The organism is Pseudomonas sp. UFMG81 (assembly GCF_015354575.1).
In the GTDB taxonomy this organism is placed as follows: Bacteria; Pseudomonadota; Gammaproteobacteria; order Pseudomonadales; family Pseudomonadaceae; genus Aquipseudomonas.
Genome location: NZ_JACAFQ010000025.1, coordinates 1 through 56,227 on the forward strand (window position 1 = coordinate 1; position 56,227 = coordinate 56,227).

Annotated in this window: 52 protein-coding genes and 1 pseudogene (1 of these 53 cut by a window edge); 11 read left to right on the forward strand and 42 right to left on the reverse strand. The window is 63.1% G+C overall.

Translation table 11 applies throughout. From position 1 onward, the window contains the following. Positions 1 to 96 precede the first annotated feature (96 nt). The 8 genes from IX761_RS18240 to IX761_RS18275 form a co-directional block, all read right to left on the reverse strand. Positions 97 to 1,149 (reverse strand): AI-2E family transporter, encoded by a 1,053-nt coding sequence (locus tag IX761_RS18240; RefSeq protein ID WP_194790963.1) that lies wholly within the window; start codon positions 1,147 to 1,149, stop codon positions 97 to 99. Between the two features lie 12 nt (positions 1,150 to 1,161). Continuing rightward, on the reverse strand, positions 1,162 to 1,956 hold the full coding sequence (locus IX761_RS18245; protein WP_194790964.1) for a DUF4892 domain-containing protein: 795 nt from the start codon (positions 1,954 to 1,956) through the stop codon (positions 1,162 to 1,164). A 102-nt stretch (positions 1,957 to 2,058) separates the two neighbouring features. After that, positions 2,059 to 2,913 carry an alpha/beta fold hydrolase gene (locus IX761_RS18250; protein WP_194790965.1) on the reverse strand — a complete coding sequence of 285 codons (855 nt, stop codon included), beginning with the start codon at positions 2,911 to 2,913 and terminating at the stop codon, positions 2,059 to 2,061. Then, the gene (locus IX761_RS18255) at positions 2,910 to 3,698 is read right to left on the reverse strand and encodes an alpha/beta fold hydrolase (protein ID WP_194790966.1); all 789 of its coding nucleotides are present in this window, start codon (positions 3,696 to 3,698) and stop codon (positions 2,910 to 2,912) included. Before IX761_RS18255 ends, IX761_RS18250 begins: the two co-directional genes overlap by 4 nt. Before the next feature lie 107 nt (positions 3,699 to 3,805). Then, complete coding sequence (locus tag IX761_RS18260; RefSeq protein ID WP_194790967.1) at positions 3,806 to 4,180, reverse strand: hypothetical protein; 375 nt, start codon at positions 4,178 to 4,180, stop codon at positions 3,806 to 3,808. A gap of 98 nt (positions 4,181 to 4,278) precedes the next feature. Next, positions 4,279 to 4,737 (reverse strand): phosphohistidine phosphatase SixA, encoded by a 459-nt coding sequence (gene sixA, locus IX761_RS18265; protein ID WP_194790968.1) that lies wholly within the window; start codon positions 4,735 to 4,737, stop codon positions 4,279 to 4,281. After that, the gene (locus IX761_RS18270; protein WP_194790969.1) at positions 4,734 to 5,081 is read right to left on the reverse strand and encodes a DUF4389 domain-containing protein; all 348 of its coding nucleotides are present in this window, start codon (positions 5,079 to 5,081) and stop codon (positions 4,734 to 4,736) included. Before IX761_RS18270 ends, sixA begins: the two co-directional genes overlap by 4 nt. A gap of 36 nt (positions 5,082 to 5,117) precedes the next feature. Further along, complete coding sequence (locus IX761_RS18275; RefSeq protein WP_194790970.1) at positions 5,118 to 6,143, reverse strand: NAD(P)H-dependent glycerol-3-phosphate dehydrogenase; 1,026 nt, start codon at positions 6,141 to 6,143, stop codon at positions 5,118 to 5,120. 132 nt (positions 6,144 to 6,275) lie between these two features. On the opposite strand from IX761_RS18275, the gene IX761_RS18280 reads away from it, so the two are divergent. The 5 genes from IX761_RS18280 to fabB all read left to right on the forward strand — a co-directional run bounded on the left by IX761_RS18280 (position 6,276) and on the right by fabB (position 13,192). After that, positions 6,276 to 8,423 carry a TonB-dependent receptor plug domain-containing protein gene (locus IX761_RS18280; RefSeq protein WP_194790971.1) on the forward strand — a complete coding sequence of 716 codons (2,148 nt, stop codon included), beginning with the start codon at positions 6,276 to 6,278 and terminating at the stop codon, positions 8,421 to 8,423. Continuing rightward, positions 8,423 to 9,313, forward strand: coding sequence for an ABC transporter substrate-binding protein (locus IX761_RS18285; protein ID WP_194790972.1), 891 nt, complete (start codon positions 8,423 to 8,425; stop codon positions 9,311 to 9,313). The genes IX761_RS18280 and IX761_RS18285 overlap by 1 nt, the downstream gene beginning before the upstream one ends. After that, entirely contained in the window at positions 9,310 to 11,238 is a 1,929-nt protein-coding gene (locus IX761_RS18290; RefSeq protein ID WP_194790973.1) for a response regulator, read from the forward strand. Before IX761_RS18285 ends, IX761_RS18290 begins: the two co-directional genes overlap by 4 nt. A gap of 206 nt (positions 11,239 to 11,444) precedes the next feature. After that, complete coding sequence (fabA, locus tag IX761_RS18295; protein ID WP_023631260.1) at positions 11,445 to 11,960, forward strand: 3-hydroxyacyl-[acyl-carrier-protein] dehydratase FabA; 516 nt, start codon at positions 11,445 to 11,447, stop codon at positions 11,958 to 11,960. An 11-nt stretch (positions 11,961 to 11,971) separates the two neighbouring features. After that, entirely contained in the window at positions 11,972 to 13,192 is a 1,221-nt protein-coding gene (fabB, locus tag IX761_RS18300) for a beta-ketoacyl-ACP synthase I (protein ID WP_194790974.1), read from the forward strand. A gap of 215 nt (positions 13,193 to 13,407) precedes the next feature. Here the strand turns inward: fabB and IX761_RS27680 are convergent, their stop codons facing one another. The 3 genes and pseudogenes from IX761_RS27680 to IX761_RS18310 form a co-directional block, all read right to left on the reverse strand. Next, complete coding sequence (locus tag IX761_RS27680; protein WP_416366801.1) at positions 13,408 to 14,271, reverse strand: methyl-accepting chemotaxis protein; 864 nt, start codon at positions 14,269 to 14,271, stop codon at positions 13,408 to 13,410. Beyond that, a pseudogene (locus IX761_RS27685) lies at positions 14,263 to 15,033 on the reverse strand (MCP four helix bundle domain-containing protein); the annotation flags it as partial. The pseudogene IX761_RS27685 and the gene IX761_RS27680, both read right to left, overlap by 9 nt. Positions 15,034 to 15,126: 93 nt before the next feature. After that, positions 15,127 to 16,143 carry an amidohydrolase family protein gene (locus IX761_RS18310; RefSeq protein ID WP_194790976.1) on the reverse strand — a complete coding sequence of 339 codons (1,017 nt, stop codon included), beginning with the start codon at positions 16,141 to 16,143 and terminating at the stop codon, positions 15,127 to 15,129. Between the two features lie 120 nt (positions 16,144 to 16,263). On the opposite strand from IX761_RS18310, the gene IX761_RS18315 reads away from it, so the two are divergent. Further along, positions 16,264 to 17,127, forward strand: coding sequence for a pirin family protein (locus IX761_RS18315; RefSeq protein WP_194790977.1), 864 nt, complete (start codon positions 16,264 to 16,266; stop codon positions 17,125 to 17,127). 82 nt (positions 17,128 to 17,209) lie between these two features. Here IX761_RS18315 and IX761_RS18320 read toward each other — a convergent pair whose 3' ends face one another. From IX761_RS18320 to IX761_RS18335, 4 genes are all read right to left on the reverse strand, one after another. After that, positions 17,210 to 17,935, reverse strand: a complete 726-nt coding sequence (locus IX761_RS18320) for a dienelactone hydrolase family protein (protein ID WP_194790978.1) — start codon at positions 17,933 to 17,935, stop codon at positions 17,210 to 17,212. Between the two features lie 129 nt (positions 17,936 to 18,064). After that, entirely contained in the window at positions 18,065 to 19,972 is a 1,908-nt protein-coding gene (gene htpG, locus IX761_RS18325) for a molecular chaperone HtpG (RefSeq protein ID WP_194790979.1), read from the reverse strand. A 107-nt stretch (positions 19,973 to 20,079) separates the two neighbouring features. After that, positions 20,080 to 20,538 (reverse strand): PaaI family thioesterase, encoded by a 459-nt coding sequence (locus tag IX761_RS18330; RefSeq protein WP_194790980.1) that lies wholly within the window; start codon positions 20,536 to 20,538, stop codon positions 20,080 to 20,082. Continuing rightward, positions 20,535 to 21,011 (reverse strand): PaaI family thioesterase, encoded by a 477-nt coding sequence (locus IX761_RS18335; protein ID WP_194790981.1) that lies wholly within the window; start codon positions 21,009 to 21,011, stop codon positions 20,535 to 20,537. The genes IX761_RS18330 and IX761_RS18335 overlap by 4 nt, the downstream gene beginning before the upstream one ends. A 136-nt stretch (positions 21,012 to 21,147) precedes the next feature. On the opposite strand from IX761_RS18335, the gene IX761_RS18340 reads away from it, so the two are divergent. Beyond that, the gene (locus IX761_RS18340; protein ID WP_125464887.1) at positions 21,148 to 21,420 is read left to right on the forward strand and encodes a hypothetical protein; all 273 of its coding nucleotides are present in this window, start codon (positions 21,148 to 21,150) and stop codon (positions 21,418 to 21,420) included. 67 nt (positions 21,421 to 21,487) lie between these two features. Here IX761_RS18340 and IX761_RS18345 read toward each other — a convergent pair whose 3' ends face one another. The 14 genes from IX761_RS18345 to sdhC form a co-directional block, all read right to left on the reverse strand. Further along, complete coding sequence (locus tag IX761_RS18345) at positions 21,488 to 22,237, reverse strand: DUF599 domain-containing protein (protein WP_194790982.1); 750 nt, start codon at positions 22,235 to 22,237, stop codon at positions 21,488 to 21,490. Between the two features lie 407 nt (positions 22,238 to 22,644). Next, positions 22,645 to 23,958, reverse strand: coding sequence for a branched-chain amino acid transport system II carrier protein (gene brnQ / locus IX761_RS18350; protein ID WP_194790983.1), 1,314 nt, complete (start codon positions 23,956 to 23,958; stop codon positions 22,645 to 22,647). A 381-nt stretch (positions 23,959 to 24,339) separates the two neighbouring features. Next, positions 24,340 to 24,540: a hypothetical protein gene (locus tag IX761_RS18355; RefSeq protein ID WP_194790984.1), complete on the reverse strand. Its 201-nt coding sequence runs from the start codon at positions 24,538 to 24,540 to the stop codon at positions 24,340 to 24,342. 33 nt (positions 24,541 to 24,573) lie between these two features. Further along, the gene (locus tag IX761_RS18360) at positions 24,574 to 25,221 is read right to left on the reverse strand and encodes a transposase (RefSeq protein WP_194790985.1); all 648 of its coding nucleotides are present in this window, start codon (positions 25,219 to 25,221) and stop codon (positions 24,574 to 24,576) included. Then, a complete protein-coding gene (locus tag IX761_RS18365) occupies positions 25,218 to 25,991 on the reverse strand; it encodes a hypothetical protein (RefSeq protein WP_194790986.1) in 774 nt (257 codons plus the stop codon). Before IX761_RS18365 ends, IX761_RS18360 begins: the two co-directional genes overlap by 4 nt. Positions 25,992 to 26,136: 145 nt before the next feature. Next, a complete protein-coding gene (sucD, locus tag IX761_RS18370) occupies positions 26,137 to 27,021 on the reverse strand; it encodes a succinate--CoA ligase subunit alpha (protein ID WP_003254203.1) in 885 nt (294 codons plus the stop codon). After that, positions 27,021 to 28,187, reverse strand: a complete 1,167-nt coding sequence (gene sucC / locus IX761_RS18375) for an ADP-forming succinate--CoA ligase subunit beta (protein WP_194790987.1) — start codon at positions 28,185 to 28,187, stop codon at positions 27,021 to 27,023. Before sucC ends, sucD begins: the two co-directional genes overlap by 1 nt. A gap of 173 nt (positions 28,188 to 28,360) precedes the next feature. Further along, positions 28,361 to 29,797 carry a dihydrolipoyl dehydrogenase gene (gene lpdA / locus IX761_RS18380; protein ID WP_012273351.1) on the reverse strand — a complete coding sequence of 479 codons (1,437 nt, stop codon included), beginning with the start codon at positions 29,795 to 29,797 and terminating at the stop codon, positions 28,361 to 28,363. A 93-nt stretch (positions 29,798 to 29,890) separates the two neighbouring features. Beyond that, entirely contained in the window at positions 29,891 to 31,114 is a 1,224-nt protein-coding gene (odhB, locus tag IX761_RS18385) for a 2-oxoglutarate dehydrogenase complex dihydrolipoyllysine-residue succinyltransferase (RefSeq protein ID WP_194790988.1), read from the reverse strand. A 42-nt stretch (positions 31,115 to 31,156) separates the two neighbouring features. Continuing rightward, positions 31,157 to 33,988, reverse strand: coding sequence for a 2-oxoglutarate dehydrogenase E1 component (locus tag IX761_RS18390; protein ID WP_194790989.1), 2,832 nt, complete (start codon positions 33,986 to 33,988; stop codon positions 31,157 to 31,159). A 246-nt stretch (positions 33,989 to 34,234) separates the two neighbouring features. Continuing rightward, positions 34,235 to 34,939: a succinate dehydrogenase iron-sulfur subunit gene (locus IX761_RS18395; RefSeq protein ID WP_194790990.1), complete on the reverse strand. Its 705-nt coding sequence runs from the start codon at positions 34,937 to 34,939 to the stop codon at positions 34,235 to 34,237. Between the two features lie 11 nt (positions 34,940 to 34,950). Then, the gene (gene sdhA, locus IX761_RS18400) at positions 34,951 to 36,723 is read right to left on the reverse strand and encodes a succinate dehydrogenase flavoprotein subunit (RefSeq protein WP_194790991.1); all 1,773 of its coding nucleotides are present in this window, start codon (positions 36,721 to 36,723) and stop codon (positions 34,951 to 34,953) included. Between the two features lie 3 nt (positions 36,724 to 36,726). Next, positions 36,727 to 37,095, reverse strand: coding sequence for a succinate dehydrogenase, hydrophobic membrane anchor protein (gene sdhD / locus IX761_RS18405; protein ID WP_194790992.1), 369 nt, complete (start codon positions 37,093 to 37,095; stop codon positions 36,727 to 36,729). Then, positions 37,089 to 37,475 (reverse strand): succinate dehydrogenase, cytochrome b556 subunit, encoded by a 387-nt coding sequence (sdhC, locus tag IX761_RS18410; protein ID WP_194790993.1) that lies wholly within the window; start codon positions 37,473 to 37,475, stop codon positions 37,089 to 37,091. The genes sdhD and sdhC overlap by 7 nt, the downstream gene beginning before the upstream one ends. A gap of 351 nt (positions 37,476 to 37,826) precedes the next feature. Here sdhC and gltA point away from each other — a divergent pair, with 351 nt between their 5' ends. Next, the gene (gene gltA, locus IX761_RS18415; protein ID WP_194790994.1) at positions 37,827 to 39,116 is read left to right on the forward strand and encodes a citrate synthase; all 1,290 of its coding nucleotides are present in this window, start codon (positions 37,827 to 37,829) and stop codon (positions 39,114 to 39,116) included. A gap of 114 nt (positions 39,117 to 39,230) precedes the next feature. Here the strand turns inward: gltA and IX761_RS18420 are convergent, their stop codons facing one another. The 9 genes from IX761_RS18420 to IX761_RS18460 all read right to left on the reverse strand — a co-directional run bounded on the left by IX761_RS18420 (position 39,231) and on the right by IX761_RS18460 (position 46,442). After that, a complete protein-coding gene (locus IX761_RS18420; protein WP_194790995.1) occupies positions 39,231 to 39,836 on the reverse strand; it encodes an START domain-containing protein in 606 nt (201 codons plus the stop codon). Positions 39,837 to 39,869: 33 nt separating this feature from the next. Next, positions 39,870 to 40,124 (reverse strand): YkgJ family cysteine cluster protein, encoded by a 255-nt coding sequence (locus IX761_RS18425; protein WP_194790996.1) that lies wholly within the window; start codon positions 40,122 to 40,124, stop codon positions 39,870 to 39,872. A gap of 107 nt (positions 40,125 to 40,231) precedes the next feature. Beyond that, entirely contained in the window at positions 40,232 to 40,687 is a 456-nt protein-coding gene (locus tag IX761_RS18430) for a hypothetical protein (protein ID WP_194790997.1), read from the reverse strand. 62 nt (positions 40,688 to 40,749) lie between these two features. Beyond that, on the reverse strand, positions 40,750 to 42,192 hold the full coding sequence (locus IX761_RS18435) for a PLP-dependent aminotransferase family protein (RefSeq protein ID WP_194790998.1): 1,443 nt from the start codon (positions 42,190 to 42,192) through the stop codon (positions 40,750 to 40,752). Positions 42,193 to 42,617: 425 nt separating this feature from the next. After that, a complete protein-coding gene (locus tag IX761_RS18440; RefSeq protein ID WP_194790999.1) occupies positions 42,618 to 43,427 on the reverse strand; it encodes an OmpA family protein in 810 nt (269 codons plus the stop codon). Continuing rightward, a complete protein-coding gene (locus tag IX761_RS18445; protein WP_194791000.1) occupies positions 43,424 to 43,777 on the reverse strand; it encodes a DUF4398 domain-containing protein in 354 nt (117 codons plus the stop codon). Before IX761_RS18445 ends, IX761_RS18440 begins: the two co-directional genes overlap by 4 nt. Before the next feature lie 9 nt (positions 43,778 to 43,786). Further along, positions 43,787 to 44,608 carry a substrate-binding periplasmic protein gene (locus tag IX761_RS18450; protein WP_194791001.1) on the reverse strand — a complete coding sequence of 274 codons (822 nt, stop codon included), beginning with the start codon at positions 44,606 to 44,608 and terminating at the stop codon, positions 43,787 to 43,789. 154 nt (positions 44,609 to 44,762) lie between these two features. Then, the gene (locus tag IX761_RS18455) at positions 44,763 to 45,692 is read right to left on the reverse strand and encodes an electron transfer flavoprotein subunit alpha/FixB family protein (protein ID WP_194791002.1); all 930 of its coding nucleotides are present in this window, start codon (positions 45,690 to 45,692) and stop codon (positions 44,763 to 44,765) included. Continuing rightward, positions 45,693 to 46,442 (reverse strand): electron transfer flavoprotein subunit beta/FixA family protein, encoded by a 750-nt coding sequence (locus IX761_RS18460; RefSeq protein ID WP_194791003.1) that lies wholly within the window; start codon positions 46,440 to 46,442, stop codon positions 45,693 to 45,695. A gap of 545 nt (positions 46,443 to 46,987) precedes the next feature. On the opposite strand from IX761_RS18460, the gene IX761_RS18465 reads away from it, so the two are divergent. After that, positions 46,988 to 48,652: an electron transfer flavoprotein-ubiquinone oxidoreductase gene (locus tag IX761_RS18465; RefSeq protein WP_194791004.1), complete on the forward strand. Its 1,665-nt coding sequence runs from the start codon at positions 46,988 to 46,990 to the stop codon at positions 48,650 to 48,652. Positions 48,653 to 48,710: 58 nt separating this feature from the next. Here the strand turns inward: IX761_RS18465 and IX761_RS18470 are convergent, their stop codons facing one another. The 4 genes from IX761_RS18470 to IX761_RS18485 all read right to left on the reverse strand — a co-directional run bounded on the left by IX761_RS18470 (position 48,711) and on the right by IX761_RS18485 (position 53,036). After that, complete coding sequence (locus IX761_RS18470; protein WP_194791005.1) at positions 48,711 to 50,327, reverse strand: hypothetical protein; 1,617 nt, start codon at positions 50,325 to 50,327, stop codon at positions 48,711 to 48,713. Positions 50,328 to 50,514: 187 nt separating this feature from the next. Further along, positions 50,515 to 51,837, reverse strand: a complete 1,323-nt coding sequence (locus tag IX761_RS18475; protein WP_194791006.1) for an MFS transporter — start codon at positions 51,835 to 51,837, stop codon at positions 50,515 to 50,517. A 67-nt stretch (positions 51,838 to 51,904) separates the two neighbouring features. Beyond that, positions 51,905 to 52,390: a histidine kinase gene (locus IX761_RS18480; RefSeq protein WP_194791007.1), complete on the reverse strand. Its 486-nt coding sequence runs from the start codon at positions 52,388 to 52,390 to the stop codon at positions 51,905 to 51,907. 169 nt (positions 52,391 to 52,559) lie between these two features. Beyond that, the gene (locus tag IX761_RS18485) at positions 52,560 to 53,036 is read right to left on the reverse strand and encodes a sigma-70 family RNA polymerase sigma factor (RefSeq protein WP_194791008.1); all 477 of its coding nucleotides are present in this window, start codon (positions 53,034 to 53,036) and stop codon (positions 52,560 to 52,562) included. Positions 53,037 to 53,255: 219 nt separating this feature from the next. Between IX761_RS18485 and IX761_RS18490 the strand changes: the two genes are divergently transcribed. Both IX761_RS18490 and IX761_RS18495 read left to right on the forward strand, forming a co-directional pair. Continuing rightward, complete coding sequence (locus IX761_RS18490; protein ID WP_194791009.1) at positions 53,256 to 54,431, forward strand: efflux RND transporter periplasmic adaptor subunit; 1,176 nt, start codon at positions 53,256 to 53,258, stop codon at positions 54,429 to 54,431. A gap of 1 nt (position 54,432) precedes the next feature. Beyond that, a protein-coding gene (locus tag IX761_RS18495) for a MacB family efflux pump subunit (protein WP_194791010.1) crosses the window boundary here: on the forward strand, positions 54,433 to 56,227 show its 5' portion. Its footprint extends 173 nt past the window's final position; the window shows 1,795 of its 1,968 coding nt (coding positions 1–1,795); the start codon lies at positions 54,433 to 54,435; its stop codon lies beyond the right edge, outside the window.

Consider the following 56,227-nt stretch of genomic DNA (forward strand, 5'->3'; position numbering starts at 1 on the left):
GGGCATAAAGAAAGCGTAAAGATCAGCGATGGGTTCGCCGGCAAGCCGGCTCCTACGGTGGCCATTCGTAGGAGCCGGCTTGCCGGCGAACCGGTGTCAGCGCTGGGGCGTGTGCTGCGCCGAATTGCGGCTCCAGTCCAGCAACAGGCTGTAGCCCACCGCCAGCAGCGTCGGCCCGATGAACAGACCGATGAAGCCGAACGCCAGCAACCCACCGAACACCCCGAGCAGCACGATCACCAGCGGCAGGTTGCCGCCACGGCTGATCAGGTAGGGCTTGAGCACGTTGTCTACGCCACTGATGACGAAGGTGCCCCAGATGCCGAGGAACACCGCCATGCCGTACTCGCCCTGCCACACCAGCCAGGCGGTGGCGGGGATCCACGCCAGCGGCGGGCCCATGGGGATCAGGCTGAGCATGAAGGTTACCAGGCCCAGCACCACCGCCCCCGGCACCCCGGCGATGAGGAAGCCGATCAGCGCCAGCAGGCCCTGGGCGGCGGCGGTGCCGATCACGCCGTTGACCACCCGCTGCACGGTGCCGGCCACCAGGTCGACGTAGTACTCGGCGCGCTCGCCCACCAGCCGTTGCAGCAGGCGGTGCACGAACGCGGCCAGGCGTGGGCCGTCGCGGTAGAAGAAGAACACGAACACCAGGCTCAGGGTCAGTTCCAGCACCCCGCTGCCGATCTGTGCGCTGCGTGCCAGCAGCCAGTTGCCGACCTGGCCCAGATAAGGTTTGGCCGAAGCCAGCAAGACGGTGCCTTGCTGGTCGAACGATTCCCACCAGCCCACCAGGCGTGGCCCTACGAACGGGACGCCCGCCACCCAGGCCGGTGCATCAGGCAGCCCTTCGACCTGCACGTCACGCACGAACGCGGTGGCATCGCGGATATGGTCGGCCAGGTTGAACCCCAGCCACACCAGCGGCAACGCCGCCACCAGGATCCACAATGTGGTCAGCACAGCGGCGGCGAGTGTCTCGCGCCCGCCCAGCAAGCGGGTGAGCAAACGCATCAACGGCCAGCTGGCGAACGCCAGGATGGCACCCCACAGCAGCGCCGAGATGAACGGTGCCATCACCCACAGCCCGGCACCGAGCAGCGCCAGCAGCAGGATCTGGACCAGCAGGCGGTCATTGTTGGCCATGGGCGCGCTCATTCAACGGATCAGTTCCAGGTGCAGGCCATCGGTGGGCGCGTCACCCACCTCGAGCCGGCTGCTGCGCACGCCGGCTTTGGTCAGCTGTTCGCGCCAGGCTTCGGCGCCCTTGCCGCTGAGGCTGGCGCGCAGGGTGCTGTCGAGGTTGAGGCTGCGGGCCAGCAGCGTGGCCCAGTTGGTCTGGGGCTCGGCAAGATCGGGGTAGTCGAGCTTGCCCGTATCGCGCAGTTCACGCAGCACCGTGGCGGCAGTGGGCAGGATGTCGCCCAACGGGCTGCCGGCAACGAACTCTTCGACGTGCAAATAAGCGCGGCGGTTGCCACGGGTGACGCTGTACAGCGCCACCAGTGTGTCGGCCTCTTCGGCGGAACGGCGCAGGAGGATGAACGCCTGTTGCTCGTCGCCGCCATTGAGCCGGGCGTTGGCGAACACGTCGTTGGCCCAAAGGCTGGCTTCGCCGCAGTCGCGGCCCTGGCACCAGAACAGTGGGTAACCACCGTCTGCCTGCAGGGCCTCGCGGGCGCTGGTGAACGCCTCGCGGGCGCTGCGCTCGACCGGCAGTTCATAGGTTACCGAGCTGACCTGGCCACGGCTCTCGACCTTGTCGTCGACCCGCAGGCGGCCGCTGATCTTGCGCAGTGGGCCCATGGGGTAGACCCGCTCCTGCTCCACGGCGGGGCGCTGGTCGACGACTTTGGCATCAGCGGGAACGGGCAGCTCGCCGGCCCACAGCAGGGGGCTGGCAAGGGCGAGGCAGGCGGCGATGGCGCTGCGGGCGTAAGCGGGTACGCTCATCGGCAGCCCTCGTGGCCACGGGGTTGGTATACGTGAGTGTCTGGCATGTACATGGTTGTCTCCCTTTCAACCCGCCAAGCCTCGACACTTGCCCGGTGCAAGTCAAGGAATGCCAAAGAAGCGATTGAAACAGTCTGCAACAAGGGCCGCACCCTGCTCATCGTTCAAGTGCAGGTGATGGCCACCCGGCAGTGTGATCTGCTCGAAGGGTAGCTGCTCCAGCAGCGCCGTGTGGCGCGCCAGCATGCCGTCGGCCGCCACCACCAGGCACGCCGGGCAGGCTATGCGCTTGACGAAGGCCATGGCCTGGGCCTGGTTCAGGCGGGTGGGCGATGGCAGCGTCAGGCGGCTGTCGCTGCGCCAGCTGTAACCGCCAGGCACCGGCATCAGGCCACGCTGAGCCAGCAACTCAGCGGCCTCGCGGCTGACCGCGACCATGCCTTTCATGCGCGCCTCGACACCCTCCTCCAGCGTTCTGTACACCGTCTTGCGCTTGCCCTCCAGGCGCAACTGCGCCTGCAAGGCCATCCCCAGGCGTTCGGCGGCGTCCTGTTCGGCGATGGTCGGCGGAATCACCCCATCGATCAGCGCCAGGTGGCTCACCCGCTCAGGCAAGGCACCGGCCAATTGCACCGAAATAATCGCCCCGAGTGAGTGGCCAAGCAGCCCGAAGCGCTGCCAGCCCAACTGTTCGGCAACCCGCAGGATGTCGTGGGCGTAATCGGCCAACGCATAGCCAGCGCCAACCGGGCGGTGTTCGGAATAACCATGCCCGGCCAGGTCGAGGGCGACGATGCGCAAGCCCTTCAGTTGCGGCGCCAGGCGCGCGAAGCTGTTGGCGTTGTCCAGCCAGCCGTGCAGCGCGATCACCGGCAGGCCATCGGCAGGCCCGAACAGGTGCGCGGCCAGTTCGATATGGCCCAGGGCCAGGCGGACTTCTTCGACCTGGGCGCTCATGCCTGGCTCCAGCGGTCGAACAGGCCCTTGATCAGGCTGGCGGTGTCCAGAGGGCGCTCCAGCGGGAACATGTGCCCGCCCGGCAGGCTGTGGTACTCGCCCCGGGCCATGCCCCGCACACCCAGTGCGTGATGGCGGCGAATCACTCGGCTCTGCGCGCCGCGCACCACCGCCAGCGGCACCTGCAACTGACGCGGCGGCACCGGGCTGACATGGGGGATGCTGCGGTAGATGCTGATTTCGGTGGCCGGGTCGAAGCGCAGGCGCAGGCCACCGTCGGCCTCCTCCAGGCCATGCTCCAGGTAGGCTTCCAGGCACTCCGGATCGAAGTGGCGGAACAGCGACTTGCCGGTGAAATAGCTGCGCGCGCTGTCGCGGTCGGCAAATGCCTCGCGCCGGCCCAGGGTGCGCCCGGCCGGGGTGATGCGATCGATGAAGCCCAGGCGCTTGGCGGCCTGGATCAGCCATTGGTCCGCGCGGGTCAATACCGGCGAGTCGAGCATCACCACCCCCCGGTACAGCTCCGGACGCCTCAGCGCCGCATGCAGGTGCAGCACCCCGCCCAGCGAATGACCGACACCCCAGACCGGGGCACTCTGCTGTTCGAGGTGATGCAACAGCTCGTCCACCAGGCTCTGCCAGTTGTCGTTCACCGGGAAGCGCGGGTCGTGAGCGTGCTGGGCCAGGTGGCGTACCTGGTAATCCGGCGCCAGGGCGGCGAACAGCTTGCCGTAGGTGGCCGAGGGGAAGCCGTTGGCGTGGGCGAAGAAGATCTGCTGCGACATGGCCGCCTGCTCTGCACGGGGAAGGATGGCCCATTGTCGGCAAGGCGGCAGGCAGCGGCAACGTCCGGATAGGTCATCGCCAAGGGTGATCAGGTCATTCCTGAGGTCTAGAACCCTTCCAGCGCACGGCGCAGGCAAGCCTGCATGTACGCCAGCTGATGTTCGAGCGCATCACTGGCCAGCTGATGTTCATGGCGCTCGAGCTTGAGCCTGCGCAGCGCCAGGCAACTGCTCTGCAGCAGGTGCGCCATGCGCTGGCTGGTTTCGAGAAGGTCCTCAAGCTCCCCCTCTCCTTCGAACGCGCTGGTCGGGCCGAGGCCCTGGCGCTTACGTATCGTCCCGCGCAACTGATAGAGCTTGGCGTCAGCGGATTCGCGCAACAGGCTGTACTCCGCAAAATCCAGCAGCCTGTCACGCTGTACCTTCTCCAAGGTCGACTCCAGCCCGACCGAACACACCATCTCCCGCCTCAGCCCGCTCATTGCTTCGTTCCTTGCCCAGCCAAACATTCACGTCCTGAGACAGACGCTAGCAAGAGGCTGATAGGGGCAACAACTGGCAGAACTATCAGTTGCGGGGGTCATGCCGAATGATGAAGGGCGCGCAGGGTCATCAGCCCCGCCAGTGGCCAGTCACCGTCCAGTTCGGCCAGGCTGGCAGTGCTCAGGGGCGCCGGTTGCTGGCCGTGGCCATGCTCCAGCAGGCCCACCAGCGTACCCACCAGCGGCTGGTGGCTGACCAGCAGCACCTGTTCCAGCCCCAGGCGCTCGACTTCGCCAATCACCTGCTGCACGTCGCTGTCCGGGGTCAGCCAGGGCACGGTACGCACCGGCTCGACACAGCCCAGGGCGCCATGCACCAGCGCTGCGGTCTGCTGGGCACGCACGTAGGGGCTGGCAATGATCGCTTGCAGCGGTTGGCCGAGCAGGTGCGCGGCGCTGCGCAGTACCTGCTCGCGGCCATGGGCGGTGAGCCGCCGCTCGGCGTCGGTATTCGCCCTTGGCTCGGCCTCGCCGTGGCGCAGCACCCAGAGCTTCACAGCTTGGGTTCCTCGTCACGCACCGGGTGCGGCGCGGGGGCGACGGCATGCGCAGGCTCGCCCTCGGGGGCACGCGGGGTCGGCCAGTCGGCGAACGGCCAGGGTTTCTGGTCGCTGTGGAAGCTGCCGAAACGGCCGATCTGCGCCAGGTACTGGCTGAGGCTGTCGCCAAAGTTCATGAGGCTGGCGCTGGGGGCGCCGTAGATCAGGCGGTAGATCAGTTGCACCAGCACCAGGCCGCCCAGCAGCAGCTCGGCCAGTTGCCAGACCACCAGGAACACCAGCATCCACAGCACCCGCAGGATGATCGACTCGCGCTGGGCGCGCTCGGGGGTATCGTTCATGTCTTGCTCCTTGCTCTTGTCGGGGCCGCTTGGGGCTCAGTTGAAACCGCTGGTGGAAATGAAATCGACGTCGGTCTTGGGTTCGGCGCGCATCAGGTGTTCGATCACCTGGTTGAGGGTGCGGCCTTCGAAGAGGATGGCGTGCAGGCCCGCCACCAGCGGCATGTACACCCCCACCTCCTGGGACTTGGCTTTGAGCACCTTGAGCGTGTTGACCCCTTCGGCCACCTCGCCCAGGCGGCTGACCGCCTGCTCCAGCGTCAGCCCCTGGCCCAGGGCGTGGCCGACCTGGTAGTTGCGGCTCTTGGGTGAGGAACAGGTGACGATCAAGTCGCCGACCCCAGCCAGGCCCAGGAAAGTCATCGGGTTGGCGCCCTGGCTCACGGCGAAGCGGGTCATCTCGGCCAGGGCGCGGGTGATCAGCATGCTCTTGGTGTTCTCGCCCATACCCAGCGCCACGGCCATGCCGGCGATGATCGCGTAGACGTTCTTCAGCGCGCCGCCCAACTCGACGCCGAAACGGTCGCTGCTGGCGTAGACGCGGAAGGTGCGCCCGTGCAGAACCGTCTGTACCTGCTGGCACAGGGCTTCGTCTTCGCTGGCGACCACGGTGGCGGTCAGCGCATGCTCGGCGATCTCGCGGGCCAGGTTGGGGCCGGACAGCACACCGATGCGCGCCTGGGGGGCGATCTCTTCGAGGATCTGGCTCATCAGCTTGAAGCTTTGTGCCTCGATGCCCTTGGTCAGGCTGACCAGGCCCTTGCCGCGCAGCAGCTCGGCGTGGGGCGCCAGCACACTGCGCAGGGCGCTCGACGGCAGGGCGACGAAGATCAGCGCGCTGGCTTGCAGGGTGGCAAGCAGATCGTTGACCGGCTCGACGCCGTCCTTCAGGCGGATGCCTTTGAGGTAGCGTGGATTCTCGCGGTTGACGCGCATCGCCTCGGCTTGCGCCGGGTCACGCATCCACTGGCGCACGGGGTGGCCGTTTTCTGCCAGCAGGTTCGCCACGGCGGTGCCGAAGCTGCCGCCTCCAAGAACTGCAACAGGTTGCTGTTCAGTCATATCCAATCCGTTAACCAATAAAGTAAGTGGCGACTGGCGCATTATACGGCCCACCTGCTACAGAACCAGTGCCTCGCGATGCGGCAACTTGCCAGCAGCGGATCACTGGCAAAAGCCGTGCGGTCGGTTAACATGCCTGATTCATTTCTGAAACAAGGCCGTACCGTGTTCCCTGGCACGCCCCCCTACCCGCGCCTGATGCTGCTGACTGCCCTGCTGGGTGGCCCGGTCATGGCCGACGACCTGTTCATCGACAACCAGGACCTGCCCCAGGTTCTGACCGCTACACGCCTGAAACAATCCCCGGCCGCGGTGCCAGGCAGCATGACCGTGCTCGACGGCGAGCTGATCCGTGCCAGCGGCGCCCGCGATATCCCCGAACTGCTGCGCCTGGTGCCGGGCATGATGATCGGCTATGGCGCCGGCAACCAGCCGACGGTCAACTACCACGGCAGCAATGTCAGCGATGCCCGGCGCATGCAGGTGCTGATCGATGGCCGCTCGGTGTACCGCGCGGGCCTGGCCACGGTGGACTGGAGCGATATCCCGGTGGCCCTTGAAGATATCGAGCGCATCGAGGTGTTCCGCGGCCCCAACACCGTCAGCTATGGCGCCAACGCCTTGATGGCGGTGGTCAACATCCTCACCCGCAACCCGGCCGACAGCCATGGTACGCGGCTGAAGATGACCCGTGGCCAGGATGGCATCAACGACTACTACGCCAGCCAAGGCATTGGCTGGAACAGTGGCGACCTGCGCCTGTCGTTCTCTGGCCAGCAGGACGATGGCTTCGACAGCGACCAGTTCGGCCGCGACTATCGCGACAGCCGCCGGCTCAACCGCATCAACATCAATGCCAGCCACACCCTGGCGCCGAACCAGACCCTGGAATGGCAGCTGGCAGCCAAAGAAGGCAGCAACCAGCGCCCGTACACCTACCAGCCGGTATTCGGCAACTACCGCGCCGGCAACGACGCCGACGTCAACGCCAAGGACTACGCCGGTTCCGTGCGCTGGAACATCGACCTCAACCCCGAGCACAGCCTGTATGTACAGGGCTCGGCGCAGCACTTCGACCGCCAGCAAGTGTGGCGCGCCTGCGACGCCGCCATCGCATTCAGCCCGGAACTGACTCGGATGTGGCAGCTCGACCCGAACTTCACCGAGAAGGTCGCGCGCAACCTGTTCACCGGCAATCTGCCGAGCACCACCGATCCGGTGCTCGGCACTTTGATGGGCCAGGTGCGCAACCAGTGGGCCAACGGTGGGCGCAACACCATCTGCGGCGACGTCGACCAGAGCACCCGTGAAACCCGCTTCGACCTGGAAATCCAGGACACCCTGAGCCTGACCGACAGCCTGCGCCTGGTCAGCGGCATGAACTACCGCTACGACCGGGCGGATTCGCAAACGTACTTCAACGGCAGCCTCGACGACCGCACCTGGCGCCTGTTCGGCCAGCTCGAATGGCGCGCCGACGAACACTGGATACTCCAGGGCGGCGCGATGTTCGAGGACACCCAGTTGTCCGGCAGCTCGCTGACCCCGCGCGTGGCGGTGAACTACCTGATCACCCCACGCCATGGCCTGCGGGCGGTGTATTCCGAGGCGATCCGTTCGCCAGACATGTTCGAGAACAACGTCAACTGGAGCTACACGGTCAAGAACCTGACCCCCAACCGCTACGGTTTGCAGGACGGCGAGTACTTCGTCAAGACCCGCGGCCCGGGCGACCTCGACCAGGAGCGCATGCGCTCGCGAGAGCTTGGCTACAACGGCTTCTTCAGCGACATCGACCTGAGCATGGATGTGAAACTGTTCTACGACGAGATCACCGGAATGATCAGCGAGCCTTTGAAGAACAACCAGTTCATCGCCAGCAACGCCAACAAGGCCCGCTTCAGCGGCAGCGAGGCGCAGTTCGACTGGCGCGCCAGCCAACGAGACCGCCTGCGCGTCACCTACGCCTATGTCGACGCCTGGGCCAGCAACCCCAACGACCGGCGCCTGTCGGCACGCAACAGCGGCTCGGCCGGCTGGCTGCGCGAATGGGGCCAGGGCTGGTCCAGCGCACTGTTCTATTACGGGGATGATGCCCTCAACCAGTACCGCTACGAGCGCGTCGACCTGCGCCTGGCCAAGCGCTTCAGGATCCAGGGCAGCACCCTGGAACTGGCCGCACTGTGGCAACAGCGCCTGGACGATGAGCCAGTCACGGTCGAGCAGAACCGCTACGACAGCCGCCACCGCCTGAGCGTCAGCGCGGAGCTGGCGTTCTGATGGCCGTGCTGCTGCGCCTGCTGCTGTTGTGCATCCTGCCCCTGGGTTCGCTGTCGGCCAGTGAAATCCTGTTGGTGGGTGCCGAGGACCAGCCCGGCATTCGCAGCTTCGTCGCCGCCCTGGCACAGCGCCGCCCACATGACCAGGTGCAGTTCAAGACCATCGCCCAGCTACCCCGCCCGGGGCAGTTGAAGGCCGATACCCGTCTGATCCTGCTCGATGCCCCGGCGCTGGAGTGGCGCCTGGGCGAAGCCGCCGGCCCGCAGGCACTGGCCATGCGGGTCAGCCGTGTACAGGCCGAGCAACGCCTGGGAAAGTCGCGACCGGCGTTCCTCAGCCTGCTGTGGAGCGACCCACCGCTGGCCCGGCAACTGCGCCTGGCCAGCTACCTGTTGCCGCAGGCCCGGCGGATCGGCGTGCTGTACGCTGAGCACAGCCGCTTCCTGCTCGACGAGCTGCGCCAGGCCGCGCGGCCATTGGGGCTGGAGATCGTCGCCGAGGACTGGCCAGACCTGCGTGACAGCCGCCCCTTGCAGAACCTGCTGGCCAACAGCGACGTGCTGCTGGGCCTGGACGACCCTGAACTGTACAACTCCAAATCGGCCAAGAACGTGCTGCTCAGCAGCTATGGCCGGCAGATGGCGCTGATCGGGCCGAACGCCGGCTTCGTCCGCGCCGGCGCCCTGGCCAGCACCTACAGCGACCAGGACGACTGGCTGGCGGTGCTCGACCAGTTGCTCGAACTCCCCCCGCTACGCTGGCCACGCAGCCTGTACCCCGCACACTTCGGGGTCAGCGGTAACCAGCAGGTGGCCCGCTCGCTGGGGCTGGAGGCGATCGACCCGGACGCCGCCGCCCTGGCCCTGGCCGCAGGAGAACCCACCCCATGAGCACGCGCCTGAGCTGGGACATCCACACCCGCACCCAGATCATCAGCCTCGGCCCCGCGCTGCTGCTGACCCTGCTGCTGATCAGCTTCTTCACCTTCGTGCGTATCCAGGACTTGCGCCAGGAGCTCAACCACACCGGCCAGCTGATCGCCAACCAGCTGGCGCCGGCCTCCGAGTACGGGGTGATCTCGGGCAACAACGAGGTGCTCGAGGGGTTGATGCGCGCCACCCTGAGCATCCCCCACGTGCGCTTCCTGGAAGTGCAGGACAGCCGCAACCACATCCTGGTGTATGTCGAGCAGCCGGACGAAAGCCTCAACCGCGCGCAACGGGTCGAAGTGTTCCAGGCACCGATCCGCCTGCAGCAGATCCGCCTGGACAACGACTTCCTGCAAGGCAAACCGCAACTGCCAGCCATCGGCGACGACTACCTGGGGCGGGTGATCGTGGGCATGTCCGACGATGCCTTCAGCCAGCGCCAGCAGGAGATCGTGATCAAGGCCGCGATCCTCGCCCTGTTCGCCTTGCTGTTCACCTTCCTGCTGGCCCGGCGCCTGGCCATGAGCCTGTCCAAGCCGATCAGCGACATGGGCCATGCGGTCAAGGCTATCCAGCAGGGCGATTTCAACGCGCCGCTGCCGGTGGTCGATGACAGCGAGCTGGGCCACCTGGCGCGGCACATCAACAACCTGGCCAGCGCCCTGGACCAGGCCGCCCATGAGCAGCAACAGGCTATGGGCCAGCTGATCCAGGCCCGCGAGGAGGCCGAACAGGCCAACCGCGCCAAATCCGACTTCCTGGCGATGATGAGCCATGAGCTGCGTACGCCCATGAACGGTGTTCTGGGCATGCTGCAGTTGCTTGAGACCACCCACATGACCAGCGAGCAGGCCGAGTACACGGCAGTGGCCAGCGAGTCCACCGGGCACCTGTTGAAGGTGATCAACGACATTCTCGACTTCTCGCGGATCGAGCGCACCACGCTTGAGCTGGAGCATATCGACTTCAACCTGGGCGAGCTGGTCACCAGCAGTGTCCTGTCGTTCCAGCACAGTGCCCAGCAGCGTGGCCTGGACCTGCGCCTGCAACTGCCGCCGGGCATCGAACTGCTGCAGGTGGTGGGCGACCCGACGCGGATCCGCCAGATCCTGCTCAACCTGGTGGGCAACGCGTTGAAATTCACCGAGCGCGGCGAGGTGGCGGTGGAGGCGCGCTGGCAGGTGCTGGACACGCAACTGCTCTGGCTCACCTGCACCGTGCGCGATACCGGCATCGGTATCGACAGCAACCGCCTGGAAACGATGTTCGTCGCCTTCCAGCAAGCCGACAGTTCGATCTCGCGGCGCTATGGCGGCACCGGCCTGGGCTTGTCGATCGCCCGCACCCTGGCCGAGCGCATGGGCGGCCAGTTGCGAGGCGAGAGCCGCGAAGGGCTGGGTTCGACCTTCACCCTGGAAATGCCGCTGGCCCTGGCCAACGCCCCGGCCGGCTTCGACAGCGGCTGCGCACTGCCGGCACTGGCGGGCAGCGCTGGCGAACGGATCCTGCTGGTAGAGGATAACCCGGTCAACCAGAGCGTTATCGAAGCCATGCTGCGCAGCCTGGGCTTCGAGGTCGGCCTGGCGATGGATGGCGCCCAGGCGGTCGACCTGGTGGAGCAGCAGCCGTTCGCCGCGGTGCTGATGGACTGTCGCCTGCCGCAGATGGACGGCTACGAGGCCACCCGGCGTATTCGCCAGTTACCCAGGGGCGCGGGCTTGCCGATCATCGCCCTGACCGCCAGTGCCCTGGAGGGTGACCGCGAGCGCTGCCTGGCGGCCGGCATGAACGATTACCTGAGCAAGCCCTTCAAACGCACCGACTTGCAGCGCATCTTGCGCCGCTGGCTACCCGGTCGGACAGCTGCGGCTGGCGATAAATGCTAAAGTGCGGCAGTCTTAGGGACTGGACAGGACCGCCGCCGGACCTGAAAATAACATTTCAGTGCACACCTGTACTTCTTTTGCCAGGTGCGCTGTGACTTTCACCACAACGCAATAGTCTACCTGTAGGCTGCCGCCCTGGATGCAACGCGCTCCGGGCCGGCCGGGAAGATTCATCCCCTGCCGCAGGGGGTTATTGAGGAGCTCGCATGACCAAACAAAACGCCTTTACCCGGGAAGACCTGCTGCGCTGCAGTCGCGGTGAGCTGTTCGGCCCCGGTAATGCGCAACTGCCCGCCCCGAACATGCTGATGGTCGATCGCATCACCCACATCAGCGAGGAAGGCGGCAAGTTCGGCAAAGGTGAATTGGTCGCCGAGCTGGATATCAATCCGGACCTGTGGTTCTTCGCCTGCCACTTCGAAGGCGACCCGGTGATGCCAGGCTGCCTGGGCCTCGACGCCATGTGGCAGCTGGTCGGCTTTTTCCTCGGCTGGCAGGGCCTGCCGGGCCGTGGCCGCGCCCTGGGTTCGGGCGAAGTGAAATTCTTCGGCCAGGTACTACCCACCGCCAAGAAAGTCACTTACAACATTCACATCAAGCGCGTCCTGAAAGGCAAGCTGAACATGGCCATCGCCGATGGCTCGGTCAGCGTCGACGGTCGCGAGATCTACACTGCCGAAGGCCTGCGGGTCGGCGTGTTCACCTCCACTGACAATTTCTAAGGGTTATTCGCATGCGCCGCGTCGTTATCACTGGTCTGGGCATCGTATCGTGCCTGGGCAATGACAAAGCTACCGTCACCGAAAACCTGCGCAACAGCCGTCCGGGTATCCGCTACAACCCGGAATACAAGGAAATGGGGCTGCGTAGCCAGGTTTCCGGTTCCATCGACCTGAATCTGGAAGAGCTGATCGACCGCAAGGTCTATCGCTTCGTCGGCCACGCCGCGGCCTACGCCTACCTGGCGATGCAGGACGCGATCAAGGATGCCGGCCTGACCGAAGAGCAGGTTTCCAGCCCGCGCACCGGCCTGGTGGCAGGTTCCGGTGGCGCTTCCACGCTGAACCAGATGGAAGCCCTGGACACCCTGCGCGAGAAAGGCGTCAAGCGCGTCGGCCCATACCGTGTTACCCGCACCATGGGCAGCACTGTGTCGGCGTGCCTGGCCACCCCGTTCAAGATCAAGGGCATCAACTACTCGATCTCGTCGGCCTGCGCCACCTCCGCACACTGCATCGGCACCGCCCTGGAGCAGATCCAGTGGGGCAAGCAGGACATCGTCTTCGCCGGTGGCGGTGAAGAAGAGCACTGGAGCCAGTCGTTCCTGTTCGATGCCATGGGCGCCCTGTCGACCAAGCGCAACGAAACCCCTGAGCTGGCCTCGCGCGCCTACGACGCCGACCGTGACGGTTTCGTCATCGCGGGTGGCGGCGGCATGGTGGTGGTCGAGGAGCTGGAACATGCCCTGGCCCGTGGCGCCAAGATCTACGCCGAGATCGTCGGCTACGGCGCGACTTCCGACGGCTACGACATGGTCGCCCCGAGCGGCGAAGGCGCAATCCGCTGCATGCAGCAGGCGCTGTCCACCGTCGACACCCCGATCGACTACCTGAACACCCACGGCACCTCGACGCCGGTTGGCGACGTCGCCGAGATGAAGGGTGTGCGTGAAGTGTTCGGCGACAAGGCACCGAAGATCAGCTCGACCAAGAGCCTGTCGGGCCACTCGCTGGGCGCCGCGGGCGTGCACGAGGCGATCTACTGCCTGCTGATGATGGAGAACAACTTCATCGCCGGCTCCGCCAACATCGACGAGCTGGACCCAGAGGTCGCCGACCTGCCGGTACTGCGCAAGACCGAAGAGAACGCCAAGATCGACACGGTCATGAGCAACAGCTTCGGCTTCGGCGGCACCAACGCCACCCTGGTGCTCAAGCGCTGGACTGGCAAGTGATTGCTTGATGTGCTGAACGAGAACGCTCCGACCTAGGTCGGGGCGTTTTTGTTTGTACCTGCAAACTACGATTCTGTTTTTGTAGGAGCGGCCTTGCGTCGCGAAAGGGCTGCGGAGCAGCCCCAGCATTCGTCGTGGCGTCACAGATACCCTGGGGCCGCTTCGCGCCCCTTTCGCGACGCAAGGCCGCTCCTACAGGTACTGCGCCAGCCTGGTCAGACCGAAAACCGCTGCACCAGGGTGTTCAGGTCCACCGCCAGGCGCGACAGCGCCTGGCTCGCCGCCGAGGTCTGCTCGGCCCCGGCCGACGACTGGTGCGCCAGGTCGCGGATGGTGGTCAGGTTGCGGTCCACCTCCCGTGCCACCTGCGCCTGCTGCTCCGATGCGCTGGCGATCACCAGGTTGCGCTCGTTGATCTGGCCGATGGCCCCGGCAATCGCCTCCAGCGCCGCGCCCGCGGCATGGGCGCCTTCAAGCGTGGAGCGGGCCTGCACATCGCTCTGGCGCATCCCCTGTACCGCCCGCTCGGCGCCACCGCGAATGGCGACGATCATCTGCTCAATCTCCTGGGTCGAGGATTGCGTGCGATGGGCCAGCGCCCGGACCTCGTCGGCGACCACGGCGAAGCCACGCCCGGCCTCCCCGGCCCGCGCCGCCTCGATGGCGGCATTGAGCGCCAGCAGGTTGGTCTGCTCGGCGATGGAGCCGATCACATCCAGCACCTTGCTGATATCGTGCACCTGCTGCGCCAACTGCCCGACCTCCTCGGCGTTGCCGGCCACGCCGCCGGCCAGCGCCTCGATGGCGGCCACCGTGGCCTGCACCTGCTCGCGGCCACGGCGGGCGATCTGGTCGGATTCGCGCGAGGCTTCGGAGGTGGCCACGGCGTTGCTTGCCACCTCCTCCACCGCTGCGGTCATCTGGTTGACGGCGGTGGCCGCCTGCTCAATCTCCATGCTTTGTTGCTGCAGGCCACGGGTCGCATCCTCGGTGACCGCGCTCAACTCTTCCGAGGCCGAGGCCAGCTGACTGGCCGAATCGGATATCCGCCCGATGGTCTCGCGCAGGCTTTGTTGCATGCTCTTGAGCGCCGCCAGCAGGCGGGCCGGCTCGTCATCGCCGTTCACGGTGATCTGCGGGGTCAGGTCGCCGGTAGCGACCGTCTCAGCCACCTTCAGCGACTGCCCGAGCGGGCGCACGATGCTGCGGGTCAAGGCCAGCGCCAGTACCACGGTAAGGGTCAGGGCGATCACCAGCAGTACCCCGACCCAGACCTTGGCGCCGTTATAGACGGCTTCGGCCAGGTCGGTGGCGGAGTTGGCGTGATGGTTGTTCAGCTCGATCAGCTCGTTGAGCGAGGCGGTCATCTGGTCGGCGATCTGGTTGATCTCGCCATTGACCAGGGTCGCCGCCGCCTCGACATGGCCTTCGACGGCCAGCTGTACCACCTGGGCCTGCAAGGTCATGTACTGGCGCTCCAGACCCTGGTAGCGATCGAACAGCGTGCGCTCCTCGGGCAGCACGATCAGCGCATCGTAATGCCGCTGGGCCTGGTCCAGGCCGGTCTTGATCTCGTCGATGCGGGCGCGGTTCTGCTGCTGGGCGGCGGGGTCGGTGTTGACCAGCAGCCGTAGCGTCAGGGCTCGGATGCGCAGCATGTCCTGGGTCATGCGCCCCACCGAGATCACACTGGGCAGCCAGTTGTTGTCCACCTGTTCGGACTGCTGGCGCATGTTGGTCATCTGTTGCAGGGCGAAGCCACCCAGCGCGATCACCAGCAAGGCCATCAGGCCGAAGCCCAGGCCCGCGCGCGGGGCGATATTCAAACGTCTGAGGCTCATTTCAGGATCCCTCCCAAAAGCGTTGTTCCGTCGCTTAAAGAAGGTATCGGGCGGCTCGAAATTTGCGTAAGACGAAAACGCGATATCAAAAGGCTATGTGCCCTGTTTTGCCGCCTTGGGCAGTACCGCGAGGAAATTGTCATGCGCCACCTTGCGCGCCACGTCTTCGGGCAAGGCGTCCAGGAACGGCTTGAAGCCGTGCAGTTGCTCGCCCAGGCTGTCGAAGCGCCCAACCACGTCGGAGCCGAGCATGAAGCGCTCGGGGAAGCGCTGGATCAGCGCCAGCCAGTCCTTGTCCGGCACGCCCTGCTCATCCAGCAGGTAGGGGCGCAGCACGCTCCAGGACAGGTCGACGTAGAGGTTCGGGTAGTCCTCCAGCAGGCGCGCCAGCACCGGCAGGAGGAAGTCCATCCGCGTCTGGTGCCGATGGATCTCTGCACTGCTACCCGCATGGGCCCAGATGAACCGGGTGTGCGGGTGGTTGCGCAACGGCTCCTCGATTTCGGCCAGGTAGAGCGGGTTGCGCTCGCGCTTGGAGGTGATGTTCGAATGCAGCAGCACAGGCAGGTCGCGCTCGGCGGCCAGGTGGTAGATGCGCGTCATGGCTTCGTTGTTGGCCCGCGGCGTATCGCCGCTGGTCAGGGCGGTGAGGTCGTCGTGGCGGGTGAACACTTCGCCGATGCCCTGCCATAGCCCGGGGTAGAGTTCGAGCATGCGCTCGATATGGCTGGCGGCATTCTTGTCCACCGGGTTGAAACCGGTGAGGAACGGGTGGAAGCGCCGGCGCTGTTCGGCTGGCAACTTCTGGAGCGCGGCGGCCACGTACAGGTCGGTGGCGCTGTACCAGTAGGCGTCGGCATCGTCGCCGGCGTAGTAGCGGGGGCGCTTGGGTTCGTCCTCGTGCCATTTCTTGGCCACCGGGATTCCGGAGATCATCGACTGCTCCACCCCAGCGGCATCCATGGCCTTGAGCAGCGCCGGCATGCCTTCGCTCTCCTGGAAGAAGTCCACATAGTGCAAGTGGGCGTCACTGTAGCGGTAATCACGGGCTTGGGCCGCTGCGCACAGGCAACCGGCGAACACCATGCAGGCCAGCAGTCGGACGATCATCGCAGGCTCCTTCGTGGCTAGGGAAAGAGTAGACCGGGTGGCCACGCAGGCAGTTCAGCCCAAGCACGCCAAGCGCTATGCTTGGGGGCATCGTCCCTGCCCACCCGGAGCACCTCCCTCATGAGCAGCCCCCTGGTCATCCGCCCTCGCGCCGAATCGGTCGAAGGCCAGCCGATCCTGCGCCCGCTGCCCTCGGCCCAGTGCCGCAGCGTCGGCCCGTTCGTGTTCTTCGACCATATGCTGGAGACCGACTACGCGCCCGGCCGTGGCATGGATATCCGCCAACACCCGCATATCGGCCTGTCCACCCTCACCTACCTGTTCGAAGGCGAAATCCAGCACAAGGACAGCCTGGGTTCGGACCAGCGCGTGCGGCCAGGCGATGTGAGCTGGATGACTGCACGTGGCGGTGTGGCCCACGTCGAGCGCACACCTGCCGAGCTGCTTGCCGAGGGTTCACGTTTGCACGGGCTGCAAGTCTGGCTGGCCTCGCCACGCGAACATGAACAGGGAGAGCCAAGCTACAGCCATCACCCGGCGGCCAGCCTGCCGGTCAGCGATAACCTGGGGGTACGCATCTGCATGATCGCCGGCACGGGCTTTTGCCTGGCGTCGCCGGTACCGGTGCTCTCCCCTACCCTGTACGCCCATGTACGCATGCAGCCTGCCACCACGCTTCTGGTGCCTGACGAGCATGCGCAGCGGGCGCTATACCTGCTCGATGGCGAGCTGCTGCTGAACGACGAGGACGTCGAGCCGTGCAGCCTGGTGGTGCTGCCGGAGGGTGAAGCGGTGACGTTGTATGCAGAGGGTGAGTGCCAGCTGGTGCTGATCGGTGGCGCGGCGCTGGATGGGCCGCGGCGGATGAACTGGAACTTCGTGGCCAGTGATCCGGAATTGATCGAACAGGCGCGGGCACGCTGGGCGGCGGGAGATTGGCCGGTGGTGCCTGGGGAAAAAGGGCGGATCGAATTGCCGCGCTAGCCTGCAGCTCGCAATCGCGGGGCATGCCCGCTCCCACAATGGATTTGGCTCAACTGTGGGAGCGGGCTTGCCCCGCGATGGGTCAGCCCTGGAACACTTCCTTGAGCAGGTTGTGCATCGAGCGGAACGCCCGCTCCGAGGTGCGCCGGTCATACTGCATCTTGCCCGGCACATTGGCGTTCGGGTCGGTGAACGAGTGCACCGCGCCACCATAGCTGAGCAACTGCCAGTCGACCTTGGCGGCGTTCATCTCCGCTTCGAACGCGGGCAACTGCTCCTTGGGCACCAGCGGGTCAGAGGCGCCATGCAGCACCAGCACCGAGCCCTTGATGCGCTTGGCATCTTCCGGGTTCGGCGTGTCCAGGGTGCCGTGGAACGACACCGCGGCCTTCAGGTCGGCACCGGTACGGGCCAGCTCAAGGGCACAGCAACCACCGAAGCAGAAGCCGAAGGTGGCCACCTTGCCGGGCGCCAGCAAGGCCTTCGATTGGCCGACCAGCTGCGCCAGGGCTTCCTGCATGCGCTTGCGCAGCTCGGCACGGTCGTTCTTCAGCGGCATCATGGCGTTGCCGGCTTCATCAGCGTTGGATGGGCGCACCGATTGCCCGTAGAGGTCGGCGATCAACACCACATAGCCCTGCTCGGCCACTTCCTTGGCGATGCGCTCGGCGCCCTCGCCGATACCCATCCAGTTCGGCGCCATCAGCAGGCCCGGTTGCGGCAGCGCGCCAGGTGCATAGACCAGGCGGCTCTCGTAGGTTTTACCCGACAGGTGATAGACCAGCGACTCGATAATGACCTTGCTCATTCAACACTCCTTGGCATGCACGGTTGCGCGAATTCTAGACCGCTTCAGGCGATTCGCGGGGCAAGCGCGCCCCCACAACTAGACGCATAAATGAAAAAGCCCGCCGAAGCGGGCTTTGTGTGCATCAACTCAAGCAGACAGCTCGACCAACAGCTTGTTCAGGCGACGCACGTAGGCCGCCGGGTCTTTCAGGCTGTCACCGGCCGCCAGCGCCGCCTGGTCGAACAGGATGTGCGACAGCTCGGCGAAGCGGTCTTCGCTCTGCTCGCCATCGAGTTTCTCGATCAGCGGGTGGCTTGGGTTGAACTCGAAGATCGGCTTGGAGTCCGGCACCTTCTGCCCGCTGGCCTCGAGGATCTGGCGCATCTGCAGGCCAAGGTCCTGCTCGCCGATGGCGAGGATCGCCGGCGAGTCGGTCAAACGGTGTGAAACACGCACTTCGGCAACGCTGTCACCCAGCGCGCCCTTGAGGCGCTCGACCAGGCCTTCCTTGTCCTTGGCCACTTCTTCCTGGGCCTTCTTGTCCTCTTCGGAGTCCAGCTTGCCCAGGTCCAGGTCGCCACGGGCGACATCGACGAAAGCCTTGCCGTCGAACTCGTTGAGGTAGCTCATCAGCCACTCGTCGATACGGTCGGTGAGCAGCAGCACTTCGATGCCTTTCTTGCGGAAGACTTCCAGGTGCGGGCTGTTCTTGACCTGGGCGTAGGATTCGCCGGTGAGGAAGTAGATCTTGTCCTGGCCCTCTTTGGCACGCGCCAGGTAGTCGGCCAGGGCAACGCTCTGCTCGCCGCTGTCATCATGGGTGGAGGCGAAGCGCAACAGGCCTGCGATCTTCTCCTTGTTGGCGAAGTCTTCTGCCGGGCCTTCCTTCAGCACCTGGCCGAAGTTTTTCCAGAAGCCCTTGTACTGCTCAGGCTCGTTCTTGGCTAGTTTCTCCAGCATGTCCAGCACGCGTTTCGTGAGCGCGGTCTTCATCGAGTCGATGATCGGATCCTTCTGCAGGATCTCACGCGACACGTTCAGCGACAGGTCGTTGGAGTCGACCACGCCCTTGATGAAACGCAGGTACAGCGGCAGGAACGACTCGGCCTGGTCCATGATGAACACGCGCTGCACGTACAGCTTCAGGCCGCGTGGCGCTTCGCGTTGGTACAGGTCGAACGGCGCGCGGGCCGGCACGTACAGCAGCGAGTTGTATTCCAGCTTGCCTTCGACCTTGTTGTGGCTCCAGGCCAGCGGGTTCTCGAAGTCATGGCCGATATGCTTGTAGAACTCCTGGTACTCCTCGTCCTTCACCTCGGTGCGCGAACGGGTCCACAGGGCGCTGGCGCGGTTGACGGTTTCCCATTCCTGCGCTGGCTGCTCTTCGCCTTCGGCAGCTTCGGCCTGCTCCTTGGGCAGCTCGATCGGCAGGGCGATATGGTCGGAGTACTTCTTGACGATGTTGCGCAGGCGCCAGCCGTCGGCGAACTCGTCTTCACCGCTTTTCAGGTGCAGGACGATACGGGTGCCGCGCTGCGGCTTGTCGATTGTGGCGACTTCGAACTCGCCCTCGCCCTTGGACGACCAGTGCACGCCTTCGGCGGCCGGCAGGCCTGCGCGACGGCTGAACACATCGACCTTGTCGGCGACGATGAACGCGGAGTAGAAGCCCACGCCGAACTGACCGATCAGGTGGGAGTCTTTCTTCTGATCGCCGGTGAGGTTCTTCATGAAGTCGGCGGTGCCGGACTTGGCGATGGTACCCAGGTGCGCGATGACGTCTTCGCGGCTCATGCCGATGCCGTTGTCCTCGAGGCTCACGGTGTTGGCCGCCTTGTCGAAGCTCACGCGGATCTTGAGGTCGGCATCGCCTTCGAGCAGCTCAGGCTTGGCCAGGGCCTCGAAACGCAGCTTGTCGGCGGCGTCGGAGGCGTTGGAAATCAGCTCGCGGAGGAAGATTTCCTTGTTCGAGTACAAGGAATGGATCATGAGGTGCAGCAGCTGCTTGACCTCGGTCTGGAAGCCCAGGGTTTCTTTTTGAGTCTCCACACTCATCGTCTTCAAACTCCAATCTGTTGGTAGGTGACGCCTGGCGACCCCTTGGGCCTGCATTACTCGGCGGATGTACAGCAGATGGGGGCTTGCCCGACCATTTCAAGGGGCTACTCGACAGGCTTTTCCGGTTCGATCTTGAAATGTGCCCGGGCGGTAGCGATGGGCGTGTCGCGATCGGCCTGCCAGGCGGTGATGGCGACATTGGTTACCCGCCGGCCCTGGCGCCATAGCTGACACTGGGCGTAGGTATCGCGGTAATGGCCGGCACGCAGGTAGTCGATGGAGAAGTCGATGATCTTGGGGATGCTCGCGCTTTCGCTGTAGATCAGTAGGTACAGCGCCGCGGACAGCTCCATGAAGCCTGCGATCACGCCGCCGTGAATGGCAGGTAGCAAGGGGTTGCCGATGTTGTTCTCGCTGGCGGGCAGGCGAAACAACAGATCGTCGCCCTGGCGCTCGCATTCGATGCCGATCAGCCCGGCGTAGGGGATCAGCGCCAATAACGGGCCATAGTCGCCACGGGCGTGCGCTTCGTTCAATTGCTGGCGGGTGCCTGCGGGGATCATGGGCGCGGCTCCTTGAGGCTGTTACCGAAGCGAATGCCACCCTTGATGTCCTGCCCCAGGCGCATAAAGGTGCCGACCACCTGGCAGATGGGCTGCGACGGGTCGTCCTGGTAGGCGCTGCCACGGGTGAAGATCACATCGCGGGTGACCCGGTAGCACTGGGCGTGCCCATAGATGTCCTTGCCGGCTTCGGCCGGGTGCATGTAGTCGATGCGCAGGTCCAGGGTGGGGCACACTTCGAAGCGCGGCAAGGCGCACAGGGTCGCCATGCCGCAAGTGGTGTCCATCAGGGTGGTCAGGGCACCGCCGTGCACCGCGCCATTCTGCGGATTGCCGACGATCGCTGGCGACCAGGGCAACACAAGGGTCATCCCTTGCTCATCGGCATGGTGAACACGCATCTGTAGCACCTGGCAGTGTTTCAAGGCCGAGAGAAAACGCTCGGCCATGGCCATCAATGGCGTCTCGCGCATACGCCCTCACTTCATAAATTCAATAAAAAGTCCATACAGGACGGGCAGTTATATATCTTTAACAATTGCGGAACTAATCCGCGCAGGGTGAACTCGAAGGAACAAGTAAAGTTATTCCACCCAGGAGAGACACCCCATGCGTAAACCTTTTGCTTTTGCTCTGATGCTGGCCGCTGCCATGGGCCTGGCTGCTTGCGATAAAGCGAGCGAAGACAAAGCCCAGGACGCACAGCAACACGCCGAGCAGGCCCAGGAAAAGATGGGCGAAGCTCAGGATAAGATGAACGAAGCCGCCAAGGAAAACGCCGAAGCCGCCAAAGATCAGGCCGAAGCGCAACAGAAAGCCGCCGAAGAAGCCGCCCCGGCTACTCCGGCCGCTCCAGCGCCGAGCGAGCCTGCCAAGCAGTAATTGGCCAATACAAAAAAACCCGACATCGTCGGGTTTTTTTGTATCTGTCATTTATGGATGAAACGCTTCAGCCATTGATTGTCGAAGTGTCCTTGCCCATTTCTACCGTCGCACTTTGAGTGGGCGTGAACACCATCACTTCAAGCACATGAGAGTGGAACTCGCGGCGGTAGAGAATAAACACCACCCCGACACTCATGACCATGAACAACCAGGGGCTGATGAACCAGCTCAACATGGCCATGCCGAAGTAATACGACCGCAGGCCCAGGTTGAACTGGTTGGCCGCCAGCGACAGCACCCGCGCCGCGCGCGAGGCGAATGCATTGCGCTCCAGTTCACTGACCTGGCGCTCGCCGATCATCGGCGCCGAGCCGACCAGTACCGCAGCGAAGTTGTATTGACGCATGCACCAACTGAAGGTGAAGAAGGCGTAGACGAACACGGTCGCCAGGCACAGCAACTTGATTTCCGACATGCCCTGGGAGGCCTGCTGCACCAGCGGCAGGTCAGCCAGCAGCGACAGTGCGCGGTCAGAAGCGCCCAGCACGGTAAGGATACCGGCGAGGATGATCAGGGTGCTGGACGCGAAGAACGAGGCGTTACGCTCCAGGTTACCGATCACGCTGGCGTCGGCGATGCGGTTGTCGCGCAGCAGCATGCGGCGCATCCAGTCTTCGCGGTACAGGTGCAGCACACTGGCCAGGCACGCGGTATCGCGGCCCTTCCACAGTGCATAGCGGGTGTAGCCACCCCAGCAGATGGCGAACCAGCAGACGGCCAGCAGGTTGCCCAGGTTGTTTTGGATGAAGGTCATGCAGAAGTCCGCATTGAAAAGAGGTAGACCGGCTTTCGACGCCTGGATTCGGTAAAAGGCACTGCACCTGGAAAATTGTTTTGCTTGCACCGGCCTCATCGCCGGCAAGCCGGCGCCCACATCTTGCGCGGTCTCTGTAGGAGCGGCCTTGTGCCGCGAATGGGCTGCAGAGCAGCCCCACTCTTTCGTGTCGCACAATCAATCGCTGGGGCCGCTTTGCGGCCCTTTCCGGCCGGTCCGGCGCCCCGGCAAGGCCGCTCCTACAAGGGGTGGGCTTGCCGGCGATGAGGCCGGTGCAAAAGAAAGATAATAAAAAACCCCGCACCTTTCGATGCGGGGTTTTGGTCTTCACCCTGGGTTGGCGCCCTTCGGCTTGTGGCCGGCGCCAGCCCTGGGGTTTCAACGCATCAGGCCAACACTTCGCGCGGCTTGCCGAGCAGGCGGTCGCAGGCCACGGCAGCGGCCAAGGTGACCACCGACGGTACCAGCCAGGCCAGGCCCTGGTCGCTCAGCGGCAGGTGCGCCATGGCGTCCGGCAGCATGTGCGCCAGGCTGCTGCCCTTGATCGCATCGACCATGCCGAACAACAGCGACACCAGCATTACCGGCGCCAGGATGCGGACCGGCGAGTGCCACAGCTCTTTGACGAAGCTCAGGCCCACCACCACGATGCACGGTGGGTAGATCGCGGTGAGCACCGGGATCGAGAACATGATCAGCTTGGTCAGGCCAAGGTTGGAGATCAGCAGCGAGAAGCCCGCCAGGATCACCACCAGGGCGCGGTACGACAGCGGCAGGATCTGGCTGAAGTACTCGGCGCAGGCGCAGGTCAGGCCAACCGCGGTCACCAGGCAGGCCAGGGCGATCAGCACGGCAAGGAAGCCGCTGCCCAACGAGCCGAAGGTGTGCTGCACGTAGGCGTGCAGGACAGCCGCGCCGTTGGTGGCGCCCATGGCGATGTCATGGCTACCGGCACCCAGGCGGAACAGGCTGATGTACACCAGCGCCAGGCCGACACCGGCGATCAGGCCGGCGATGATGGCGTAGCGGGTGATCAGCTTCGGCGACTCCACGCCACGCGAACGGATGGCGTTGACGATGACGATGCCGAACACCAGGGCACCGAGGGTGTCCATGGTCAGGTAGCCATTGATGAAGCCTTGCGAGAACGGTGCGGCGACGTACTGCGGCTGCGCCTCGCCAATGGTGCCGGCCGGCAGCGCGAACGCGGCGATGCCGAGCGCGGCCAGGGCGATGATCTTCAGCGGGGCGAGGAAACGGCCGACGGTATCGAGCAGCTTGCCCGGGTACATCGACACGGCCAGCACCACGATGAAGTACACCAGGCTGTAGATGAACAGCGCCAGCGGGCTTTCACCGGTCAGCGGTGCTACGCCTACTTCGAAGGACACGGTCGCGGTACGCGGGGTGGCGAACAGCGGGCCGACCGAGAGGTAGCACACAGCCGCCAGCAGGCCACCGAAGAACTTGCCGATCGGGCTGCTCAGGGCGTCCATGCCGCCACCGACCTTGGCCAGGGCGACCACGGTGATGACCGGCAGGCCGACCGCGGTGACCAGGAAGCCCAATGCCGCCATCCACACATGCGGACCGGACTGCAAGCCAACGATAGGCGGGAAGATGATGTTGCCGGCGCCCACGAAAAGCGCGAACGTCATAAAGCCAAGCGCCAGGATATCCTGGCCTTTTAACACTTTCATTTAAGGTAGTACCACACTGCTGAAATCGGGATTCGAGAGGAAATTTCCCCATGAATGAGGGAAATGTTGCCCGGCTTGGTGAGCCAGACCCGTTTAGCGTGTCGTTCCCTTTTGGGGCACGGGCACAGAGTGAACGCGTAGATTAACCGTTTTACCGGTTAAACGCACTGCAACGGTGCTGCTTGTCCGATGTGCGTATGTGTTTGTCGTCTGGATGACTCTGTGCTGGCAGGAATTTTGTCAGGCATCCAGTGCGCCGTCTGTGCGAAAAAGCCTATGAAACCGATCGAGCGTCACGACCATTGCCTTGGTCATGACTGCAGCACGACCAGAAGCAGAGTCTTCAGGACGCCGGCTTGCCCCAAAGACCCTGCTCACGCATCAGGCGCGATCGGAAGACGAGCCAGCCTTGGCCGCCTGCCAGAAGCGCTTGATCTCATGGATATTGCCGAAGTTGTAGCGTGGCCCTGGGTAGAAGCCACCACCACCCGTGCATCCAATGCTGGAGGCACTGTTTGTCTGAGGCATGATTTCGCTACCAGCGTTGTAAAGACGGGCCTGAGCCCAAGCAGGTTTGTTCATGGTTTTCATCCTTATGGTTTAACGGTTACATCATTATTGATGTGCTTGCCACAGTGCCTCTATTCGCTGGTAGATATGGGTCTCCTGCGAACCGAGGCCTGAGTAGATGGGTTGCAGGTGTTGATCGAAACACCACTCTTGTCGCCCTGTGCGCTGGGCCTCTGGCAAGGCGATCATCAGTGCCAGCGAGGCCGAGAACTCCTCGGGGGGAAGCTGATAGTGCAGGTCGTCGAAGGCTCGCATGTACAGCAGCGCACCTGGGCTCAATTGGACAACTTCGGCTGCCCCCAGCAATGGGGCGGTCTGCGCGTCAACCTGCACGGCATTGAGCACGGGGTATTTGACGGTTCGGTAGCCACTGCCTTGATAACCGACTGCATACAGATCGAAGTCGTGGGTATGCGGCAGGCCATAAATGAATGTTTGCCTCTCCGCCTCGGCGTCTGCCGGCAACCAGAACGTCATCCTCAGGGAGAAGCGCGACGAGGCGTACAGGGCAAAGCCATAGGCGTTGTAGGCTTGATCCCCGCGACTAAAACCATGCTGCTGGATGTGCTCATACATGCACTCCCCCAACAGGTCACGATTCTGCGCCAATGCCTGCAGGTCCTTGGCTATCTGCTCCTTATCGGATTGCAGGTCATAACCTTCCAGGCGCTCGATGAACGCTGCCAATTTCATGCGCAATTCCTCGCCATATAGTCCGACAGCATCAGTCGCAGACCAGGGTCTTCCAGGCCATTGAGCATTTCGCAGTAGTGCTCAAGGTGTTCAGGTGTAAAGCGCATCAGTTGCAGAAATGCCCGCCAACGCACCGCGGGATGGTGGTGATAGATCAACTCACCGGCCACCCGCTCCAGCCCAGGATCGCCAATGCTTGCCAACGCCTCGAGCAGCAACAGGTAGCGAGGCACTTCGCTGTCGGCGGGGAACCAGGCAATGCGGGACAGGCTCTTGCGTTCGAACACCTGGATATCGCTTCCGGATATCGGCAGGTTGATGCTGAATACCAGATGCCCATCAGTTTGAGCGGGACACGCATCAACGACGGTAAGCCCACCTTCCACCAGCAGCGGCGCCTGTGGCGTAACCTTCACCCTGCGCGGCGTACTCAGTTGGGTATCGCCCTGGCTGTAGAGCTGCAGCTCATAGCTGAAGCCCGCCGGCGCAAACCAGATGCTGTGTCCGGACGTTGAATAAAGATGGTCGCCACGGGTGTGCACCCTCGCGATATCAAGTACCGCGCTATCCTCCCCGGCATTCAGGCACAAGCGTTCGGCGAAGTGACTGATCGCGGCGCACAACAGTGCCCTGCGTTCTGGTTCGGGCTTTTCGATCACCCGCTGCCTGAATGCACTCCAGGCGCTGGCAACGAAAGCGTGCATGTCGGTGCAACGGATTTGTTCCAGCAGCGCCAACGGCTCTGGGTTCCCACGGAGTAGTGCGTCCATCTTTCGTCTCGTATTCCATCAATCTGATCCATGAACAGATAATCTCTTACGCACACTTGCCGAATAAGATGGAAACGCCTCACCCAGAAACGACAAAGGCCACCCGAAGGTGGCCTTTGTGCGCGTGGGGGGTACTACGTGTTACTTACTTCTTGGCTTCCCAGCCAGTCAGCTCGGCCAGGGCCTTGCCGATGTCAGCCAGGGAACGCACGGTTTTCACACCGGCGTCCTGCAGGGCGGCGAACTTCTCGTCCGCAGTGCCCTTGCCGCCGGAAATGATGGCGCCAGCGTGGCCCATGCGCTTGCCCGCAGGTGCAGTAACACCGGCGATGTAGGAAACGACTGGCTTGGTCACGTGGGCCTTGATGTAGGCCGCAGCTTCTTCTTCAGCCGAACCGCCGATCTCACCGATCATGACGATCGCTTCGGTCTTCGGGTCTTCCTGGAACAGCTTCAGGATGTCGATGAAGTTGGAGCCTGGGATCGGGTCACCGCCGATACCAACGCAGGTCGACTGGCCGAAGCCGGCGTCGGTGGTCTGCTTGACAGCTTCGTAGGTCAGGGTGCCGGAACGCGACACGATACCGACCTTGCCTGGCAGGTGGATGTGGCCTGGCATGATGCCGATCTTGCACTCGCCCGGAGTGATCACGCCTGGGCAGTTAGGGCCGATCAGGGTTACGCCCAGCTCGTCGCACTTGACCTTGGCGTCCAGCATGTCGAGGGTAGGGATACCTTCGGTGATGCAGACGATCAGCTTGATGCCACCGAAAGCGGCTTCCAAGATCGAGTCTTTGCAGAACGGAGCCGGAACGTAGATTACCGAAGCGTCAGCGCCGGTGGCTTCTACAGCTTCCTTGACGGTGTTGAACACCGGCAGGCCCAGGTGGGTGGTGCCACCCTTGCCTGGGGTGACGCCGCCGACCATCTTGGTGCCGTAGGCGATGGCTTGTTCGGAGTGGAAAGTACCCTGCGAGCCGGTGAAGCCCTGGCAGATGACTTTGGTATCTTTATTGATCAGGACGCTCATTACTTGCCCTCCGCAGCTTTTACAACTTGTTGAGCAGCGTCGGTCAGGCTGGTTGCCGCAATGATGTTCAAACCGCTTTCTGCCAGTACTTTAGCGCCCAGTTCGGCGTTGTTGCCTTCGAGGCGAACGACGACCGGAACTTTAACGCCGACTTCTTTCACTGCACCGATGATGCCTTCGGCAATCATGTCGCAGCGAACGATGCCGCCGAAGATGTTGACCAGGACGGCCGCGACATTGCTGTCGGACAGAATGATCTTGAACGCTTCGGTAACGCGCTCTTTGGTAGCACCGCCGCCTACGTCGAGGAAGTTGGCTGGCTTGCCGCCGTGCAGGTTGACGATGTCCATGGTACCCATGGCCAGGCCGGCACCGTTGACCATGCAGCCGATGTTGCCTTCGAGGGCAACGTAGTTCAGTTCGAACTTGGCAGCGTGGGCTTCACGGGCGTCGTCCTGCGACGGGTCGTGGAAGGTCTTCAGCTTGGGCTGACGGTACATGGCGTTGGCGTCGATGTTGATCTTGGCATCGAGGCAGTGCAGGTCGCCGTCGGCCTTGATCACCAGCGGGTTCACTTCCAGCAGGGCCAGGTCGTGATCCTTGAACAGCTTGGCCAGGCCTACGAAGATCTTGGCGAACTGTTGTACTTGCTTGCCTTCCAGACCCAGCTGGAATGCCAGTTCACGACCTTGGAACGGCTGAGCGCCGACCAGCGGATCGATGGTGGCCTTGAGGATCTTCTCAGGGGTTTCGTGAGCGACTTTCTCGATGTCCACGCCACCTTCGGTGGAGGCCATGAACACGATGCGGCGGCTCGAACGGTCGACTACAGCGCCAAGATAGAGCTCTTTGGCGATGTCAGTGCAGGACTCGACCAGGATCTTGGAAACTGGCTGACCATTGGCGTCGGTCTGGTAGGTTACCAGGTTCTTGCCAAGCCACTGGGCAGCGAACGCCTTGGCGTCTTCCTTGCTGCGAACCAGCTTGACGCCGCCCGCCTTGCCGCGACCACCGGCGTGGACCTGAGCCTTTACGACCCACTCCGAACCGCCGATCTTTTCGCAGGCTTCTGCCGCTTGCTCAGGGGTATCGACAGCGAAACCCTTGGAAACTGGCAGGCCGTATTCAGCGAACAGCTGCTTACCCTGATACTCGTGAAGATTCATGCTTTTTACCGTCTTCGTTAGGTACTGCGCTTCGGCGCTGCGCCATCAACTGGCGCCGCACCACCTGTGACCGTTGACCCCGGGTTATCCCATGTGATCCGGTCCGGCGGACGTTCCGCGGTGAGTCTTGCACGCAAGACCCACGACGGGCAGACCGCCGTGGTTTCTTATAATTAACGCTTCTTACGGTTGGCGACGTGAATGGCACCGCCATTCACCGCCAGCGCTGCTTCATGCAACGCTTCGGACAGGGTCGGATGGCTGAAGACCATCATGCCCAGGTCCTCGGCACTGGTGCCGAATTCCATTGCGATCGCGCCCTGCTGCACCAGCTCGGCAGCCGATGGGCCGATCACGTGCACACCCAGTACGCGGTCGGTTTTCGCATCGGCGATGACCTTGACGAAACCACCGGTGTCGTTGGCTGCCATCGCACGGCCGCTGGCCGCGAACGGGAAGGTGCCCACGTTAACCTCAACGCCTTCTGCTTTCAACGCCTGTTCGGTCTTGCCGACCCACGCGATTTCCGGGTGGGTGTAGATGACCGACGGGATCAGGTCGTAGTTCATCTGGGCTTTGTGGCCCTTGATGCGCTCGACGACCATGATGCCCTCTTCCGAGGCCTTGTGCGCCAGCATCATGCCGCGCACCACGTCACCGATGGCGAACACGCCCGGAACGCTGGTGGCGCAGTGATCGTCGACGAAGATGTAGCCACGCTCGTCGATGGTCACGCCGCTGTCGGCAGCCAGCAGATCGGTGGTCACCGGACGACGGCCGACCGCAACGATCAGCTTGTCGAAGGTGATCTTCTGCTCGCCTTCGGCGTTGGTATAAGTGACTTCGACTTCGTTGCCGTTGACTTTCGAGCCGGTGACGCGAGCGCCCAGCTTGATGTCCAGGCCTTGCTTGGTCAGGGTCTTCTGGGCTTCTTTCGACACGGCGGTGTCGGCAGCCATCAGGAAGGTGTCCAGGGCTTCGAGCACGGTGACTTCAGCACCCAGGCGAGCCCAGACCGAACCCAGCTCCAGGCCGATCACGCCAGCACCGATCACGCCCAGGCGTTTCGGAACGGTCTGGAATTCCAGGGCGCCGGTGGAGTCGACGATGACGTTCTGGTCGACCGGGGCTGGAGGGATGTCGATCGGACGCGAGCCGGAAGCGAGAATGACGTTCTCGGCTTCGATGACTTCGGTGGTGCCGTCAGCCTTGGTGACTTCGACTTTCTTGCCAGCCAGCAGCTTGCCGTGGCCCTGGATCGAAGTAACGCCGTTGGCCTTGAACAGGGTGGCAACACCGCCGGTCAGGTTCTTGACGATACCGGCCTTGCGGCCAACCATCGCAGCGACGTCCATCTTCACTTCGCCAGTGGAGATACCGTGGACGTTGAAGCTCTCTTTGGCTTCCTTGTACTTCCAGGAGCTGTCCAGCAGCGCCTTGGACGGGATGCAACCTACGTTCAGGCAGGTGCCGCCCAGGGCCAGCTTGCCCTCGGCGTCGGTGTACTTCTCGATACAGGCAGTCTTCAGACCGAGTTGGGCAGCCTTGATGGCGGCTACATAGCCGCCAGGACCTGCACCAATCACCACTACGTCGAATTTCTGGGTCATAAAAGATTCCTTATCAGCTACAAGCTACAAGCCGTGGGCCGCCCAGCCCCTGCTTCCTGCGAAACAGGGGCCGACGACCACACGACTAGTTGATTAGATGTCCAGCAGCAGGCGAGACGGATCTTCCAGCAGGTTCTTGATGGTCACCAGGAAGGTTACCGCTTCCTTGCCGTCGATCAGGCGGTGATCGTAGGACAGCGCCAGGTACATCATCGGGCGGATTACCACTTGGCCATTGACGGCCATCGGACGCTGGATGATGTTGTGCATGCCGAGAATGGCAGCCTGCGGCGGGTTGACGATTGGGGTCGACATCATCGAGCCGAAGGTACCACCGTTGGTGATGGTGAAGGTACCGCCGGTCATCTCTTCGATCGACAGTTTGCCGTCACGGGCTTTCTTGCCGAAGGTGGCGATGCCGTTTTCGATTTCGGCCAGCGACATCGACTCGGCGTTACGCAGCACCGGAACCACCAGGCCGCGGTCGCTGGAGACGGCAACGCCGACGTCAGCAAAACCGTGGTAGACGATGTCGTTGCCGTCGATCGAGGCGTTTACTGCCGGGAAACGCTTCAGCGCTTCGGTAGCGGCCTTGACGAAGAACGACATGAAGCCCAGGCGTACGCCGTTGTGGGTCTTCTCGAACAGGTCCTTGTACTTCGAACGCAGGGCCATGACTTCGGTCATGTCGACTTCGTTGAAGGTGGTCAGCATGGCCATGTTCGACTGGGCTTCGACCAGACGCTCGGCGATCTTGGCGCGCAGGCGGGTCATCGGCACGCGCTTCTCGGTGCGGTCGCCAGCGGCAACTACAACCGCGGCAGCAGCGGCAGCAGGCTTGGCAGCCGGAGCGGCGGCAGGTGCCGATTTCTTGTTGGCAACGGCTGCAACCACGTCTTCCTTGGTGATGCGACCGCCTTTGCCGGTGCCGGCAACGGCAGCCAGGTCGATGCCGTTCTCTTCAGCCAGCTTGCGCGCGGCTGGAGCGGCGACCGGGTCGTCTTCGCCAGCGTCGGCGGCAGCGGCGGCCGGGGCAGCAGCCGGGGCAGCGGCGGCGGCAGGTGCAGCGGCAGCTGCGCCGCCCTCAACGATCGAACCCAGCACTTCGTCGGACAGGACGGTGTCGCCCTCGCCCTTGACGATGGCGCCCAGCACGCCGTCGGCGGTGGCCAGTACTTCCAGGACGACTTTGTCGGTTTCGATGTCGACGATCAGCTCGTCACGCTTGACGGCGTCGCCCGGCTGCTTGTGCCAGGTGGCAACGGTGCCGTCGGCGACCGATTCCGGGAAGGTTGGGGCTTTGATCTCGATAGCCATTATCTGTGTTTCCTTAAATTCGGTTTCAGGTGCGCGAAGGCGTTAGACAGTGAAGGCGTCTTGCAGCAGTTTTTCCTGCTGTTCGGCGTGCTTCGAAGCGTAACCACAGGCTGGCGCGGCAGACGCGTCGCGGCCGGCGTATTCCAGGACCAGTGCCTTGTTGTGGCGGCCCAGGATACGGCGCATGTGGTGCTGGCTGCTGTACCAGGCGCCCTGGTTCATCGGCTCTTCCTGACACCACACTGCATGCTTGAGGTTGGTGTAAGGGGCGAGGATTTCGATCAGGTCGTCCTCAGGGAACGGATACAGCTGCTCGATACGCACGATGGCGATGTCTTCGCGGCCTTCGGCACGGCGCTTTTCCAGCAGGTCGTAGTAGACCTTGCCGCTGCACAGGATCAGGCGTTCGACCTTGGCCGGATCGAGGGTGTCGATTTCCGGGATCACGGTCTGGAACGAGCCTTCTGCCAGGTCTTCCAGGGTCGAGATGGCCAGCTTGTGGCGCAGCAGCGACTTTGGCGTCAGGACGATCAGCGGCTTGCGCAGCGGACGGATCACCTGGCGACGCAGCAGGTGGTAGATCTGTGCCGGGGTGGTCGGTACGCAGACCTGGATGTTGTGCTCGGCGCACAGCTGCAGGTAACGCTCCAGACGCGCGGAGGAGTGCTCCGGGCCCTGCCCTTCATAACCATGCGGAAGCAGCATGGTCAGACCGCACAGGCGGCCCCACTTGTGCTCGCCGCTGGTGATGAACTGGTCGATCACCACTTGCGCACCGTTGGCGAAGTCGCCGAACTGGGCTTCCCAGATCACCAGCGCGTTCGGCGTGGTGGTGGAGTAGCCGTATTCGAAGGCCAGTACCGCTTCTTCCGAAAGGAAGGAGTCGTACAGCTCGAACTTCGGCTGGCCCGGGAACAGGTTCTGCAGCGGTACGTAGGTGCTGGCGTCCTTCTGGTTGTGCAGCACCGCGTGACGGTGCGAGAAGGTGCCACGGCCGATGTCCTGGCCGGTCATGCGGATCGGGTGACCTTCGAACTGCAGGGTGGCGTAGGCCATGGTCTCTGCATAACCCCAGTTGATCGGCAAGCCACCGGCCTGCATCTTCTGACGGTCTTCGTAGATCTTCGACACCTGACGCTGGACGACGAAGCCTTCCGGCAGCTCGAGCAGCTTGGCCGACAGGTCCTGCAGGGTCTTGAGGTCGAAGCGGGTGTCGTGGCGCGCAGTCCAGGCATGGCCCAGGTACGGGCGCCAGTCGACGAACAGCTCGCGGTTCGGCTCCTTGACCAGGCTCTTGACCACGTGCAGGCCGTTGTCCAGCGCGTTGCGGTACTCGTCGATCTTCGCCTGAGCGCGCTCGGCGTCGATACGGCCGGCGCTGATCAGCTGCTCGGCGTACAGCTCGCGGGTGGTGCGCTGCTTGGTGATCTGCTGGTACATCAGCGGCTGGGTGCCGTTCGGCTCGTCGGCCTCGTTGTGGCCGCGACGACGGTAGCAGACCAGGTCGATGACCACGTCACGCTTGAACTGCATGCGGTAATCGATGGCCAGTTGCGTGACGAACAGCACGGCTTCCGGGTCATCACCGTTAACGTGCAGGATCGGCGCCTGGATCATCTTGGCGACGTCGGTGCAGTACTCGGTGGAACGCGAGTCCAGCGGGTTGCTGATGGTGAAACCAACCTGGTTGTTGATCACGATGTGCACAGTGCCGCCGGTCTTGAAACCGCGGGTCTGCGACATCTGGAAGGTTTCCAGCACCACGCCTTGGCCGGCGAATGCGGCGTCACCGTGGATCGAGATCGGCAGCACCTTGTCACCGACCGTGTCGTTGCGACGGTCCTGACGGGCACGCACCGAACCTTCTACCACCGGCGAGACGATTTCCAGGTGGGAAGGGTTGAACGCCATGGCCAGGTGAACTTCGCCACCGGGGGTCATCACGTTGGAGGAGAAGCCCTGGTGATACTTCACGTCACCGGAGCCCAGCTCGTTCATCTTCTTGCCTTCGAACTCGTCGAACAGCTCGCGCGGGTTCTTGCCGAAGGTGTTGACGAGCACGTTCAGGCGGCCACGGTGGGCCATGCCGATCACGACTTCCTTGGTGCCGTAGCTGCCGGAGCGCTGGATCATTTCGTCCAGCATCGGGATCAGGCTTTCGCCACCCTCCAGGCCGAAGCGCTTGGTGCCTGGGTACTTGGTGCCCAGGTACTTCTCCAGGCCCTCACCGGCCGTGACGCGCTCGAGCAGGTGCGCCTGCACGTCGGCGGAGAATTCAGGGCGGCCACGCACGCTTTCCAGACGCTGCTGGAACCAGCTGCGCTGCTCGGAATCGACGATGTGGGTGAACTCGGCGCCAATGGTGCGACAATATGTCTTCTGCAGGGCTTCGAAGATTTCGCGTAGGCTCGCTTCCTCTTTGCCGAAGAACAGGTCGCCGGCACGGAAGGTCGTATCAAGATCGGCATTGGTCAAGCCGTAGTGATTGATCGACAGGTCTACGGGCGCAGGGCGCTGCCACAACCCCAACGGGTCGAGCTTGGCAGCCTGATGGCCGCGCATACGATAGGCCTGGATCAGTCGCAGCACTTCAACCTGCTTCTTCTCGTGTTCTGAGCTCACGCTCCCGGCGGAAACCGGTTGGGCGCGGCGCTGGTTCTTTGCCAGCAATACGAAATGGTCGCGGATCGTCGAGTGCGATACATCGGTAGCGGTGCTGCCGTCGGCGGGCAACTTCTGGAAGTAAGTGCGCCACTCTTCTGGCACAGCGTTAGGGTCGTGCAGGTAGAGCTCGTAGAGCTCTTCCACATATGCAGCGTTACCACCTGAAAGGTGGGCGCTATCCCACATGCGCTGCATCACGCTTTCTTGCATGCTTGGTCACCCTCGGTTAGGGGACTGATCGGCGAGAGCCACAGCAAACCTGGAAAAGTCCGAACACAGCGACTGAACCACGCCACTTGGATCCTGCTGATTTTCCGGGTACCAGCCCGGAAAGCCCCTGCTGGTCTCATATCTTCATAGGTAATGGGCGCGGGCTTTGTGGGCCCTTGCCCGAGTTTTACCGCGATGCGGGCTCACCACCCGCACCTCGGTTTACTGCAGGTACAACGCTTTGAATCAGGTGCCGCTTTGCAGCAGCATGTTACGTACGTGGCCGATCGCCTTGGTCGGGTTCAGACCCTTGGGGCAAACGTTCACGCAGTTCATGATCCCGCGGCAGCGGAACACGCTGAACGGGTCATCCAGGGACGCCAGGCGCTCCTGAGTCTTGGTGTCGCGGCTGTCGGCCAGGAAGCGGTAGGCCTGCAGCAGCGCGGCGGGGCCCAGGAACTTGTCCGGGTTCCACCAGAACGACGGGCAGGAGGTCGAGCAGCAGGCGCACAGGATGCACTCGTACAGACCGTCCAGCTTGTCACGATCTTCCGGCGACTGCAGACGCTCGATGGCCGGGGCCGGCGTATCGTTCTGCAGGAACGGCTTCACCTTCTCGTACTGCTTGTAGAAGATGCTCATATCGACCACCAGGTCACGAATGACTGGCAGGCCTGGCAGCGGACGCAGAATCAGCTTGTTGCCCTTGACCACGCCCGACAGCGGGGTGATGCAGGCCAGGCCGTTCTTGCCGTTCATGTTCATGCCGTCGGAGCCGCACACGCCTTCACGGCAGGAGCGACGGTACGAGAAGCCCTCGTCCTTTTCCTTGATCAGCGCCAGCACGTCCAGAACCATCAGGTCCTTGCCGCCGGTATCGATGTCGAACGACTCCATCTTGGGGGCCGCGTCGGTGTCGGGGTTGTAACGGTAAACTTCGACTTTCAACATAGCAGCCACCCTTAGTAAGTCCGGACTTTTGGTTCGAAGGCCGGAACGGTCTTCGGCGCAAAGTTGACGCCACGCTTGGCAACGCGCTTCTCACCCGGGTAGTACAGGGTGTGGCACAGCCAGTTCTCGTCGTCACGGTCTTCGAAGTCTTCACGGGCGTGCGCGCCGCGGGACTCTTTACGGGCTTCAGCGGCAATGGCGGTCGCTTCGGCGACTTCCAGCAGGTTCTGCAGCTCCAGCGCTTCGATACGCGCGGTGTTGAAGGCCTGGGACTTGTCGTTGATCTTGACGTTGGCGATGCGGTCACGCAGGCCGGCCAGCTGCTCGATACCCTTCTGCATGTATTCGCCGGTACGGAATACACCGAAGTAGTTCTGCATGCAGCTCTGCAGCTCGCGCTTCAGGCTGGCGACGTCTTCGCCGCTGGTACGCTCGTTGAGCTTGTTCAGGCGGTTGAGCGCCACATCGACGTCGGTGTCGCTGGCATCGCGGTACTCGACGCCATCGCTCAGTGCCTTTTCCAGGTGCAGGCCGGCAGCACGGCCGAACACCACCAGGTCGAGCAGCGAGTTGCCGCCCAGGCGGTTGGCACCGTGAACCGATACGCACGCCACTTCGCCTACGGCGAACAGGCCCGGGATGATGTGATCCTTGCCTTCGGCGTCCATGGTGATGGCCTGGCCATGAATGTTGGTGGCTACGCCGCCCATCATGTAGTGGCAGGTTGGCACGACCGGGACCGGCGCGACCACAGGGTCGACGTGGGCGAAGGTCTTGGACAGTTCGCAGATACCTGGCAGGCGGCTGTGCAGCACTTCCTCGCCCAGGTGGTCCAGCTTCAGCAGTACGTGGTCCTTGTTCGGGCCCACGCCGTTGCCGGCGATGATCTCTTTGACCATGGAACGGGCAACCACGTCGCGGCCTGCCAGGTCCTTCGCGTTCGGCGCGTAACGCTCCATGAAGCGCTCGCCGTGGGCGTTGATCAGGTAGCCACCCTCACCGCGGCAGCCTTCGGTAACCAGTACACCGGCGCCGGCGATGCCGGTCGGGTGGAACTGCCACATCTCGATGTCCTGCACCGGTACACCGGCACGCAGGGCCATGCCGATACCGTCACCGGTATTGATCAGGGCGTTGGTGGTGGAGGCGTAGATACGGCCCGCACCGCCCGTGGCCAGTACGGTGGCCTTGGACTTGATGTACATGGTTTCGCCGGTTTCGATGCAGATCGCGATCACACCGACGAAAGCGCCGTCCTGGTTCTTCACCAGGTCTACGGCGTAGTACTCATTAAGGAAGGTGGTGCCTGCTTTCAGGTTGCCCTGGTACAGGGTGTGCAACAGCGCGTGACCGGTACGGTCCGAAGCTGCGCAGGTACGGGCAGCCTGGCCACCCTTACCGAAGTCCTTGGACTGGCCACCGAACGGACGCTGGTAGATACGGCCGGTTTCGGTACGCGAGAACGGCAGGCCCATGTGGTCCAGCTCGAAGACCGCAGCCGGACCTTCCTGACACATGTATTCGATCGCGTCCTGGTCACCGATGTAGTCGGAACCCTTGACGGTGTCGTACATGTGCCAGCGCCAGTCGTCGTTCGGGTCGGCCGAAGCGATGGCGCAGGTGATGCCGCCCTGGGCGGAAACGGTGTGCGAACGGGTCGGGAACACCTTGGTGACTACGGCAGTCTTGTGGCCGCCTTGAGCCAGTTGCAGCGCTGCGCGCATGCCTGCGCCGCCGCCACCGATGATGATGGCGTCGAACGAAATGGTTGGAATGTTAGCCATGAATCAGATACCCCAGAGAATCTGCACACCCCAGACGAAGTACGCGAACATCGCAACGCCGCATACAGCCTGGAACAGGAAACGGATCGCAGTCGCCGACTTGCCGAACGCCATCGGCGTCAGGTAGTCGGTGGCAATGGTCCACATGCCGACCCAGGCGTGAGCGCCCAGAGCGACAAGTGCCAGCAGGCTGAAGATGCGCATCGCGTTATTGGTGAACAGACCGTGCCACTGGGCATAGTCCATGCCTGGGTGAACGGCGAGGTAGCCGATCAGGAAGATGAAATAAGCCGCGAGAACGACCGCCGAGACGCGCTGCGCCATCCAGTCGTAGAGGCCCGAACGCGAAAGGTTCGTGACGTTAGTTACCATACCCAAACTCCTGCCAGAACGATCAGCACCACGGAGATGACGATCACGATTTTCGAGCCCAGCTTGCCGCCTTCCAGCGTCTCACCGACACCCATGTCCATGATCAGGTGGCGCACACCTGCGACGAGGTGGTACAGCAGGCCGGACAGCAGGCCCCAGGTCACCAGTTTGGCCAGCGGACTGGTCAGACACGCCTTCACCTCGGCAAAGCCTTCCTCGGAACCCAGCGATTTGCCCAATGCGTACAGCATGATGGCAATGCCGAGGAACAGGATGACGCCGGAGATACGGTGAAGAATGGACGTGTATGCGGTGATCGGGAGTTTGATGGTCCTTAGGTCTAGGTTTACAGGTCGTTGGCTTTTCACGGCTTTTTTCACACTGAAGAGCCCCTAGCGAACAGGGCAAAGTTGTTGGTAAGTGTACTGGTCAGGTACCCACCACCCAGGAGAGCACGACACCCAGCAGGGCAGGCTTGAAAGCCTCTGGGAGTCGGCTGCCGAGTATAGACAGTTAGGCTGCTTATGACAACGCAAGGGGCTAGCCCGAATAGCGCATTGCCTTTAGCGAGCAAAAGGCGTAAACGGGCGAGAATTTCGTGAAAAATCAGGGCTCAGAGGGCGTTTCAACCAGCCTTTAGGCAAATTGACATTCGAATTTATCCCTCTATAGTGGTGCGGGCCCTGCGTGGGGGGTCTGTCTGATGATTTCAAGCATTAATAGGAGGCCACATGGCTGACAAAAAAGCGCAGTTGGTCATCGAGGGCAATGCCCCCGTCGAGCTGCCCATTTTAACCGGCACCGTTGGTCCTGATGTTATCGACGTCCGCGGGTTGGGGGCATCCGGCCACTTCACCTTCGACCCCGGTTTCATGGCGACCGCCTCGTGCGAGTCGAAGATCACCTACATTGACGGCGACAAGGGCATCCTGCTGCACCGCGGCTACCCGATCGAACAGCTCGCCGAGCAATCCGACTACCTCGAAACCTGCTACCTGCTGCTCAACGGCGAACTACCCAACGCCGAGCAGAAGGCCCAGTTCGTCAGCACCGTGAAGAACCACACCATGGTCCACGAGCAGCTGAAGTCGTTCTTCAACGGTTTCCGCCGCGATGCTCACCCGATGGCGGTGATGTGCGGCGTGGTTGGTGCCCTGTCGGCGTTCTATCACGACTCGCTGGACATCAATAACCCGCAACACCGCGAAATCTCCGCGGTGCGCCTGGTCGCCAAGATGCCGACCCTGGCCGCGATGGTGTACAAGTACTCCATGGGCCAGCCCATGATGTACCCGCGCAACGACCTGTCGTACGCGGAAAACTTCCTGCACATGATGTTCAACACGCCGTGCGAGATCAAACCGATCAGCCCGACGCTGGCCAAGGCCATGGACCGGATCTTCATCCTCCACGCCGACCATGAGCAGAACGCCTCCACCTCCACCGTGCGCCTGGCAGGCTCTTCGGGCGCCAACCCGTTCGCCTGTATCGCCGCCGGCATCGCCGCACTGTGGGGCCCTGCCCACGGCGGTGCGAACGAAGCCGTACTGACCATGCTCGATGAAATTGGCGATGTCTCGAACATCGACAAGTACATCGCCAAGGCCAAGGACAAGAACGACCCGTTCAAGCTGATGGGCTTCGGTCACCGCGTCTACAAGAATCGCGACCCGCGCGCCACCGTGATGAAGCAGACCTGCGACGAAGTGCTGAGCGAGCTGGGCATCAAGAACGACCCGCAGCTGGAACTGGCCATGCGCCTGGAAGAGATCGCCCTCACCGATCCGTACTTCATCGAGCGTTCGCTCTATCCGAACGTCGACTTCTACTCGGGCATCATCCTGAAAGCCATCGGCATTCCGACCAGCATGTTCACCGTGATCTTCGCCCTGGCACGCACCGTGGGCTGGATCTCGCACTGGAAAGAAATGCTCTCCGGCCCGTACAAGATCGGCCGCCCGCGCCAGCTGTACACCGGTTACGAAAAGCGCGACATCGTCGAGCTGAAGGACCGCAAGTAAGCCCTAACGGCCGAACGCAAAAAGGCTGCCCTCGGGCAGCCTTTTTTGTTTTCCATCCTGTGGTGGCCTCTGCGATTCACCCGCGAAAAGGCCGGCACAGCTCACCCATGAGCCTCAGTTCTTCTCAGCCTTCTCGCGCAGCGCTTTCAATGTGTTGAACGGCGCATCCACCACGAACTTGTTGGCCACCATCGCCGGCACACTGCCCCCTGGCTCGGTGTGCACCTGGTAGATCACCTCGGTACTGTCGCCCTTGGGTACCAGCTTCCAGAAACCCTCTACCTGGGACACGCGGACGTAGCCTTTTTCTTCCGGCAGGTAAGTCGGCTCTTCCTTCAACGTACGCGTCAGGCTGCCATCAGGCCCCTGCACCGTGGTGACATGCAGGACCGAATCACGCGCCGTCACCGGCCAGGGCGTGTTGAACTGGGTGTAGGTCCAACTCTGGTCACCTTCCTGCTTGAGCAACTTCTGCGACTTGCATTCGTGAATCCAGGCACAGGCACCCACTACGTCTTCCTGCAGCGCCCTGACCTTGGCCAACGGCGCCTTGATCACGGTCACGCCGCGGTAAGCCTTGTACTTCGAGCCGGCCACCTCACTCAACGAGACCTTGATGCCCTCCTCGTCCTTGGCCACCTGCCAGTTCTCGGCCCAGGCCACCGGGGCCAGCACCACACCCATGCCACACAGCAGGGCAATACGCTTGATCGATCTCATCGTCTTGTTCCTTGTTGTCGAAGATCCAACCGGTCACGCCGCCGTCATCTGCTCCAGCCATCCGATGATACGAATGGCGTCGTCACGGTCATTGCCACAGACATCCACCTCGGCCTTGAACCCCCCGCACACCGCTGGCCGCTCAGGCTTGCCGAACAGCGCACAGAGGTTTTCGACATTCAGGTGCAGGCAACGTTCGCCAGCCGGCTTGCCCTGCGGCATGCCGGGGATCGGCGAACTGATGGACGGGGCGATGCAGCAGGCACCGCAGCCCAGGCGGCAATTCATGACAACAGGACTCCCAGGAGCAAAGCGGGACGAACATCCCTGGATACTAACCGCTCAAACATATGTTTGAAATTACCGGACAGATGAAATCGCCAGTGACCCGGCAGTCAGTTGCGGAATTCGAACTCGATGGCCGCGCCGTCCACATCCCGGCGGCTGTCGTTGCGCAACTGCAGCTGCATTTCGTTGCTGATCAATCGGCCGTTGAGCTGGAACGGGCTGCTATCGGACTCTGGCTTGGTGGGGAACATCGACGGCAGCATCGGCTTGCGCACCACCGGCCCATCACCCAGGTCCGGCTCCAGATTCTTGACCATCTCGCTAGGCAGGCTCAGGTCGACCTTGGCCTTGGGCAGCGGCTTGGCAACAGCCTTGCTGACCGGCTTCTTCGCCTTGGGCCTGGGTTTGGCAGCCGCCTTCGAAGCAGGTTTGGCAGGCGCCTTGGCCCCCTGCTTTTGCACGGCCTGCGCCTTGACTGGCGCCTGCGCAGGCTGCGCAGCACTGACCGAAGACCAGGGCAATGCGAGCATCAGGGCAATGGCGAGAGGACGGAGCAGTTTCATGGGTACCAGGGGCATACGCTGTAAAACGCGTATGCTCCCTGTTCCCCGCTCATCTGACAAGCCTACAGCAGCCCCCCAGCCGACTCCCGGCACAATTGCTGAGCCAGCAGGCCAAGGGTGATCACCGCCCGCTCGGCCTCCTTGTTCCAGGGAATGCCGCAGTTGAGCCGGATGCAGTGGTTGAACTGTTCGGTATTGCTGAAGATCAGCCCTGGGGCGATGCTGATGCCTTGCTCCAGCGCCCGTACGTGCAGCTCTTGCGTGTTGACTCGCCCCGGCAGGCTGATCCAGAGGATGAAACCGCCGGTGGGCCGGGTCATCTGCGTGCCTTCGGGGAAGTGCTGCTGCACCGCCAACTGGTAGGCACTGAGATTCTTGCGGTACTCCTGACGGATGTAGCGCAAGTGGCGATCATAGCCGCCGTTCTCCAGGTAGGCGGCCACCGCCATCTGCGTCACGCTGCACGCCGAGTGGGTGGTGAAAGTCTGCAGGCGCTGGATCTCGTCCTGATAGCGCCCGGCGATCATCCAGCCAACCCGCACCCCAGGCGACAGGGTCTTTGAGAAGCTCGAACAGTAAATCACCCGGTCCAGGCGATCGTAGGCTTTCAGCGCCTTGGTGCGCCCCTGCTCGAACATCAGCTCGCCATAGATGTCGTCTTCGACGATCTGGATATCGAAATCCGAGGCCAGGCGCAGTAGTTGTTTCTGCCGATCCTCGGGGATCGTGCCACCCAATGGGTTGCTCAGGCGTGGCGTGAGCACCAGGGCTTTGATCGACCACTGGTTGGCAGCCAACTGCAAGGCTTCGAGACTGATACCGGTGGAAGGGTCGCTGGGGATCTCGATGACCTTGAGCCCCAGCAGATCGGCGAGCTGCAACAGGCCATAGTAGGTTGGCGACTCGGCGGCGATCAGGTCGCCTGGCCGGGTCAGCACCCGCAGCGACATCTGCAACGCATCGACACAACCATGGGTAACCACCACCTCGCGCGGATCGACCAGCACACCGGCGTCGCGCATGCGGATGGCGATCTGCCGGCGCAAGGGTTCGAAACCCGGGCTGAACATGTAGCTGAAGGCACGCGGACTGTGGAACCGGGTGACCTTGGCCAACTGCTGGTGCAAGGCCCGCACCGGCAGGTAGTCGACATGCGGTACTGCGGCACCAAAGGGAAATACCCCGTCGCGACGCGCTTCGGTCAACACCTGCTGGATGATACTGGCGCGCGTGACCAACCCAGGACGCTCGACCCGGGCGATGTCCGGGGTCAGTGCGGTAAGCGCTGGCGTCTGGTGGACGTAGTAACCCGACTGCGGCCGCGCGCGGATCAGCCCCTGATCCTCGAGATTGGCGTAGGCCTGCAATACCGTGGCATGGCTGACATTGAGCTGCGCGCTCATCTTGCGCACCGAGGGCACCCGCTCGCCGGGCTGGTAGACACCACGACGGATGTCATCGGCCAGTTGCTGGGCAATGCGCTGGTAAAGCAGCAGGTTGGTCATGGCGTGTTCTCGCAGCGCGGACGGATCGTTGTTCTTGTAGGGCTCAGCAGAGCCAGAATACCGTAACAGTTGCCAAGTGTACTGGGACAGATCGCAGGATAGTCAACAATACAATTGCGTGACAACGAAACGGCGAACAACCGACCAACGTGCGCCATTGACCGGCAGGCCGACCCCCACAGCTTGCGAGGCATGGCTATTGTGGGAGCAACTGTCTTGCGCAGGTCTCTGTAGGAGCGGCCTTGCCGGGGCGCCGGACCGGCCGAAAAGGGGTGCGCAGCGCCCCCAGGATCTCGAATACATCTCAAGATCGCCGAGGCCGCTTTGCGGCCTGTTCGCGACACAAGGCCGCTCCTACAGAGAGTGCGCAACCCCATACAATGTGGGGCTTGCCGGCGATAGAGCGCAGCGCGCTCCCGGGAAGGTCAGCGCGCCGGCGCGAGCTTGCCCTTGTCGTCGGAGAAAACGATCTCGACCCGGCGGTTCTGCGCCCTGCCCCGCTCCGAAGCATTGGCCTCCACCGGATACTGGTCGCCATAGCCTTCGACTTCGATGCGTTTTTCGTCGACCCCCAGGTCGACCAGCATGTCGGCCACCGACTGGGCGCGATCGCGTGACAGCTTGAGGTTGTCCGCAGGCGCACCGGTACTGTCGGTGTAACCCTCGATACGCACTACACGGCGCGGGTTGAGCTGAAGGAACTGCACCAGCTTGAGCACGGTACGGCTGGCCGAGCTTTTCAGTTCCGCCTGACCGGTATCGAACAGTACGTCACCCAGCGTCATCACCAGGCCCCGGTCAGTCTGCTCGGACGCTAGCGCCGCGATCTGCGCCTCGATGAACTTGCCCTGCTGCTGCACGCTCGCCAACTTGGCTTCACGCAAAGCCAACTGCAGGCGCTGGCGCTCCAGGTCGAGCTTGGTCTGGCGCTCCTGGTTCAATGCCAACCGGGCGTGCTCGGCAGCGATTTCGCTGTAGCGCTGACTGAGATAGGCATAGTGACGCACATCACTGCCCGTACCGATGTAGCCGGCCAAGCGCTCCGCCCGTGCCAGCGACTCACCGGCGCGAATCACATCGCGTGGCGCGCTGCGCAACACGTCGGAGTCGTCCTTGACCTTCTGGAACGCAGTCGTAGCGTCATCCAGCGCCGATTCGCTGCGCTGACTGGCACACCCCTGCAACCCGAGCAGCGCCAGCAGTGCCAGCGCGGCCATTGGCGTTAGACGGCTCATGGCTGTGCCTCCAGCTGCTTGCGCAGGCGCTTGACCCGCGACTGCAAGGCTTGCAGCTGCTCTTCGCTTTTCTGGTTCAGTACCAGCGCCTCGGCCAGGCGCGCATCCAGCTCTGCCTGCTCGGCGCGCATGCGTGCATCACGATAGCTCTCGCTGAGCATGTTGCTCTTGGCACGGGCCAGCTTGTCTTCGGCCAGCTTGAACTCCGGCACCTGCTCGGTGGCACCGACGGCCTTGGCCTGTTCCAGCGCCTGTTCGCTAAGGCGCAACTGCTCGTTGGGTGCGGGATCATTGGCGCACCCGGCCAGGCCAAGCACGGCCAGGGCCAGTATCAGGGGTTGGGTTCTCACACACTCTTCCTACTGTTTGGAGGCATCCAGCGGCGCCTGCATCTGCGCCTTCCAGCGTTCGACGTTGCGTTGCAACACCGCTTCGCTCGCCCCGGAGATCGGCAATTCTGTCAGCTTTTTTGCCAGTTGTCCGCGCAACCAGCTGTCGTTGCACGCAGAGTTGTGCGACACCGCCAGGTACAGGCCCGGTCGGTCCACCGGCAGGCCACGGGCGATCAGGTCATTGCCCACGCCCAGGCTCTGGGCCATGGCCATGCCGGCGTAGCGCCCGGCCAATACATAGTCGACCTGGCCAAGCACCAGCTTCTGGAAGGCTTGCGTGAGATTCTGCGCGGGCTCCAGCTTGAGCTGGGTCTTGGTGAACGCTTCGAAGGCTGGGGTCAGCCGCGCTTTCTCGGACAGGCTGCCCTGGTAGCGGACCAGGTCGGCCGGACCATTGAATTCGAGCACGGCGTCGTGACGGGTCCAGACCAGATATTCATTGAGCTGCAAGGCCGGGTGGATGTAGTCCAAGGCAGTCAACTGGGTGACCTGCATGGGCGTGTCGAGCAACAGGTCCATACGCCCGCTACGCACCTCTTCCAGCGCCTGCTCACGCTTGCCGGCGTACAGCACTTCGACCTTGAGCCCCAGATCGCCCGCCACCTGGCGCAGCAGGTCGACGTTGGCGCCGATCAGGTGCTTGGGGTCCTGCGGGTCTTGCCAGGAGTATGGCGGAGCATCGGGGCTGCCCGTAGCCACCAGGCGTTCGCATTTGCCTGCCGCCATGGCCAACGGCGTGAACAACCCCAACATGCACGCCAAGGTCATGCCCGTTTTGCCAAATGCCATCCTTCACTCCTTGTTCTACCTGTGCCGGCCCTTTCGCCGGCAAGCCGGCGCCTACGCAGGGCCATGCAGATCCGGATTGCGCGCAGCAGGCGGCCATAAAAAAACCCGGCCCTCATGACGAGGGCCGGGCTTCTTTATATGTGAAGCAGGCGGATCAGACCAGCTTTTCCAGCTCCGGAACCGCTTCGAACAGGTCGGCGACCAGGCCGTAGTCGGCAACCTGGAAGATCGGCGCCTCCTCGTCCTTGTTGATCGCGACGATCACCTTGGAGTCTTTCATACCGGCCAGGTGCTGGATCGCGCCGGAGATACCGACGGCGATGTACAGCTGCGGGGCGACGATCTTGCCGGTCTGGCCGACCTGCATGTCGTTCGGTACGAAGCCTGCGTCGACTGCGGCGCGCGAGGCACCGACCGCTGCGCCGAGCTTGTCGGCCAGGCTGTACAGGTGCTTGAAGTTGTCACCGTTGCCCATGCCGCGACCGCCGGAAACGACGATCTTGGCGGCGGTCAGCTCTGGGCGGTCGGACTTGGCCAGCTCTTCACCGACGAAGGACGACTTGCCAGCATCGTGAGCGGCGGCGACGGCTTCAACAGCAGCCGAGCCACCCTCGGCGGCCACGGCGTCGAAACCGGTGGTACGCACGGTGATGACCTTGACTGCAGCGCTCGATTGCACGGTGGCAATGGCGTTACCGGCGTAGATCGGACGCTTGAAGGTGTCGGCGGATTCAACCGAGATGATCTCGGAGATCTGGTCGACGTCCAGCAGCGCAGCAACGCGCGGCAGGATGTTCTTGCCATTGGTGGTGGCCGGAGCCAGCACGTGGCTGTAGGCCTTGGCCAGCTCGACCACCAGCGGCGCGACGTTTTCCGGCAGGGCATGGGCGTAGGCAGCGTTGTCCGCAACCAGCACTTTGCTCACGCCAGCGATCTTGGTGGCGGCTTCAGCCACGCCACCGACGTTCTGGCCTGCGACCAGCACGTGGATATCACCACCGATCTTGGCGGCGGCGGCGACAGTGTTCAGGGTGGCCGGGGCTACGGCACCGTTCTCGTGTTCAGCGACAACCAGGATAGTCATTTAGATTACCTTCGCTTCGTTCTTCAGCTTCTCGACCAGTTCGGCCACCGACTTGACCTTGATACCGGCGCTGCGAGCAGCCGGCGCTTCGACTTTCAGGGTCTTGGTGGTGGAGGCGAGGGATACGCCCAGCGCGTCTGGAGTGATGGTCTCCAGCGGCTTCTTCTTGGCCTTCATGATGTTCGGCAGCGACGCGTAACGCGGCTCGTTCAGGCGCAGGTCGGTGGTGACGATCGCCGGCAGCGACAGCGATACGGTCTGCAGGCCACCGTCGATTTCACGGGTGACGTTAACCTTGTCGCCAGCGACTTCCACCTTGGAGGCGAAGGTGCCTTGGGCGTAGCCGGTCAGCGCGGCCAGCATCTGGCCGGTCTGGTTGTTGTCGCTGTCGATCGCCTGCTTGCCGAGGATGACCAGCTGTGGCTGCTCTTTATCGACAACGGCTTTCAGCGCCTTGGCTACGGCCAGCGAGTTCAGCTCGTCGGCGGCTTCGACCAGGATGGCGCGGTCGGCACCCAGGGCCAGGGCGGTACGCAGTTGCTCCTGCGCAGTGGCCGGGCCGACGGAAACGACGACGATCTCGCTCGCCACGCCTTTTTCTTTAAGGCGCACGGCTTCTTCCACGGCGATTTCGCAGAAGGGGTTCATGGACATCTTGACGTTTGCAAGGTCGACGCCGGAGTTGTCCGCCTTGACGCGAACCTTGACGTTGTAGTCGACCACTCGTTTGACAGCTACAAGAACCTTCATGGATTCCTCGTTACTCTCCGGTGAAAAGAAGATCGCCTGGGGGCTGCCCGGCGAATGCGCGTGGGTACAAGGGCACCTCTAAAAACGTTTTGACGCCAGCAAAGTTCAAGTGACCGATCAGTCCTGTTTCGACCTTCAGGGGTAAAACCTGTGGGTCATTTCCTGTCGTGGCGTGTAGACTCCACTACAAAACCTGATTCAGCCTGTAAACCCTGCTCCACGCCTGGTCTTTAGGGGTGCACCTGCGCCCGACGGTCAGCCTACGGCGAGCGTAAAAGCGCTCGTATCTTGACCGTAACACCCCATCCGGTCAATACGGCAAATTGGCCAGCCTCCAGCCGCCTACCTGTGATTTTACGGGCCTCCGGCAAATTCAAACAAACGTTTGTATTGGACCCGCCAAGTGGTGTAGATATAATGCGCGGCCAAGACAAAACGGTGTAGTCCGTCACCTGTGAAGCTACAGCACCTTGCGCGCCGCATGTGACCGTGATGCACCCATAAAAGATCAGCAACAGCGATGAGCCTTGAGTAGGAGAGAACCAGTGGAACGCGAATACATGGAATTCGACGTGGTCATCGTCGGCGCAGGCCCGGCGGGCCTGTCCGCCGCCTGCCGCCTGAAGCAGAAGGCCGCCGAAGCCGGTAGCGAGATCAGCGTCTGCGTGGTCGAGAAAGGCTCTGAAGTCGGCGCCCACATCCTCTCCGGCGCCGTGTTCGAACCGCGCGCCCTGAACGAACTGTTCCCCGACTGGAAAGCACTCGGCGCGCCGCTGAACACCGAAGTCAAACGCGATGACATCTATGTGCTGAAAAGCGCTGACAGCTCGACCAAGGTCCCCGACCTGTTCGTGCCCAAGACCATGCACAACCAGGGCAACTACATCATCTCGCTCGGCAACCTGTGCCGCTGGCTGGCCCAGCAGGCCGAGAACCTGGGCGTCGAGATCTACCCTGGATTCGCCGCGCAAGAAGCGCTGTTCGACGAGAACGGCGTGGTTCGCGGCATCATTACCGGTGACCTCGGTGTCGACCGCGAAGGCAACCCGAAGGAAGGCCTGTACACCCCGGGCATGGAGCTGCGCGCCAAGTACACCCTGTTCGCCGAAGGCTGCCGTGGCCATATCGGCAAGCAACTGATCAAGCGTTTCGACCTGGACAACGAAGCCGACGTCCAGCACTACGGCATCGGTCTGAAGGAAATCTGGGAAGTCGACCCAGCCAAGCACGAGCAGGGCCTGGTGGTGCACACCGCCGGCTGGCCGTTGGACGTGATGAGCGCCGAGAACACCGGCGGCTCGTTCCTCTATCACCTGGAGAACAACCAGGTGGTGGTCGGCCTGATCGTCGACCTCTCCTACGCCAACCCGTACCTGTCGCCGTTCGACGAGTTCCAGCGCCTCAAGCACCACCCGGTGATCAGCCAGTACCTCGAAGGTGGCAAGCGTATCAGCTACGGCGCCCGCGCCATCTGCAAGGGTGGCCTGAACTCGCTGCCCAAGATGGTGTTCAACGGTGGCGCGCTGATCGGCTGCGACCTGGGCACCCTGAACTTCTCCAAGATCAAGGGCAGCCACACCGCGATGAAGTCGGGCATGCTCGCCGCCGAAGCGGTGGCCGATGCGCTGATCGCCGGCAGCGAGGATGGCGACCTGCTCAACGGCTATGTCAGCGCATTCAAGGCCAGCTGGCTGCATGAAGAGCTGTTCGCCAGCCGCAACTTCGGCCCGGCGCTGCACAAGTTCGGCCCGCTGCTCGGTGGCGCATTCAACTATGTCGACCAGAACTGGTTTGGCGGCAAGTTGCCGTTCACCCTGCACGACACCAAGCCGGATTACGCCTGCCTGAAGCTGGCAGCGGACTCGAAAAAGATCGACTACCCGAAACCGGACGGCAAGCTCAGCTTCGACAAGCTCAGCTCGGTATTCCTCTCCAGCACCAACCATGAAGAGGAACAACCCTGCCACCTGAAGCTGACCGACCCGAACATCCCGATCGCCAGCAACCTGCCGTTGTACGACGAACCGGCGCAGCGCTACTGCCCGGCTGGCGTGTACGAAGTGGTCACCCAGGAAGACGGCAGCAAGCGCTTCCAGATCAACGCGCAGAACTGCGTGCACTGCAAGACCTGCGACATCAAGGACCCGGCCCAGAACATCACCTGGGTCACCCCTGAAGGCGCTGGCGGGCCGACCTACCCGAACATGTAAGCCTCGCCGTCACGACATGAAAAAAGCCCAGGCCCTCAGGCCTGGGCTTTTTCCATGCTCACGACCTGAAGGAGATGGTCGTTTCCGACGTATCCAACCCCAGTTGCTCCAACCGCTCGAGGACATTGGCCAGGCACTTCCCGCCATCAGGTTTGTAATGCCCCGAAGCATCATTGACCATGCCGAAGATATCCCTGACCGCAGTGCCCGACCCCTTGCGGTCGATCCGCAGTTCTCCGGCGCAGACCACAGCATTACCGCCGCCCAATTGGCTATGCCGGGTGTATGCGGACCGGTCGATCGTATGGTCCCAGCGTTTGAGGATAATGCTGCTCTGAGGGGTGAAGACCCATGTATACGAGTCCTTTTCACCGTTGGCACTCAGGTTTACCAATCGATTGTTCTTCAGCTCATAGGCCAGCAAACGCCCGGATTCTTCACCGATGAGCTGGCAGACACCCTCGATGGTTTCAGGCCGATAGCTACGCCAGTTCAGAAAGTCGAGCGCCCATTGCTGCCACTGCACCGGGTAGGTGTAACCCGCAAAATCGAGCGGTGTGTTCGCCGCGGATGAGCGCCAATCCAACCAGTTCACCTTGCCCTGCCATACCACGGCCTCACCCGGTTCGATCCAGCGGTTGTCGCTACCCAGTACACGGTTGCTGAACGTATTGTTGACCTTGATATCCAGCGATTGCATTTTCCAGGCAGGCCCGTAACCACCGGCACTGGCCTGGTATAACTCGATACTGCTCAGATCATCGGCGTAAATGGCTCTTTCACCGAACATGCTCTGCAGGTCGACCTTCACTTCGTGCACCGTCCCACGCTCGAAGTCTGCCGCCAGTAACTGCTGGTGATCACTGCCATTGACCGTGAACGACACGCTATCACTGGTACCGGCTTTGTAGTCATTGGATACCTGGAGAAAAACACTCAGCTGCTTGACCTCCATGATTGAGGCCTGAGTGCGTTTTCGAACGCCAGGAAACTTCACAGCCCATGAACCCAGCACTTCGCCCTGCTGCTTGCGCAACGACACGTCACCCGAATAGAGATCACATACCAGTTGTAGCTCGCTGTGACCGTAGAACAGCTGCCCCAAGTCATCCATCCGCCACACATCGTCAGCTTGCGGATGTGGCTTACCGCGCACCCCCAGCCCCAGGACCTGCCGCGTGGACACATTGGTCAAGTGACCATCCCGGTAGACCCATTGCATCGCTTTCGGATCGGGGTTGACCGCCACGGAGATACCCTCCTGGTCGGCCATCAGATAATCGTGACCGTTGTACAAGGTGAACGGAACACCGATGGGCAGTCGATTGTGATCGCGCTGGCCGGCAAGCTTCACCAACTCCTCGAGTTCGACAGTCCGCTTGCGCCCATGGTGATCGGTCAACAGCAGGGCATGCTCATGAGGAATCAGCGCCATGCGGTTGACCTGGCGAGTCTCGTGAAGCGCTTGCGCGCCCGTAAGGTGCTTGCCATCACCAAACACCGCAAGCCAAGCCTGATCATGGTTCTGACTGTCATCCAGTACGCATGCCAGGCTTTCGCCCCAGCGGATTACTGGCAGTTCGACTTTGCGCCTGTCTTGATCGGCAATCCGCATTCGCGGTGGGACCTGCGGCAATTCATCGACACTGATTCGGCCAACGTTGAAACTACTCATCGATAACTCTCCTTGGTAAAACGGAAAACTCCGTCAACTACCAAGTAAAAGTACGACCCGGGGCTACATCAGTCTGCCGGGAATAATTTCAAGGGCAAAGCAAGCCGCTGGCTGGAAAAGCGCGCAGGGCTCTCAACGCCGGCATCACTGAATACACACCACACTGACCTGCCTGGCCAGCAGCGCCTCAGCTATCGACATACTTCAGCGGCATCGTTGCAGTGCCAAGATCGAGTGGGCGACGTCCGAAATACAACGCCGTCAGCCACCCGACTGCCCCCATGATCAGGCAGAACCCCACGCATACCCACGGACTCCACGGCATCAACGCAATCAACGCCAGCGGCGTGGTACTGGCCCAAAGCGCGTAGGCGACGTTGTAGGTGAACGAGATCCCCGACACCCGGATCTGCGCCGGGAACAGCCCGACCATCACCGACGGCACCACCCCCACCACACCACAGGACAGCCCGGCCACGGCATAGGCCACCCAGGTCATGCCCCACTGCCCCACCAGGCTGGCGTACAACGCGCCGATCCCTAGCGGCAGCACCAGGCTGTAGATCATCAACGCACGCCAGGCACCGATACGGTCCACCAGCAACCCCGCGAGCACACAGCCGATATTGAGAAAGACGATGCCCACACTGCTCAAGGCGAAGGTATGCCCGGCAGTCATGCCGAACCGTTGCTGCATCACCGTCGGCGTGATCACTACCAGCACCACCACCGCCGACGTCAGCACACAGGTCAGCAGCGCCGCCGGGACCAGCGCCCGGCGGTGCTCACTCAGCACACTGCGCAAGGGGAAGGCCACCGGCTGCTCGCGCTGTTCGCGCAGGGCCAGGAATACCGGCGTCTCGCTCAGCCAGCGGCGCAGCCACACACCAATAACCCCGAACACCCCACCGAGCAGGAACGGATAACGCCACGCGTAATCGAGGATTTCCTGCGCCGTGTAGAGCTGCGCCAGCAGCGTCGCGGTCAGTGCACCCAACAGGTAGCCAAAGGTCAGCCCAGCTTGCAGAAAGCCCAGCGCATAGCCACGCCGCCCGGCCGGCGCATGCTCGGCGACGAAGGTCCAGGCACTGGGCACCTCGCCACCCACCGCCGCCCCTTGCAGGATGCGCAAGGCCAGCAGGATCAGCGGCGCGGCGTAGCCGATATCGGCGTAGGTCGGCATCACCCCGATCAGCAGGCAGGGCAGCGCCATCATCAGGATACTCAGGCTGAACACCCGCTTGCGCCCCAGGTGGTCGGCGAAATGCGCCATCAGGATCCCCCCCAGCGGCCGTGCCAGGTAGCCCGTGACGAAGATCCCGAAGCTCTGCAGCAGGCGCAGCCACTCTGGCATCTCAGGCGGGAAGAACAACTGGCTGAGGGTCAGGGCGAAGAACACGAAGATGATGAAATCGTAGATTTCCAGTGCACCACCCAGCGCGGCCAGGCCCAAGGTCCGGTAATCGCCACGGCTGAAGCCGGGTGTGCGGAGGGTATCGATGGCAGTCATGGCAGCTTCGCAGGTCGGCAAAAGGCCAAGAGGATAGCAAATGCCGGTCACGCGGGCTGCGTTGCAGTCAGGAACTGCGACTGAAGACCGTGCGGGCGAAGTTCATGCGCCGCTTGAGGTAGCCGGCCGGGCTGGACAGGCTGGCCGGCAACGCCACCTGCCCCACCACCACCGGCAGGTCGATGATCGCCATGAACGAACCCAGCGCTTCACAATCGGGCATGCGCGGCAAGCTCACGCTCACCGCCTGGCGTTCGCTCGGCGGCACCGTCGGCACCCTCAGCTGCTGCGAGTGATACAACAAGGCATGCTGGATCTGGCTACTGACCCGGCAGAAGCGCGCCAGGTCGACACCGGCATGGCTGGCCAGCTCGATATTGCCCAGCAGCAGGTTGAACGGTTGCAGGGCACTCTGCACCAGGCGCTGCAACTCTTCGAAACTTTCCACCGGCGCAATGCGGTAGTAACCCAAGCCATTGAGCAACCATTCCAGCTGCAAGCGATGGTCAGGATGTTCGTCGGCGATGAGGATGCGCATGGATTTGTTGGTCATCGTCGGGACCCGGGCAGCAAGGCAATGAAAAGGCTCCATGACCGTACTGCGCCAGAACAGGCAAACGTCAGGCATACCGCCTGATCGGGTCTTTATTGATAGTTGTCGTGAAACATCTGGAAATCAAGTTGCCAGTACAGGAAATTTTCACCCGCCCTTCACGCGGTGTTCAGCATTCCCACTCGCGCATGCGCACCCGGCAGTGCTTCATGGCGTTGACGATGTGCTTTTCCACCAGGCTGCGGGAAATCCCAAGGCGCTCGGCGATCTGCTGGTGCGACAGGCCATCGAGCTTGCGCAGCAGGAAGCTGTCGCGGCACACCCCACTCAGCTCGTCCAACGCCTGCTGCATCAGCGCCAGGCGCTGGTCCAGTTGCATGCCATGGGTGGGTGCCGGGCTGTGCCAGCGCTCGTCGCTGTCGAGCACCTCCAGCGGTTCGGCCTGGCGCACCTGTTGCCGCCGATGACGGTCGACCACCAGGTTCAGCGCGGTGCGGTAGAGGAACGCCCGCGGGTGCTCGATCTGCTCGCCCTCGGTGCGCTCCAGTACCCGCAGGTAGGCGTCATGGGCGACGTCTTCCGCCGCCTGGCGGTTGCCCAGGCGCGCGGAAAGGAAACTCACCAATTCGCGATAGTAATGTTCCACGACGGCACCTGGCGTATCCCTGCGCAAACGCTGACATGGGACGGACAGCGGGATCGGATGTAAGAGACGAAAGATCTTACAAATTATAATTATTCTCAGCAACAGCAAAGACTGGCCCTTTGCCGCGCTAAATCGGCGTGCTCCACCTTCGTTTAACTGGGACCCCCGAGCGCGCCGCCTCCGACCGCGCCCGGCCACATTCTCCGGCTGGAAGCCCGCATGACTCGCATACCCGCCCCCCGCCGCCGCCTGCTGATCGTCGCCCTGGGCCTGCTAGGCCTGGGCAGCCTGATCGCCTGGACCACCCTGCCCCTTGGCGGCGCCCCGGTCACCACCGTACCGGTGACCCGCGCCGATATCGAAAGCAGCGTCACCGCCCTGGGCACCTTGCAACCGCGCCGCTACGTCGACGTCGGCGCCCAGGCTTCCGGGCAGATCCGCAAGCTGCACGTCGAGGTCGGCGACGAAGTCCGCCAGGGCCAGCTGCTGGTGGAAATCGACCCGTCCACGCAGCAAGCCAAGCTCGACGCCGGCCGTTACTCAATCGACAACCTCAAGGCCCAGCTCGCCGAACAACGCGCCCAGTACCTGCTCGCCCAGCAGCAGCACCAGCGCCAGCGCGACCTGGCCGCCGCCGGCGCCACCCGCCAGGAAGACCTGCAGGCCGCCCAGGCCCAGCTGAAAGTTACCCAAGCGCGCATCGACATGTACCAGTCGCAGATCCGCCAGGCCCAGGCCAGCCTGCGCAGCGACGAGGCCGAACTGGGCTACACGCGCATCTACGCGCCCATGAGCGGCACCGTGGTGGCGGTGGACGCCCGCGAAGGCCAGACCCTCAACGCCCAGCAACAGACCCCGCTGATCCTGCGCATCGCCAAGCTGTCGCCGATGACCGTCTGGGCCCAGGTGTCCGAAGCCGACATCGGCAAGGTCAAGCCCGGCATGAGTGCCTATTTCACCACCCTGGCCGGCGGCAAGCGCCGCTGGAGCAGCCAGGTGCGGCAGATCCTGCCGGTCCCGCCCAAGCCGCTGGACCAGACCAGCCAGGGCAACGGCAGCCCGGCCAGCGCCACGTCCGGCACCACCGGCAGCAAGGTGGTGCAGTACACCGTGCTGCTCGACGTCGACAACCCCGACGGCGCGCTGATGGCCGAGATGACCACCCAGGTGTTCTTCGTCGCCGGGCAAGCCAGCCAGGTACTCAGCGCCCCGCTGGCGGCGCTGGACGACACCCCCGGCGACGGCCTGCGCCTGGCCCAGGTGCTCAACAGCAACGGCAAGGTCGAGTCGCGCCAGGTGCGCACCGGCCTGAGCGACCGCCTGCGCGTGCAGATCCTCGACGGCCTGCGCGAAGGCGAACGCCTGGTGATCGGCGCACCGGCCAGCGGAGGTTGAGATGAGTGCCCCCCTCATCGAGCTGTGCAACATCCGTAAATCCTACGGCGGCGTCGATTCGCCCAAGGTCGAGGTGCTGCGCGGCATCAGCCTGAGCATCCACCCGGGTGAGTTCGTCGCCATCGTCGGCGCCTCCGGCTCCGGCAAGTCCACCCTGATGAACATCCTCGGCTGCCTCGACCGCCCCACTTCGGGCAGCTACCGTTTTGCCGGCCGTGATGTGGCAGAGCTGGGCAGCGACGAACTCGCCTGGCTGCGCCGCGAGGCCTTCGGCTTCGTGTTCCAGGGTTACCACCTGATTCCCTCCGGCTCGGCCCAGGAAAACGTCGAGATGCCGGCCATCTATGCCGGCATCCCCCCGGCCGAACGCCACGCCCGTGCCCGCGCCCTGCTCGACCGCCTGGGCCTGGCCAGCCGCACTGGCAACCGCCCGCACCAGCTGTCCGGCGGCCAGCAGCAACGGGTGTCGATCGCCCGCGCGCTGATGAACGGCGGCCATATCATCCTCGCCGACGAACCCACTGGCGCCCTCGACAGCCACAGCGGCGCCGAGGTCATGGCCCTGCTCGACGAGCTGGCCAGCCAGGGCCACGTGATCATCCTCATCACCCACGACCGCGAAGTCGCCGCCCGCGCCCAGCGGATCATCGAAGTGCGTGACGGCGAGGTGGTCAGCGACACCGCCAGTGAACAGGCACCCGCCGAGCCAGCTGAGCATTTGCAGGCCGACGACCTGCGCCAGCGCCTGGACCGTGGCGCCACCCTCAAGGGCGCCTGGAAAGGCGAGCTGCTCGAATCGTTGCAGGCGGCCTGGCGGGTGATGTGGATCAACCGCTTCCGCACCGCCCTGACCTTGCTGGGTATCGTCATCGGCGTGGCCTCGGTGGTGGTGATGCTGGCAGTCGGTGAAGGCAGCAAGCGCCAGGTGATGGCACAGATGGCCGCGTTCGGTTCGAACATCCTCTACCTCAACGGCAAGCACGCCACCGAACGCGAACCGGGCGGCATCGTCAGCCTCGACGATGTCGCCGCAGTCGCCGAGCTGCCCTTGGTCAAGCACGTGATGCCGGTGATCGGCGAACAGCTGATGGTGCGCCACGGCAACAACAGCCAGTCGTTCTATGTGGGCGGCAACAACACCTGGTTCCCCGAGATCTTCAACTGGCCGGTGGTCGAAGGCAGCTTCTACACCGAGGCCGACGAAGCCAACGGCGCCGCCGTGGCAGTGATCGGCCAGAAAGTGCGCGACAAGATGTTCGGCGCGGGCAGCAACCCGCTCGGCCAGTACCTGCTGATCGGCAACGTGCCGTTCCAGGTGATCGGCATTCTTGCCGCCAAAGGCGCAAGCTCCGGCGACCAGGACAGCGACGAGCGCATCGCCGTGCCCTACTCCGCCGCCGCCATCCGCCTGTTCGGCAGTGCACGCGACCCCGAGTACATCGCCGTCGCCGCCCTCGACTCCAGCCGCGTGCACGAGACCGAGAAAGCCATCGAGCGCCTGCTGCTGCAACGCCACCAGGGAAAGCACGACTTCGACCTGACCAACGACGCCGCACTGATCCAGGCCGAGGCCCGTACCCAGAACAGCCTGTCGCTGATGCTTGGGGCAATCGCCGCAATTTCCCTGCTGGTCGGCGGCATCGGGGTGATGAACATCATGCTCATGACCGTGCGCGAGCGTACCCGCGAGATCGGCATCCGCATGGCCACCGGCGCCCGCCAGCGCGACATCCTGCGCCAGTTCCTCACCGAAGCGGTGCTGCTGTCGATGGTCGGCGGCGTCACCGGCATCGCCC

What these genes read in the sequence shown, in the direction of transcription:
- IX761_RS18240 (WP_194790963.1), bottom strand. Translation starts at nt 1,149, where the DNA reads ATGGCCAACAATGACCGCCTGCTGGTCCAGATCCTGCTGCTGGCGCTG.
- IX761_RS18245 (WP_194790964.1), bottom strand. Translation starts at nt 1,956, where the DNA reads ATGAGCGTACCCGCTTACGCCCGCAGCGCCATCGCCGCCTGCCTCGCC.
- IX761_RS18250 (WP_194790965.1), bottom strand. Translation starts at nt 2,913, where the DNA reads ATGAGCGCCCAGGTCGAAGAAGTCCGCCTGGCCCTGGGCCATATCGAA.
- IX761_RS18255 (WP_194790966.1), bottom strand. Translation starts at nt 3,698, where the DNA reads ATGTCGCAGCAGATCTTCTTCGCCCACGCCAACGGCTTCCCCTCGGCC.
- IX761_RS18260 (WP_194790967.1), bottom strand. Translation starts at nt 4,180, where the DNA reads ATGAGCGGGCTGAGGCGGGAGATGGTGTGTTCGGTCGGGCTGGAGTCG.
- IX761_RS18270 (WP_194790969.1), bottom strand. Translation starts at nt 5,081, where the DNA reads ATGAACGATACCCCCGAGCGCGCCCAGCGCGAGTCGATCATCCTGCGG.
- IX761_RS18275 (WP_194790970.1), bottom strand. Translation starts at nt 6,143, where the DNA reads ATGACTGAACAGCAACCTGTTGCAGTTCTTGGAGGCGGCAGCTTCGGC.
- IX761_RS18280 (WP_194790971.1), top strand. Translation starts at nt 6,276, where the DNA reads ATGCCTGATTCATTTCTGAAACAAGGCCGTACCGTGTTCCCTGGCACG.
- IX761_RS18285 (WP_194790972.1), top strand. Translation starts at nt 8,423, where the DNA reads ATGGCCGTGCTGCTGCGCCTGCTGCTGTTGTGCATCCTGCCCCTGGGT.
- IX761_RS18290 (WP_194790973.1), top strand. Translation starts at nt 9,310, where the DNA reads ATGAGCACGCGCCTGAGCTGGGACATCCACACCCGCACCCAGATCATC.
- fabA (WP_023631260.1), top strand. Translation starts at nt 11,445, where the DNA reads ATGACCAAACAAAACGCCTTTACCCGGGAAGACCTGCTGCGCTGCAGT.
- fabB (WP_194790974.1), top strand. Translation starts at nt 11,972, where the DNA reads ATGCGCCGCGTCGTTATCACTGGTCTGGGCATCGTATCGTGCCTGGGC.
- IX761_RS27680 (WP_416366801.1), bottom strand. Translation starts at nt 14,271, where the DNA reads ATGCAACAAAGCCTGCGCGAGACCATCGGGCGGATATCCGATTCGGCC.
- IX761_RS18310 (WP_194790976.1), bottom strand. Translation starts at nt 16,143, where the DNA reads ATGATCGTCCGACTGCTGGCCTGCATGGTGTTCGCCGGTTGCCTGTGC.
- IX761_RS18315 (WP_194790977.1), top strand. Translation starts at nt 16,264, where the DNA reads ATGAGCAGCCCCCTGGTCATCCGCCCTCGCGCCGAATCGGTCGAAGGC.
- IX761_RS18320 (WP_194790978.1), bottom strand. Translation starts at nt 17,935, where the DNA reads ATGAGCAAGGTCATTATCGAGTCGCTGGTCTATCACCTGTCGGGTAAA.
- htpG (WP_194790979.1), bottom strand. Translation starts at nt 19,972, where the DNA reads ATGAGTGTGGAGACTCAAAAAGAAACCCTGGGCTTCCAGACCGAGGTC.
- IX761_RS18330 (WP_194790980.1), bottom strand. Translation starts at nt 20,538, where the DNA reads ATGATCCCCGCAGGCACCCGCCAGCAATTGAACGAAGCGCACGCCCGT.
- IX761_RS18335 (WP_194790981.1), bottom strand. Translation starts at nt 21,011, where the DNA reads ATGCGCGAGACGCCATTGATGGCCATGGCCGAGCGTTTTCTCTCGGCC.
- IX761_RS18340 (WP_125464887.1), top strand. Translation starts at nt 21,148, where the DNA reads ATGCGTAAACCTTTTGCTTTTGCTCTGATGCTGGCCGCTGCCATGGGC.
- IX761_RS18345 (WP_194790982.1), bottom strand. Translation starts at nt 22,237, where the DNA reads ATGACCTTCATCCAAAACAACCTGGGCAACCTGCTGGCCGTCTGCTGG.
- brnQ (WP_194790983.1), bottom strand. Translation starts at nt 23,958, where the DNA reads ATGAAAGTGTTAAAAGGCCAGGATATCCTGGCGCTTGGCTTTATGACG.
- IX761_RS18355 (WP_194790984.1), bottom strand. Translation starts at nt 24,540, where the DNA reads ATGAACAAACCTGCTTGGGCTCAGGCCCGTCTTTACAACGCTGGTAGC.
- IX761_RS18360 (WP_194790985.1), bottom strand. Translation starts at nt 25,221, where the DNA reads ATGAAATTGGCAGCGTTCATCGAGCGCCTGGAAGGTTATGACCTGCAA.
- IX761_RS18365 (WP_194790986.1), bottom strand. Translation starts at nt 25,991, where the DNA reads ATGGACGCACTACTCCGTGGGAACCCAGAGCCGTTGGCGCTGCTGGAA.
- sucD (WP_003254203.1), bottom strand. Translation starts at nt 27,021, where the DNA reads ATGAGCGTCCTGATCAATAAAGATACCAAAGTCATCTGCCAGGGCTTC.
- sucC (WP_194790987.1), bottom strand. Translation starts at nt 28,187, where the DNA reads ATGAATCTTCACGAGTATCAGGGTAAGCAGCTGTTCGCTGAATACGGC.
- lpdA (WP_012273351.1), bottom strand. Translation starts at nt 29,797, where the DNA reads ATGACCCAGAAATTCGACGTAGTGGTGATTGGTGCAGGTCCTGGCGGC.
- odhB (WP_194790988.1), bottom strand. Translation starts at nt 31,114, where the DNA reads ATGGCTATCGAGATCAAAGCCCCAACCTTCCCGGAATCGGTCGCCGAC.
- IX761_RS18390 (WP_194790989.1), bottom strand. Translation starts at nt 33,988, where the DNA reads ATGCAAGAAAGCGTGATGCAGCGCATGTGGGATAGCGCCCACCTTTCA.
- IX761_RS18395 (WP_194790990.1), bottom strand. Translation starts at nt 34,939, where the DNA reads ATGTTGAAAGTCGAAGTTTACCGTTACAACCCCGACACCGACGCGGCC.
- sdhA (WP_194790991.1), bottom strand. Translation starts at nt 36,723, where the DNA reads ATGGCTAACATTCCAACCATTTCGTTCGACGCCATCATCATCGGTGGC.
- sdhD (WP_194790992.1), bottom strand. Translation starts at nt 37,095, where the DNA reads ATGGTAACTAACGTCACGAACCTTTCGCGTTCGGGCCTCTACGACTGG.
- gltA (WP_194790994.1), top strand. Translation starts at nt 37,827, where the DNA reads ATGGCTGACAAAAAAGCGCAGTTGGTCATCGAGGGCAATGCCCCCGTC.
- IX761_RS18420 (WP_194790995.1), bottom strand. Translation starts at nt 39,836, where the DNA reads ATGAGATCGATCAAGCGTATTGCCCTGCTGTGTGGCATGGGTGTGGTG.
- IX761_RS18425 (WP_194790996.1), bottom strand. Translation starts at nt 40,124, where the DNA reads ATGAATTGCCGCCTGGGCTGCGGTGCCTGCTGCATCGCCCCGTCCATC.
- IX761_RS18430 (WP_194790997.1), bottom strand. Translation starts at nt 40,687, where the DNA reads ATGAAACTGCTCCGTCCTCTCGCCATTGCCCTGATGCTCGCATTGCCC.
- IX761_RS18435 (WP_194790998.1), bottom strand. Translation starts at nt 42,192, where the DNA reads ATGACCAACCTGCTGCTTTACCAGCGCATTGCCCAGCAACTGGCCGAT.
- IX761_RS18440 (WP_194790999.1), bottom strand. Translation starts at nt 43,427, where the DNA reads ATGAGCCGTCTAACGCCAATGGCCGCGCTGGCACTGCTGGCGCTGCTC.
- IX761_RS18450 (WP_194791001.1), bottom strand. Translation starts at nt 44,608, where the DNA reads ATGGCATTTGGCAAAACGGGCATGACCTTGGCGTGCATGTTGGGGTTG.
- IX761_RS18455 (WP_194791002.1), bottom strand. Translation starts at nt 45,692, where the DNA reads ATGACTATCCTGGTTGTCGCTGAACACGAGAACGGTGCCGTAGCCCCG.
- IX761_RS18460 (WP_194791003.1), bottom strand. Translation starts at nt 46,442, where the DNA reads ATGAAGGTTCTTGTAGCTGTCAAACGAGTGGTCGACTACAACGTCAAG.
- IX761_RS18470 (WP_194791005.1), bottom strand. Translation starts at nt 50,327, where the DNA reads ATGAGTAGTTTCAACGTTGGCCGAATCAGTGTCGATGAATTGCCGCAG.
- IX761_RS18475 (WP_194791006.1), bottom strand. Translation starts at nt 51,837, where the DNA reads ATGACTGCCATCGATACCCTCCGCACACCCGGCTTCAGCCGTGGCGAT.
- IX761_RS18480 (WP_194791007.1), bottom strand. Translation starts at nt 52,390, where the DNA reads ATGACCAACAAATCCATGCGCATCCTCATCGCCGACGAACATCCTGAC.
- IX761_RS18490 (WP_194791009.1), top strand. Translation starts at nt 53,256, where the DNA reads ATGACTCGCATACCCGCCCCCCGCCGCCGCCTGCTGATCGTCGCCCTG.